This is a genomic window from Ruegeria sp. BB9, assembly GCF_056539345.1.
Map to the genome: position 1 here is coordinate 1 of NZ_JBQFUU010000007.1, position 56,125 is coordinate 56,125.

The 56,125-nt window shown below is 60.0% G+C and carries 57 protein-coding genes and 2 tRNA genes (1 of these 59 cut by a window edge); 43 read left to right on the forward strand and 16 right to left on the reverse strand.

From position 1 onward, the window contains the following. The coding region (locus ACR0FC_RS18500) for a hypothetical protein (RefSeq protein WP_480656828.1) at window positions 1–207 on the forward strand (207 nt) is incomplete at its 5' end. Between the two features lie 55 nt (window positions 208–262). Here the strand turns inward: ACR0FC_RS18500 and msrQ are convergent. Together msrQ and msrP are read right to left on the reverse strand one after the other, a co-directional pair. Next, the gene (msrQ, locus tag ACR0FC_RS18505; protein WP_170342860.1) at window positions 263–877 is read right to left on the reverse strand and encodes a protein-methionine-sulfoxide reductase heme-binding subunit MsrQ; all 615 of its coding nucleotides are present in this window, start codon (window positions 875–877) and stop codon (window positions 263–265) included. 4 nt (window positions 878–881) lie between these two features. Then, a complete protein-coding gene (gene msrP / locus ACR0FC_RS18510) occupies window positions 882–1,784 on the reverse strand; it encodes a protein-methionine-sulfoxide reductase catalytic subunit MsrP (RefSeq protein ID WP_170342862.1) in 903 nt (300 codons plus the stop codon). 224 nt (window positions 1,785–2,008) lie between these two features. Between msrP and ACR0FC_RS18515 the strand changes: the two genes are divergently transcribed. Continuing rightward, window positions 2,009–2,992: a hypothetical protein gene (locus ACR0FC_RS18515; protein ID WP_170342864.1), complete on the forward strand. Its 984-nt coding sequence runs from the start codon at window positions 2,009–2,011 to the stop codon at window positions 2,990–2,992. A 63-nt stretch (window positions 2,993–3,055) separates the two neighbouring features. On the opposite strand, the gene clpB is transcribed toward ACR0FC_RS18515, so the two are convergent. From clpB to ACR0FC_RS18530, 3 genes are all read right to left on the reverse strand, one after another. Next, the gene (gene clpB / locus ACR0FC_RS18520) at window positions 3,056–5,674 is read right to left on the reverse strand and encodes an ATP-dependent chaperone ClpB (protein WP_170342866.1); all 2,619 of its coding nucleotides are present in this window, start codon (window positions 5,672–5,674) and stop codon (window positions 3,056–3,058) included. Window positions 5,675–5,800: 126 nt separating this feature from the next. Next, entirely contained in the window at window positions 5,801–6,115 is a 315-nt protein-coding gene (locus ACR0FC_RS18525) for a hypothetical protein (RefSeq protein ID WP_170342868.1), read from the reverse strand. 100 nt (window positions 6,116–6,215) lie between these two features. Next, window positions 6,216–7,472: a tetratricopeptide repeat protein gene (locus tag ACR0FC_RS18530; protein WP_170342869.1), complete on the reverse strand. Its 1,257-nt coding sequence runs from the start codon at window positions 7,470–7,472 to the stop codon at window positions 6,216–6,218. Window positions 7,473–7,559: 87 nt separating this feature from the next. Between ACR0FC_RS18530 and pyrF the strand changes: the two genes are divergently transcribed. Beyond that, entirely contained in the window at window positions 7,560–8,276 is a 717-nt protein-coding gene (gene pyrF, locus ACR0FC_RS18535) for an orotidine-5'-phosphate decarboxylase (protein WP_170342871.1), read from the forward strand. Between the two features lie 373 nt (window positions 8,277–8,649). Next, on the forward strand, window positions 8,650–9,903 hold the full coding sequence (locus ACR0FC_RS18540; protein WP_170342873.1) for a DNA polymerase IV: 1,254 nt from the start codon (window positions 8,650–8,652) through the stop codon (window positions 9,901–9,903). A gap of 6 nt (window positions 9,904–9,909) precedes the next feature. Here ACR0FC_RS18540 and ACR0FC_RS18545 read toward each other — a convergent pair whose 3' ends face one another. Then, window positions 9,910–10,770 carry an N-formylglutamate amidohydrolase gene (locus ACR0FC_RS18545; protein ID WP_170342874.1) on the reverse strand — a complete coding sequence of 287 codons (861 nt, stop codon included), beginning with the start codon at window positions 10,768–10,770 and terminating at the stop codon, window positions 9,910–9,912. Window positions 10,771–10,918: 148 nt separating this feature from the next. Here ACR0FC_RS18545 and ACR0FC_RS18550 point away from each other — a divergent pair. The 6 genes from ACR0FC_RS18550 (at window position 10,919) to ACR0FC_RS18575 (ending at window position 14,834) form a co-directional block, all read left to right on the forward strand. Beyond that, window positions 10,919–10,993 (forward strand) — tRNA-Val (locus tag ACR0FC_RS18550). Window positions 10,994–11,086: 93 nt separating this feature from the next. Next, a complete protein-coding gene (ykgO, locus tag ACR0FC_RS18555) occupies window positions 11,087–11,212 on the forward strand; it encodes a type B 50S ribosomal protein L36 (protein ID WP_005648635.1) in 126 nt (41 codons plus the stop codon). 115 nt (window positions 11,213–11,327) lie between these two features. Then, window positions 11,328–12,491, forward strand: coding sequence for a WD40/YVTN/BNR-like repeat-containing protein (locus ACR0FC_RS18560; protein ID WP_170342876.1), 1,164 nt, complete (start codon window positions 11,328–11,330; stop codon window positions 12,489–12,491). A 151-nt stretch (window positions 12,492–12,642) separates the two neighbouring features. Beyond that, window positions 12,643–13,656: a Fe(3+) ABC transporter substrate-binding protein gene (locus tag ACR0FC_RS18565; RefSeq protein ID WP_170342878.1), complete on the forward strand. Its 1,014-nt coding sequence runs from the start codon at window positions 12,643–12,645 to the stop codon at window positions 13,654–13,656. 108 nt (window positions 13,657–13,764) lie between these two features. Further along, window positions 13,765–14,319: a helix-turn-helix domain-containing protein gene (locus ACR0FC_RS18570; RefSeq protein WP_170342880.1), complete on the forward strand. Its 555-nt coding sequence runs from the start codon at window positions 13,765–13,767 to the stop codon at window positions 14,317–14,319. Further along, on the forward strand, window positions 14,316–14,834 hold the full coding sequence (locus ACR0FC_RS18575) for a GNAT family N-acetyltransferase (protein ID WP_170342882.1): 519 nt from the start codon (window positions 14,316–14,318) through the stop codon (window positions 14,832–14,834). Before ACR0FC_RS18570 ends, ACR0FC_RS18575 begins: the two co-directional genes overlap by 4 nt. Here ACR0FC_RS18575 and ACR0FC_RS18580 read toward each other — a convergent pair. The 4 genes from ACR0FC_RS18580 to ACR0FC_RS18595 form a co-directional block, all read right to left on the reverse strand. Further along, entirely contained in the window at window positions 14,831–15,469 is a 639-nt protein-coding gene (locus ACR0FC_RS18580; RefSeq protein WP_170342884.1) for an AAA family ATPase, read from the reverse strand. The two genes, ACR0FC_RS18575 and ACR0FC_RS18580, sit on opposite strands and share 4 nt — an antisense overlap. Continuing rightward, window positions 15,466–16,242, reverse strand: coding sequence for an ATP-binding cassette domain-containing protein (locus ACR0FC_RS18585; protein ID WP_170342885.1), 777 nt, complete (start codon window positions 16,240–16,242; stop codon window positions 15,466–15,468). The genes ACR0FC_RS18580 and ACR0FC_RS18585 overlap by 4 nt, the downstream gene beginning before the upstream one ends. After that, window positions 16,242–17,315 carry an ABC transporter permease gene (locus ACR0FC_RS18590; protein WP_093965462.1) on the reverse strand — a complete coding sequence of 358 codons (1,074 nt, stop codon included), beginning with the start codon at window positions 17,313–17,315 and terminating at the stop codon, window positions 16,242–16,244. The genes ACR0FC_RS18585 and ACR0FC_RS18590 overlap by 1 nt, the downstream gene beginning before the upstream one ends. A gap of 114 nt (window positions 17,316–17,429) precedes the next feature. Beyond that, window positions 17,430–18,398: a sugar ABC transporter substrate-binding protein gene (locus ACR0FC_RS18595; protein WP_093965461.1), complete on the reverse strand. Its 969-nt coding sequence runs from the start codon at window positions 18,396–18,398 to the stop codon at window positions 17,430–17,432. A gap of 306 nt (window positions 18,399–18,704) precedes the next feature. Between ACR0FC_RS18595 and ACR0FC_RS18600 the strand changes: the two genes are divergently transcribed. The 6 genes from ACR0FC_RS18600 to ACR0FC_RS18625 all read left to right on the forward strand — a co-directional run bounded on the left by ACR0FC_RS18600 (window position 18,705) and on the right by ACR0FC_RS18625 (window position 22,911). After that, window positions 18,705–19,829 carry an ROK family transcriptional regulator gene (locus ACR0FC_RS18600; RefSeq protein ID WP_170342977.1) on the forward strand — a complete coding sequence of 375 codons (1,125 nt, stop codon included), beginning with the start codon at window positions 18,705–18,707 and terminating at the stop codon, window positions 19,827–19,829. A 166-nt stretch (window positions 19,830–19,995) separates the two neighbouring features. Continuing rightward, window positions 19,996–20,430: a hypothetical protein gene (locus tag ACR0FC_RS18605; protein ID WP_170342887.1), complete on the forward strand. Its 435-nt coding sequence runs from the start codon at window positions 19,996–19,998 to the stop codon at window positions 20,428–20,430. Continuing rightward, window positions 20,427–21,092, forward strand: a complete 666-nt coding sequence (locus tag ACR0FC_RS18610) for a MotA/TolQ/ExbB proton channel family protein (protein WP_170342889.1) — start codon at window positions 20,427–20,429, stop codon at window positions 21,090–21,092. Before ACR0FC_RS18605 ends, ACR0FC_RS18610 begins: the two co-directional genes overlap by 4 nt. 31 nt (window positions 21,093–21,123) lie before the next feature. Then, window positions 21,124–21,450, forward strand: a complete 327-nt coding sequence (locus ACR0FC_RS18615; protein ID WP_093965501.1) for an ExbD/TolR family protein — start codon at window positions 21,124–21,126, stop codon at window positions 21,448–21,450. 4 nt (window positions 21,451–21,454) lie between these two features. Beyond that, entirely contained in the window at window positions 21,455–21,832 is a 378-nt protein-coding gene (locus tag ACR0FC_RS18620) for an ExbD/TolR family protein (RefSeq protein ID WP_170342891.1), read from the forward strand. A gap of 101 nt (window positions 21,833–21,933) precedes the next feature. Next, a complete protein-coding gene (locus ACR0FC_RS18625; RefSeq protein WP_254437856.1) occupies window positions 21,934–22,911 on the forward strand; it encodes an energy transducer TonB family protein in 978 nt (325 codons plus the stop codon). A 44-nt stretch (window positions 22,912–22,955) separates the two neighbouring features. Here ACR0FC_RS18625 and ACR0FC_RS18630 read toward each other — a convergent pair whose 3' ends face one another. Beyond that, window positions 22,956–23,870 carry a LysR family transcriptional regulator gene (locus ACR0FC_RS18630; RefSeq protein ID WP_170342895.1) on the reverse strand — a complete coding sequence of 305 codons (915 nt, stop codon included), beginning with the start codon at window positions 23,868–23,870 and terminating at the stop codon, window positions 22,956–22,958. Between the two features lie 110 nt (window positions 23,871–23,980). Here ACR0FC_RS18630 and ACR0FC_RS18635 point away from each other — a divergent pair, with 110 nt between their 5' ends. From ACR0FC_RS18635 to ACR0FC_RS18665, 7 genes are all read left to right on the forward strand, one after another. After that, window positions 23,981–24,676, forward strand: coding sequence for an NAD(P)H-dependent oxidoreductase (locus ACR0FC_RS18635; RefSeq protein WP_170342896.1), 696 nt, complete (start codon window positions 23,981–23,983; stop codon window positions 24,674–24,676). Window positions 24,677–24,730: 54 nt separating this feature from the next. Continuing rightward, window positions 24,731–25,507 (forward strand): CmcJ/NvfI family oxidoreductase, encoded by a 777-nt coding sequence (locus tag ACR0FC_RS18640; RefSeq protein WP_170342898.1) that lies wholly within the window; start codon window positions 24,731–24,733, stop codon window positions 25,505–25,507. Between the two features lie 13 nt (window positions 25,508–25,520). Continuing rightward, on the forward strand, window positions 25,521–26,486 hold the full coding sequence (locus tag ACR0FC_RS18645) for an LLM class oxidoreductase (RefSeq protein ID WP_170342900.1): 966 nt from the start codon (window positions 25,521–25,523) through the stop codon (window positions 26,484–26,486). 12 nt (window positions 26,487–26,498) lie between these two features. Next, on the forward strand, window positions 26,499–27,287 hold the full coding sequence (locus ACR0FC_RS18650) for an SDR family NAD(P)-dependent oxidoreductase (protein WP_170342902.1): 789 nt from the start codon (window positions 26,499–26,501) through the stop codon (window positions 27,285–27,287). 78 nt (window positions 27,288–27,365) lie between these two features. Continuing rightward, window positions 27,366–28,214: an enoyl-CoA hydratase/isomerase family protein gene (locus tag ACR0FC_RS18655; protein WP_170342903.1), complete on the forward strand. Its 849-nt coding sequence runs from the start codon at window positions 27,366–27,368 to the stop codon at window positions 28,212–28,214. Window positions 28,215–28,785: 571 nt separating this feature from the next. Next, on the forward strand, window positions 28,786–30,333 hold the full coding sequence (locus ACR0FC_RS18660; RefSeq protein WP_170342904.1) for an arylsulfatase: 1,548 nt from the start codon (window positions 28,786–28,788) through the stop codon (window positions 30,331–30,333). A gap of 345 nt (window positions 30,334–30,678) precedes the next feature. Beyond that, window positions 30,679–31,566, forward strand: a complete 888-nt coding sequence (locus ACR0FC_RS18665; protein WP_170342906.1) for a sulfotransferase domain-containing protein — start codon at window positions 30,679–30,681, stop codon at window positions 31,564–31,566. 107 nt (window positions 31,567–31,673) lie between these two features. Here the strand turns inward: ACR0FC_RS18665 and ACR0FC_RS18670 are convergent, their stop codons facing one another. After that, a complete protein-coding gene (locus ACR0FC_RS18670; RefSeq protein WP_170342908.1) occupies window positions 31,674–32,453 on the reverse strand; it encodes an MOSC domain-containing protein in 780 nt (259 codons plus the stop codon). A 398-nt stretch (window positions 32,454–32,851) separates the two neighbouring features. On the opposite strand from ACR0FC_RS18670, the gene ACR0FC_RS18675 reads away from it, so the two are divergent. The 11 genes from ACR0FC_RS18675 to ACR0FC_RS18725 all read left to right on the forward strand — a co-directional run bounded on the left by ACR0FC_RS18675 (window position 32,852) and on the right by ACR0FC_RS18725 (window position 44,212). Next, window positions 32,852–34,171, forward strand: a complete 1,320-nt coding sequence (locus tag ACR0FC_RS18675; RefSeq protein WP_093965439.1) for an ABC transporter substrate-binding protein — start codon at window positions 32,852–32,854, stop codon at window positions 34,169–34,171. A 79-nt stretch (window positions 34,172–34,250) separates the two neighbouring features. Beyond that, window positions 34,251–35,198: a carbohydrate ABC transporter permease gene (locus ACR0FC_RS18680; protein ID WP_170342909.1), complete on the forward strand. Its 948-nt coding sequence runs from the start codon at window positions 34,251–34,253 to the stop codon at window positions 35,196–35,198. Further along, window positions 35,195–36,133 (forward strand): carbohydrate ABC transporter permease, encoded by a 939-nt coding sequence (locus tag ACR0FC_RS18685; protein WP_010442361.1) that lies wholly within the window; start codon window positions 35,195–35,197, stop codon window positions 36,131–36,133. Before ACR0FC_RS18680 ends, ACR0FC_RS18685 begins: the two co-directional genes overlap by 4 nt. After that, a complete protein-coding gene (locus tag ACR0FC_RS18690; RefSeq protein WP_093965435.1) occupies window positions 36,130–36,318 on the forward strand; it encodes a hypothetical protein in 189 nt (62 codons plus the stop codon). Before ACR0FC_RS18685 ends, ACR0FC_RS18690 begins: the two co-directional genes overlap by 4 nt. A 2-nt stretch (window positions 36,319–36,320) precedes the next feature. Further along, entirely contained in the window at window positions 36,321–37,418 is a 1,098-nt protein-coding gene (locus ACR0FC_RS18695) for an ABC transporter ATP-binding protein (RefSeq protein ID WP_170342979.1), read from the forward strand. Further along, complete coding sequence (locus ACR0FC_RS18700; RefSeq protein WP_170342910.1) at window positions 37,411–38,403, forward strand: ABC transporter ATP-binding protein; 993 nt, start codon at window positions 37,411–37,413, stop codon at window positions 38,401–38,403. The genes ACR0FC_RS18695 and ACR0FC_RS18700 overlap by 8 nt, the downstream gene beginning before the upstream one ends. A gap of 10 nt (window positions 38,404–38,413) precedes the next feature. Beyond that, window positions 38,414–40,036 carry a dihydroxyacetone kinase subunit DhaK gene (locus tag ACR0FC_RS18705; protein ID WP_170342912.1) on the forward strand — a complete coding sequence of 541 codons (1,623 nt, stop codon included), beginning with the start codon at window positions 38,414–38,416 and terminating at the stop codon, window positions 40,034–40,036. Between the two features lie 7 nt (window positions 40,037–40,043). Further along, window positions 40,044–41,102 (forward strand): LacI family DNA-binding transcriptional regulator, encoded by a 1,059-nt coding sequence (locus tag ACR0FC_RS18710; protein WP_170342914.1) that lies wholly within the window; start codon window positions 40,044–40,046, stop codon window positions 41,100–41,102. 26 nt (window positions 41,103–41,128) lie between these two features. Further along, the gene (locus ACR0FC_RS18715) at window positions 41,129–42,184 is read left to right on the forward strand and encodes a sugar phosphate isomerase/epimerase family protein (protein ID WP_093965426.1); all 1,056 of its coding nucleotides are present in this window, start codon (window positions 41,129–41,131) and stop codon (window positions 42,182–42,184) included. After that, window positions 42,184–43,338 (forward strand): Gfo/Idh/MocA family protein, encoded by a 1,155-nt coding sequence (locus tag ACR0FC_RS18720; RefSeq protein WP_170342915.1) that lies wholly within the window; start codon window positions 42,184–42,186, stop codon window positions 43,336–43,338. Before ACR0FC_RS18715 ends, ACR0FC_RS18720 begins: the two co-directional genes overlap by 1 nt. 496 nt (window positions 43,339–43,834) lie before the next feature. After that, window positions 43,835–44,212: a hypothetical protein gene (locus ACR0FC_RS18725; RefSeq protein WP_170342917.1), complete on the forward strand. Its 378-nt coding sequence runs from the start codon at window positions 43,835–43,837 to the stop codon at window positions 44,210–44,212. Window positions 44,213–44,323: 111 nt separating this feature from the next. Here the strand turns inward: ACR0FC_RS18725 and ACR0FC_RS18730 are convergent. From ACR0FC_RS18730 to ACR0FC_RS18745, 4 genes are all read right to left on the reverse strand, one after another. Continuing rightward, window positions 44,324–44,400: transfer RNA gene (locus ACR0FC_RS18730), tRNA-Arg, on the reverse strand. 64 nt (window positions 44,401–44,464) lie between these two features. After that, entirely contained in the window at window positions 44,465–45,847 is a 1,383-nt protein-coding gene (locus ACR0FC_RS18735) for a sensor histidine kinase (RefSeq protein ID WP_254437857.1), read from the reverse strand. Window positions 45,848–45,865: 18 nt separating this feature from the next. Beyond that, window positions 45,866–47,284 carry a dihydrolipoyl dehydrogenase family protein gene (locus tag ACR0FC_RS18740; protein WP_170342919.1) on the reverse strand — a complete coding sequence of 473 codons (1,419 nt, stop codon included), beginning with the start codon at window positions 47,282–47,284 and terminating at the stop codon, window positions 45,866–45,868. 3 nt (window positions 47,285–47,287) lie between these two features. Next, window positions 47,288–48,019, reverse strand: coding sequence for a TVP38/TMEM64 family protein (locus tag ACR0FC_RS18745; protein WP_170342921.1), 732 nt, complete (start codon window positions 48,017–48,019; stop codon window positions 47,288–47,290). Between the two features lie 295 nt (window positions 48,020–48,314). On the opposite strand from ACR0FC_RS18745, the gene rpmH reads away from it, so the two are divergent. The 9 genes from rpmH to yihA all read left to right on the forward strand — a co-directional run. Then, on the forward strand, window positions 48,315–48,449 hold the full coding sequence (gene rpmH, locus ACR0FC_RS18750; protein ID WP_005980833.1) for a 50S ribosomal protein L34: 135 nt from the start codon (window positions 48,315–48,317) through the stop codon (window positions 48,447–48,449). Between the two features lie 26 nt (window positions 48,450–48,475). After that, window positions 48,476–48,898 carry a ribonuclease P protein component gene (gene rnpA / locus ACR0FC_RS18755; RefSeq protein WP_170342922.1) on the forward strand — a complete coding sequence of 141 codons (423 nt, stop codon included), beginning with the start codon at window positions 48,476–48,478 and terminating at the stop codon, window positions 48,896–48,898. Next, a complete protein-coding gene (yidD, locus tag ACR0FC_RS18760) occupies window positions 48,895–49,134 on the forward strand; it encodes a membrane protein insertion efficiency factor YidD (protein ID WP_170342924.1) in 240 nt (79 codons plus the stop codon). The genes rnpA and yidD overlap by 4 nt, the downstream gene beginning before the upstream one ends. Before the next feature lie 78 nt (window positions 49,135–49,212). Continuing rightward, complete coding sequence (locus ACR0FC_RS18765; RefSeq protein WP_170342926.1) at window positions 49,213–50,835, forward strand: acyl-CoA dehydrogenase family protein; 1,623 nt, start codon at window positions 49,213–49,215, stop codon at window positions 50,833–50,835. Window positions 50,836–50,877: 42 nt separating this feature from the next. Continuing rightward, entirely contained in the window at window positions 50,878–51,771 is an 894-nt protein-coding gene (gene ttcA, locus ACR0FC_RS18770) for a tRNA 2-thiocytidine(32) synthetase TtcA (RefSeq protein WP_170342927.1), read from the forward strand. Between the two features lie 68 nt (window positions 51,772–51,839). Next, window positions 51,840–53,390 (forward strand): putative bifunctional diguanylate cyclase/phosphodiesterase, encoded by a 1,551-nt coding sequence (locus ACR0FC_RS18775; protein ID WP_254433004.1) that lies wholly within the window; start codon window positions 51,840–51,842, stop codon window positions 53,388–53,390. Window positions 53,391–53,506: 116 nt separating this feature from the next. After that, window positions 53,507–55,333 carry a membrane protein insertase YidC gene (gene yidC, locus ACR0FC_RS18780; protein WP_170342930.1) on the forward strand — a complete coding sequence of 609 codons (1,827 nt, stop codon included), beginning with the start codon at window positions 53,507–53,509 and terminating at the stop codon, window positions 55,331–55,333. Next, window positions 55,330–56,067, forward strand: coding sequence for an MOSC domain-containing protein (locus ACR0FC_RS18785; protein ID WP_170342932.1), 738 nt, complete (start codon window positions 55,330–55,332; stop codon window positions 56,065–56,067). Before yidC ends, ACR0FC_RS18785 begins: the two co-directional genes overlap by 4 nt. Next, on the forward strand, window positions 56,064–56,125 hold the 5' portion of the coding sequence (gene yihA / locus ACR0FC_RS18790; protein ID WP_170342933.1) for a ribosome biogenesis GTP-binding protein YihA/YsxC. Its footprint extends 592 nt past the window's final position; only the first 62 of its 654 coding nucleotides appear in the window; the start codon lies at window positions 56,064–56,066; the stop codon falls past the right edge of the window. Before ACR0FC_RS18785 ends, yihA begins: the two co-directional genes overlap by 4 nt.

The following is a 56,125-nucleotide window of genomic DNA, read 5'->3' on the forward strand; positions in this document are numbered from 1 at the left end:
CCAGTCCGTCAGGCCGTCCATCCGACCAACCAACACCGCCTCAGCAGCGCCGGTGAAGGGCGTTCTAAGGATAACTACAAATCACCGCAAGCAGAAAATGACAGGAATTGGGAAAAAATCGCGAAAACAAAAATATTTGTTTATTTTCAGCATATTGAAGCCGCCGCATCTCCCCAGAACTCAGTTTTCTCTGGGGCCTCGCAGTGAGAAACCACTCACTGCCTGACTTGCCCACATGGTTACCCACAGCCCAGCACCCGAGTCACGCGGAATCGGCGCGCCGGGACGCCGAGTTGAATGCCGGTTTGGGCAGGCGCAGCAGCAACAGGGCAAGAATCACAAACAGGTAGATCAGGGGTTCGATCTGAAAGCCCTTCGCCAGCATGACGTAGTGCAGCCCTGCAAGAATGGCTGCCGGGTAGACCAGCTTGTGCAGGCGCCGCCAAGCCGCCCCCAGCCACCGGACCGAGGCATTGTTCGACGTGATCCCAAGCGGCAGCATCAGAACGAATGCCGCCATGCCAACTGTGATGTAGGGTCGCTTTATGATGTCTGCCCAGATTTGACTTGGGTCTTGCACGTCCAGAACCAGCCAAACCAAAAGGTGGCACGCCACATAGGACAGGGTTAAAATGCCGAAGGCCCGCCTGAACTTCATAAGGTTCAAGCCGGTAAGCCGCCTCAGCGGCGTGACCGCCAAGCCCAGGATCAACAACTGAAGCGCCAGTTCTCCATATTCATGTTCCAAAGCCTCGATCGGTTCGACCCCGAGGCCTCCGATCATGCCTTGGTAGAACAACCAGGGCACCGGAACCAATCCGGCGATGTAGACCGCCCAGACAGGAACGCGGCGCAGTATTTGGTTCAGCTTGTGCATGGCATCAGTAGTATTCCCTGAGATCCATACCGTTATAAAGCCCTGCGACCTCTTCTTCGTAACCGTTGAACATCAGTGTTGGTTGTCGCTTGGCAAACAACCCGCCGCCGATGCGGCGTTCCGAGGCCTGAGACCACCGCGGATGATCCACGGTCGGGTTCACGTTGCTGTAGAACCCGTATTCACGCGGGTTGGCCATGTTCCAGCTGGTTGGCGGCTCTTCTTCGGTCAGGGTGATGCGTACAATCGATTTGATCGACTTGAAGCCATATTTCCACGGCACCACCAGCCGCAGCGGCGCGCCGTTCTGATTGGGGATCGGGCGGCCATAGATACCCGTCGCCATGATCGTCAGCGGGTGCAGGGCCTCGTCCAGCCGCAGGCCCTCGCGATAGGGCCAGTCCAGAACCGGGTAGGCAACGCCCGGCATCTCGTCGGGGCGCAGCGCGGTTTCGAAGGCCACGTATTTCGCCCCCGCCTGCACACCCGCCATGTTCAGCAGATCGGCCAGTTCGAACCCGTTCCAAGGCACGACCATCGACCAGGCCTCGACACAGCGGAATCGGTAAATGCGTTCTTCGATCGTCATTTCGGACAGGATGTCCTGGAAATCGTACTCTCCGGGGCGGTCAACCAACCCGTCGATCGTGACGCTCCATGGTTCGGTCTTGAGGGTATGGGCGTATTTCGCAGGGTCGTCCTTGCGGGTCCCGAACTCATAGTAGTTGTTGTAGGACGTGATCTCTTCCCACGTGTTCTGCTCCAGCGCATCTTCCGCACCTGCACGGCCCGCGATCATCGCCAGTCCCGATCCGGCGAGTCCTGCCATGATCTGTCGGCGGTTCAGGAACGCCGCCCGCGGGGTCGTATCGGCATGTGTCAGGGTGTTGATCCAGCGGTGCGCCATTCCGTTCTCCGTTCATTTACAAAATTCAGCCTTGAATTAGCCCCGTTTTAGCACCGGACCAACGCAACTTGCGTCACGATTGAGAGACGGGACTGTAACGAAGCCTGCGTTGCATTCCCGTCGCGCACAAACGAACACCTGTTTGGAACGGCATCAACGGGATGGAAGCTGCACACCCGATAAGGTATCGCCGAAACAACCAGAGACTGTGTGAAGGCCGCCCCGTGTTACTGACCAAAACCATTCCTTTGTCCCTTTCGATCCTGTGGCGCTTTGCGGTGACGTTCCCGATCCTGCTCATCGGCCTTTTTCTGTACGGTGCGTTGGGTGGCGTGATCGGGTTCGTCATCGGGTTGATCCTGCCCGGAACACTGTTCATCGCAACCTTCCTGATCAGCGCCTCATCCGGCGTGATCCCGATCATGGTCGGCGCCCGGTTCGGGTTCCAGTCGAAACTGATCCGACCCGGTGTGGGCTATCGCAAGCTGATCGTTCCCGCCATTACCTATGGCGTGGCGGAGTCTCTTGCGATCGGCCTGATCCTTGCGCCAGTGGTCGGGTTGGCCTTCGTTCAGGTCGCGCCGAATCTGGTTGATCTGACCAAGACCCCCGAAACACCGGCCCTGGACTGGCTGACCTCTGCCGGCGCGTCGGTTTCGGTGGCGGGCCTCGTCGTCACGGTTGCGGTATTCACGGTAGCCTCGGCTGCGCGGGCCAGTCTGCTGGTTCCCCTGGCTGCGGCAGCCTTGGGCAGCGACCCTGACGACCGACCCTATACGCCATTCCGCAATCTGGGTGCCTCCTTTTGGCCGCTGTTTGCTTTGGTGGCCATCAGCTATGTATCAATGATGGTGCTTTACGTCCTCGCCTTTCTGGCCGTGGCATTCCTGGCGGGGCTACCGACGTTGGCAACGTCCGTCACCGAAATCGAAGGCCTGTTCCGCGGTGGGGCCATCGAAAACCCGATCTGGCCTGCTGTGGCCTTGTTTCTCAGCTTTATCCTGGTCGGGCTTTGGGGGCTGAGCCTGCAATCCGCGGGCGCGGTATTGGCCTATCTGAAACTGCAGGACGGGCGCCCCAGCCGCCATATGGTGGATCCGGCCCAGCGCATGGCTCCGCCGGCACCGCCGCCATCGCCCGAGTCCGGTCCGCGCCTGAGTGCAGACGACTTGCGCGCATTGCGCAAAAGCCGTCAGAACCACGACTGATGGTGCACATGAAAAAGGCCCGCCATCTCTGGCGGGCCTTTCCTGTTTCAGCCAAGCCGCAGCTTAGTGGACCACGGCTTCGTCCGGGCGTGGGCGGTCGCTGGTACCCAACCGGTCGCCGATGATCAGACCATCGGGTCCGGCAGTTACCGGCACGGTGTCGCCATCTCGGATGTCGCCGGCCAGCAAAGCCTCGGCCAGCGGGTTCTGCAGGGCACGCTGGATCACGCGCTTGAGCGGACGGGCCCCGAAGACCGGATCGTAGCCTTCGTTGGCCAGCCACTCCTTGGCAGCATCGTCCAGCACAAGATCGATCTTGCGCCCGACAAGCCTCTTCCGCAGGCGGGACAGCTGGATGTCGACGATTGCATCCATGTCCGACCGCTGAAGCCGGTCGAAGATGATGGTCTCATCCAGGCGGTTCAGGAACTCGGGCCGGAAATGTGCCCGGACCGCGTCCATCACGTCGCGCTTGGCCTGCGCCGTGTCGGCCCCTTCGGGCAACTGGCTCAGCGCCTGCGACCCAAGGTTCGAGGTGAGCACGATCAGCGTCTGCTTGAAGTCGACCGTGCGGCCCTGGCCATCGGTCAGGACACCGTCATCCAGCACCTGCAACAGCACGTTGAACACGTCCGGATGCGCCTTTTCGACCTCGTCGAACAGAACCACCTGGTACGGCCGGCGACGGACGGCTTCGGTCAGAACGCCGCCTTCCTCATAGCCGACATAGCCCGGCGGAGCACCGATCAGGCGGGCGACGGCGTGTTTCTCCATGAACTCGGACATGTCGATCCGCACCATCGCGTGTTCGTCGTCGAACAGGTATTCGGCGACGGCCTTGGTCAGCTCGGTCTTACCCACACCAGTTGGGCCGAGGAACAGGAACGAGCCCAGTGGGCGGTTCTCGTCGTTCAGACCGGCCCGGGCCCGGCGAACGGCGTTGGCCACGGCGCGCACGGCCTCGTCCTGGCCGACCACGCGGGCATGCAGCGCTTCTTCCATGCGCAGCAGCTTTTCGCGCTCGCCTTCCAGCATCTTCGAGGTCGGGATACCCGTCCAGCGCTCGACCACGGCCGCGATCTGTTCGGGACGCACCGTTTCCTTGGCCATGACCGCGTTGCTTTCCTGGCTTTCGGCCTCGGCCAGCTTGCGCTCCAGCTCGGGGATCACGCCATAGGACAGCTCACCGGCCTTGGCCAGGTTGCCCTCGCGCTTGGCGATCTCCAGCTCGGCGCGCGCCTTGTCCAGCTGTTCCTTCAGCTCGCGGGCGCTGGCCAGCTTGTCACGCTCGGCCTGCCACTGGGCGGTCATCTCAGCGGATTTCTCCTTGAGCTCGGCCAGTTCCTTCTGCAAGGCCTCAAGCCGGTCTTTCGAAGCCGCGTCATCTTCAAGCTTCAGCGCTTCTTCCTCGATCTGGAGCTGCAGGATCTGGCGATCCAGTTGGTCCAGCTCTTCGGGCTTGCTGTCCACTTCCATGCGCAGACGCGAGGCGGCCTCGTCCACGAGGTCGATCGCCTTGTCGGGCAGGAAACGGTCGGTGATGTAGCGGTGCGACAGGGTCGCGGCCGACACCAGCGCCGAATCCGAGATGCGCACACCGTGGTGCAGCTCGTATTTTTCCTTGATGCCGCGCAGGATGCTGATCGTGTCCTCGACCGTGGGTTCCTGCACGAAGACGGGCTGGAACCGGCGGGCAAGGGCCGCGTCCTTCTCGACGTATTTGCGGTACTCGTCCAGCGTGGTGGCGCCGATGCAGTGCAGCTCGCCCCGCGCCAGCGCGGGCTTGATCAGGTTGGCCGCATCCATCGCACCGTCGGATTTGCCGGCCCCGACCAGCGTGTGCATCTCGTCGATGAACAGAACGATCTCGCCGGCGGCCGCGGTGACTTCGTTCAGAACGGCTTTCAGGCGTTCCTCGAACTCACCGCGGTATTTCGCACCGGCGATCAGGGCACCCATGTCCAGCGCCAGCAGCTTCTTGTCCTTCAGCGATTCCGGCACGTCGCCGTTTACGATGCGCAGAGCCAGACCTTCGGCGATGGCGGTCTTACCCACACCGGGCTCACCGATCAGAACCGGGTTGTTCTTGGTCCGGCGCGACAGCACCTGCATGGCGCGGCGGATTTCCTCGTCGCGGCCGATGATCGGGTCGATCTTGCCCTCGCGGGCGGCCTCGGTCAGGTCGCGGGCATATTTCTTCAGCGCGTCATAGCCCTCTTCGGCATTGGCGCTGTCGGCCGTACGGCCCTTGCGGATGTCATTGATCGCCTCGTTCAGCTTTTGGGCGGACACGGCACCGGCTTCCAGGGCCTCCTTGGCCTTGGATTTGACGATGCACAGCGCCATCAGCACGCGCTCGACCGGTACGAAGCTGTCGCCAGCCTTTTTGGCGATCTTCTCGGCCTCGTCCAGAACCTTGGCGGTCTGACCGTCCAGATAGACCTGGCCCGCGTCGCCGCTGACCTTCGGGATCTTGGCCAGGGCAACATCCAGCGCCTCGACCACGCGCTCGGGCGCGCCGCCCGCACGTTTGATCAGGTTGCTGGCCAGCCCCTGGTCATCATCCATCAGTGCTTTCAGAATATGTTCGGGAGCCAATCTCTGGTGTCCCTCGCGCAGCGCAATGGTTTGCGCCGCCTGCACGAAACCTCGTGCACGCTCGGTGAACTTGTTCAAGTCCATGGCATTCTCCTTTTCCAAGCGCCCGTTAGATTTGCGCCTGCTTGGCAGCACGCAGTGGTCCGGGCCTCATGGATCAATTTGGGAAATGTCCTCGCAGCTTCAAGAGGGTAGCGGGTGAAAAAACGCTCAGCCGCGGGGAATCGTATAGACGGTATAGCCGCCGGTTTCGGCCACCTGCTGAGCATTCTGCATCTCGACCAGCGACTGCGCGGCGGCGCTACCGGTTGGACACGAGACAAGGTCGGCAGTGTGGTCAAGGAAATTGACGGTAAAGGCGGTTTCGCCGGTCAACTGGCACCAGTCATCTTCGGAACGATAGCCGCCGACTAGGTACAAATCGTCGTTGGTGGGCGGCGGGGCAGCGCCCGTCTCGGGTTGTGGAGGGGCCTCCTCACAAGCGGCGAGCGCGGCCACGGCGGCCAGCGGAAATAGGTGCTTCATGGTCTGTCCCTTTGGTGCAATTTTTGGTCCTGAATGGCGGCACCATAGCACAGTTGGGCCAAAGCGGGGAAACCAGGGCCTCCCCTGCCAGCCGTGGGGGTCAATCGCCCTCGATTTCCCGGATCAGCTTTTTTGCAACGTCGTCGCCCTGCTCGGCCGCAAGACGGTAATATTTCAACGCGCCTTCGATCTCGCCCGCCTCGTGCAGCAAACGGCCAAACTTGCGCTGCGAGGCCATATGGCCAAGCTCGGCCGCCCTGCCCCAGAGCACAAAAGCCGCCTGCGTGTCCTGGGGCACGCCGTCCCGCCCGTGATAGGTCAGCGACCCCAGATTATGCAGCGCCACGACGTCATCCTCTTCGGCGGCCTGGAAATAATACTCCAGCGCCTTTTCGATATCCTTGGGATATCCGTTCTGGCCGGTTTCGTAGATCAAGCCCAGATGCACCGCGGCATCGACGTTTCCGTGATCGGCGGCCCGCTCCAGATAGTCGACCGCGCGGTCCATATCCTGTGTGACATGCGTACCGTCGCGATGGAAAATGCCCAGGCGGACCATAGAAGGATCATACCCAAAGAACGCAGCCCGTTCATAATACTCGAGCGCCTTGTCGATATCGGGCGCGACACCATCGCCGTGTTCATAGCCGTATGCCACGTTGTGCATCCCCATGGACAGGCCGGCATCGGCGGCCGCCATGTACCACCCGAACGCCGTTTCATCGTTTTCGGGAACGATCTCACCCTCGTTATAGAGCGAAGCGAGCGTGTTCATCGCCAGCCCGCTGCCTTCCATTGCCGCCAACTCCGAAAACTCGAGCGCCATTTCCAGCTTGCCGCCTTTCATCAGCGCCCGGCCGAACGCGGCGACGACCTCGGCATCGACATTCTGGTCTTTCAGCAGCAGATCGGCACAGATCGCCATCGCATTCTCGGCGTCCATGTCCGCCCATTCCACCCCGTCGAAATAAGGCGACTGGCCCGGAGCGGCAGCGGCCATCAGGCACTGATATTCTCCATCCGAATAGTCGGGCTCGTATGGCGGATCGTCGGGGTCTGGTTCCGGCCGCGGTCGCAGGTCGGTCACAAGCAGGCGTCGTGTCTCTTCTTTGGGGGTGCTGACCTCCTCCGGTTCAGGTGAGCCTCCATTGAATTCGGCCAGTTGCTCGCGTGCAAGCTGCGAGTAAATCGGGCACTCCGCATAGACCTCGGCAAAGCTTTGGATGGCTGCCGCCGACCCGCTGTCCTTGACGTCCGCCCAGACCAGTCGGGCCTCGCCGCAATCGGTTTCGCCGGCCCAGACAGCGCCCGCCCCGGCCAAAACAGCTGCCGAAGCCATCACACCCAACCGTATCATCCTGTACTTCCCTGCGTCTTTTCTTGTCTGATTGCGCCGCACGCTCTACAGAAGCGCCGATCCCGTCAAGCCTGAAAGGTCGAAACAATGCCCAAAGCCCTGCCCCAAACCGCAGATGACCGCCTGATCGTCGCCCTCGACGTGCCCAACGCGCTGGAAGGGCTGAAAATGGCCGAGACGCTGGGCGACGCGGTATCGTTCTACAAGATCGGTCTGGGCATGCTGACCGGTGGCGGGTTGGCCTTGGCAAACGAGCTGAAGCAGGAGCACGGCAAGCGCATCTTTCTGGACATGAAGCTGTTCGACATCGGCAACACGGTCGAGAATGCCGTGCGGGGGCTGGCGCAGTTCGATCTGGATTTCCTCACCGTGCACGGAGACCCACATGTGGTGCGTGCTGCCAAGGAAGGCGCAGCAGGCAAGGATCTGAAGATCCTCGCGGTGACCATCCTGACCTCGCTGAACCGTGACGATCTGGATGCAGGTTTGATGAAGTCCGGCGACATGCAGGACATGGTTCTGGAACGCGCGACCCGCGCATTCGAGGCCGGCGCCGACGGCGTGATCGCCAGCCCGCAAGAGGCGACCCTGATCCGCGCCCTGCCCCAGGCCAACGGCCGGCTTATCGTCACCCCCGGCGTGCGGCCGTCCGGGTCGGACCTTGGCGATCAGAAACGCGTGGCGACACCCGCCGCCGCAATCAATGACGGGGCCGATCACATCGTGGTCGGGCGGCCGATTTATCAGGCCGCCGACCCCAAAGCTGCAGCCGATGCCGTTCTGGCCGAGTTGCGTTCAGTGTAACCTTTCGAGGACAAGTCGCGGCAAATCCCCGTTCCGGAAGCACGATTTGGCGCGCAAGCGGTTGACCTTGCGTCACTTTTAGCCGTGGCCGCGCCAAATTGCCTCTGTGCCCCAAAACACACATGAAAAACACGAGTTTTGGGACCTGCTTCGTAAGCCTATCGAAATCGACATTTTTGGGCGATTCTGATCAAGAGACACTCCCCAACGGGCTGCGTCTTCCTGAGGCCCGTTACCTCCCCCCGCGAAACTGCGGGGGGTCTTCTTGTCGGCCCCACCTTTTCGTTCAATCGCTTTGCGCTGCAGCGTGCGGTGTTGTACTTTTGGCACCTCGGCCAGACCGCTCATTCGCGGTGCCCGTGGAAAGGAAATGATGCCCGCTCTCTGTCGCGATTGCCTTGCCAGTCTTCACGACGAACGGCGCTGCCCCTCCTGCGGCAGCCCGCGGGTACTGCGACATCCAGAGCTGTTCGACCTGACCATCGCCCATATGGATTGCGACGCGTTCTATGCCTCGGTCGAAAAGCGCGACAACCCCGAACTTGCGGACAAGCCCGTGATCATTGGCGGGGGACGGCGTGGCGTGGTGTCAACGGCCTGCTATGTGGCGCGTATTCGCGGCGTGCGCTCGGCGATGCCAATGTTTCAGGCGCTGAAACTATGCCCCGATGCAGTGGTGATCAAACCGCGCATGTCCGTCTATGTCGAAGTCTCACGACAGATCCGCGCGATGATGGACGAACTGACACCGGATATCGAACCCCTGTCACTGGACGAGGCATTCATGGACCTGTCAGGCACCCGGCGGCTGCATGGCGCGCCGCCCGCGGTGATGCTGGCACGGCTGGTCAAACGCATGAAAGACGAACTGGGCCTGACCGGCTCGATAGGGCTGTCGCACAACAAGTTTCTGGCCAAGGTGGCGTCCGACCTGGACAAGCCGCGCGGGTTTTCCGTGATCGGCAAGGCGGAAACCGCCGAGTTTCTGAACGACAAGCCGGTGCGGTTGATCTGGGGCATCGGACCGGCTGCGCAGGAGTCACTGGAGCGGGCCGGCATACGCACATTCTCGGACTTGCTGCGATGGGATCAAGAGGCCCTCACGGCGCGCTTCGGCTCGATGGGCTATCGGCTGTGGCACCTGGCCAGAGGGCAGGACAAGCGGCGGGTTTCGGCCCACGAGCCGATGAAGTCGATCAGCAATGAAACAACGTTTTTCGAAGACACCGCCAACCCCGACATTCTGGACGGTCACCTTTGGCGCATGGCCGAAAAGGTGGCCGACCGTGCGAAGGCCAAGGGGCTGGCCGGGCGGGTCGTGACGCTGAAGCTCAAAAAGGCCAACCACAAACTGCTGACCCGCCGGGTCTCGTTGCGGGATGCGACACAGATGGCCGACCGCATCTACCGCACCGCTCGCGGGCTGTTCGATCAGGTCGGCGATCAGGGCCCCTATCGTCTGCTGGGCTGCGGATTGTCAGACCTGTGCGCCGAAGATCAGGCAGACATATCCGGCGACCTGCTGGACCCTGGGGCCACGCAACGCTCGAAAGCAGAACGTGCGACAGACGAGATCCGCCGAAAATATGGAACTGATGCAATCGTGAAGGGCCGAGCGCTGCGGTGACTCTTCCTATTCGGCGGCCAACCGTGCCGGCTGAGAACCAATTCGGGCGATATCCGCAATGACTTCTTCCAGAATATCCCTGAACGCCAGGAAATTGGCGTTGGGCTCGATCGTGTTCTCATTCATGTAGAGCGCCCGGTCGATCTCGATCTGAATCGCATGCTGATGGCGGGCAGGACGCCCGTAGGTCTGGGTCACGTACGCCCCTGCAAAGGGTGTGTTACGGGCCACGGTCAGACCTGCGGACGAAAAGGCCGCTTCGATCTGATCAACAATGACGCCCGATGCCGAGGCACCAAACCGATCCCCCAGTACGATCTCGGGACGGCGACCCTTGGGGTTCCCGGCCATGGCAACGGCCTCGTGCGGCATCGAGTGGCAGTCGATCAGGATGGCCTGTCCAAACATGTTGATCGATTCGGCCAAAAGAGACTTCAGGCGGGCGTGATAGGGACGCCAATAGGTGTCGATGCGCAGACGCGCTTCGTCCATCGTAAGTTTGCCACTGTAGATTGCGCGACCGTTGGATACGACACGGGGGATCACGCCCAACCCCGATACCACGCGCGGGTTGTGCCCCTGACGGCGCGCGCCCAGAATCAACGCAGGATCCAGTTCTTCGGCGCTGCGGTTGAGGTCAAGGAACGCGCGCGGCATCTGCGCCGCAATCAACGGTGCGCCGTGGATCGAGGCGGAAGCGAACAGTTGATCGACAAAGGCATCTTCGGAAGAGCGAATCACATTGCGGTTCAGAACCGAACGATCCAGAAAGCCTGGCAAATAGTTCCGGCCGCTATGTGGCGAAGAAAAAACAACGCACGACGTGCGTTCTGCGGGCATTTCCAAAGCGTATGCGGCGCTGTGCATGGCCTCTCCTTCTTTGCCGATAACATAGACCGGAAAATTGTTGGACCAAACCCCTTGAACCCCTTCGCGACTCCTTTTATAGACCCCTCCACCGGCGCGGAGATCCGCGCCCCGTTTCGTTATGGGGCAGGATACGCAAAGGGAAAGTGGGCGGTTAGCTCAGCGGTAGAGCACTTCGTTGACATCGAAGGGGTCACAAGTTCGATCCTTGTACCGCCCACCATCGTTTCACTGTTTCGGGTCTGACCCGGGGCACCCGCTAACCCAGGCGCTGGCCACGTCCTTGATGAAGGCGCCGCAGAATTGGAGAGAGACCATGAAGGTCAAGAACTCGCTCCGCTCGCTCAAGAACCGGCACCGCGACTGCCGGGTTGTGCGTCGCAAAGGCCGCGTCTATGTGATCAACAAGACGCAGCGCAAGTTCAAAGCTCGTCAGGGCTGAGAACGGCAAATCGCTGTTTCAAAGAACCGCGCCTCCGGGCGCGGTTTTTTTGTGCCGCGCGCTGAGACGGACCGTTCGTGTTAGGCTGTCCAAAACAGCCGGGAGCGCGAAACGAATGAAACACTCTTGCATCGACATACTGGTGGGCACCACCAAGGGTGCCTTCGTGATCATCGGAGACTCGGATCGCGCATCTTGGCGCGTTACGGGTCCGCATTGCGGCGGCTGGCCCATCAACCACGTCGTCGGAGATGACGAAACCGGGACACTCTGGGCCGGCGGCGGCGGCGACTGGCACGGAGCCGGAGTCTGGCGCTCCGAGGATGGGGGCCAGAGCTGGGAGGTCACCAAGCTCACACAGGGGCAGCAGGACGAGTGGGCCGCAAACGATCCCGACTTTGCCGAGTTGATCGGTTGGACCGGTGAAGCAGCACCGTTCGGCGACGAGTTCTCGCAGATCTGGTCGCTGCATTGTTCAGGCGGCGCATTGTACGCGGGAACAAAACCGGCGCGGCTGTTGGTCAGTTCGGATGCTGGGCAGACCTGGGAAACGGTCAATGGCCTGACCGATCACCCCTCGGCCGAAGAATGGTCACCGGGGGCCGCAGGCTTGGTGCTGCACACGATCGTTTCCGATCCAGACGATGCGGAAAAGCTTTGGGTGGGCATATCGGCGGCCGGAGTATTCGCCTCGGAAGACGGCGGCACTACGTGGGAGCGGCGCAACCGGCTGTCGAACGCCGAGAGTTGCGGCCAACACGACCATCCGGCCGCGCCGCGGGACGGTCAAATCGGTCATTGCGTGCACAACATGGTCCGGGCGCCCGGCAGCAAAGGGCTGCTGTATCAACAGAACCATCATGGTGTCTGGCGTTCGTCCGATGGCGGGCGCAGCTGGGACGATATTTCGGGCGGGTTGCCGTCGACCTTTGGATTCCCAATCCACGTCCATCCCCACGATCCCAATACGATCTGGACCTTCCCCCTGAATGGAGACAGCATCGGACGATACCCGCCAAATGCGGCGGCGGCGGTCTGGAAGTCGACCGATGGTGGTCAAAGCTGGACCGCTTGTCGCGAAGGGCTGCCGCAGACCAGCTGCTTTTTCACTGTTCTGCGCCAGGCGATGGCAGGAGATTGTTGCGACCCTGCGGGTGTCTATTTTGGAACCAACAGCGGCTCGGTGTTTGCAAGCGCCGACGAAGGCGAAACCTGGACCGAGATCGCCAGGCATTTGCCGACCATTTTGTCGGTCGAGACAATTCAACGCGTGCGCTAGCCATGCCTGTCCGGCGCACTTAAACACGCTGCGGCAAATTAGACCAAGTAATTTTGTCGGATTTTCTTGCATCCCACCCGGAATCGTTTAATTGAGCAAATCAGTCGGGAAATACCCCGCTCATGAGATTCGACAACCGGGACATCCACAGATGAAAACCACGAGCTTTATCGCCGCCGCACTGTCGGCCCTGATCGCCGGATCGGCCGCCGCTGAAGGCGAGCTGAACCTGTACTCCTCGCGCCATTACGACACCGACGAGCGTCTCTACACCGATTTCGAAGAAGCCACTGGCATCAAGATCAACCGCATCGAAGGCAAGGCCGACGAGCTGATCGCGCGGATGGAAGCCGAAGGCGCGAACTCGCCCGCCGACATCCTGCTGACCGTGGACACCTCGCGCCTGGCGCGGGCCAAGAACGCCGGCCTGCTGCAGGCGGTCGACAGCGACGTTCTGGAAGAGCGCATCCCCGCCAACCTGCAGGACGAAGACAACCAGTGGTTCGGCTTCTCGCAGCGCGCGCGCATCATCTTCTACGACAAGAATGACGTGACCAACCCGCCGGCCACCTACCTGGATCTGGCCGACCCTGAATACAAAGGGCTGGTTTGCATCCGGTCGTCCAGCAACACCTACAACCAGACCCTGCTGGCCTCGATCATCACCCATCATGGTGCCAAAAAGGCCAACGAATGGGCCGAGGGCGTCGTGGCCAACATGGCGCGTGAACCTCAGGGCGGCGACACCGATCAGCTGCGTGGAATCGTGTCCGGTGAATGCGAAATCGCCGTGTCGAACTCGTACTACTTTGCACGTGCCCTGCGCAAAGACGTCAAGGGCCTGTCGGACAGCGTCGACATGATCGGAATTCAATTCCCCGCGCAGGATGCCGAAGGCGCACACATGAACCTGTCGGGTGCGGGCGTCGCGGCCCATGCCCCGAACAAGGACAATGCGGTCAAGTTCCTGGAATACCTCGCCAGCGATCAGGCACAGGTCTACTTCTCGAACGGCAACGATGAATTCCCGGCCGTCCACGGTGTCGATCTGGCCGAGAACGTGGCCGCTCTGGGTGAATTCAAGGCCGATGAAGTGAACCTGTCTGAAGTCGCCAAGAACATCCCCGAGGCCCAGAAGATCTTCAACGAGGTTGGCTGGAAGTAAGCCGCCATCATATCGAGCAGTTGAAGGGGCGCAGCACAGGCGCCCCTTTTTATTTTATTTATTTCTGCTATATATCTCATTAATGAAACTGTTTCTCGGATATGAGACATGCTAGACAACCTGTCCAGCCGCCTCGCCCGCCACCTGAGCGACCTGCGCCGCAGCCGGGGCTGGTCGCTTGAACAACTCGCTCAGGCCAGCGGGGTCAGCCGGGCCACCCTGTCGCGCATGGAGAAGGCCGAGGTCAGCCCGACGGCCGAGAATCTTGGCCGATTGTGCGCAGCCTACGGACTGCCGATGTCGCGCCTGTTGATGATGGTCGAGGACAGCTTCGACCCCAAGGTTCCTTACGAACGGCAGATCGAATGGCGCGACCCCGAAACCGGGTTCACGCGCCGGTCGGTGTCGCCCCCCTCGGCGGGGCTGACGGGCGAGGTTCTGGAATGTCACCTCCCACCCGGCACAACGATCACCTATGACGCACCGCCTCGTCCCGGGCAGGAACATCACTTGATCGTGCTGGATGGCGCATTGACCCTGACCGTTGATGGAACCTCCCATGCGCTGAACGGGGGTGATTGCCTGCGTTATCATCTGTCAGGCGCGACCCGCTTTGAAACCGAGGCGTCCCGCGGCGCCCGCTACATTCTGGTGCTGATATGATTACACGCCTGACCGAAACGACTTTTGACCAGGCGGTGGAGGATCTGGCGGATATCCTACATGGCTGCGTGCATACCGGCGCCAGCATAGGGTTCATTCTGCCGTTTTCCCGCGACGCCGCGCGCGCCTATTGGCAGGAGCGCGTGCGCCCGGGGCTGTCAGCCGGAGAACTGGATCTTTTCGTGGCCTATGGCGACGGACGCATCCAAGGGACGGTTCAGCTGATTCCGGCCGCGATGCCCAACCAGCCACACCGCGCCGATGTGGCCAAGCTGCTGGTGCATCCCGACGCACGGCGGCGCGGGCTGGGCCGTGCCTTGATGGGCGCCCTGCAGGAGCGCGCCGTCGAACTTGGCCGAACCCTGTTGGTGCTGGACACGCGCAGCACAGACCCGTCGCGCATCCTGTACCAAAGCTTGGGATTCGAAACCGCCGGAGAGATTCCCGGCTATTGCCGCAACCCGTTCGAACCCGTGTTCGAACCCACCACCTACATGTACAAGGCGCTGGGCTAACGCAGCACCAGGTCGGCCGCGCCCGAGTTCTGCACCACGCGCCGGGCGTTGGGAATGTCATTGGCGAAGGCTCGGCGCTCGGCTTCGTCGCGCGGCAAGCCCAGCCCTATCCAACGGTCCAGCAACCGCGCCTCGAGCGTGGGCAACGGCACGTCCAAAAACACGGTCAGCGCCCACAGATCGCGCAGATCGCGCCACCCCGGTTCGTCCAGCAGGAGATAATTTCCCTCGACGATCACCACCTTCTGGTCGCGGGTCACGAACGAACAGGCGGCGATTGACTTGTCGAGCACGCGGTCGAACTCGGGCACGGCGACCTCGTCTTCGGCCTGAAGGCGGCGCAACAAGGCGTGAAAGCCCGGCAGGTCGAATGTCTCGGGCGCGCCCTTGCGCGGCAGCAGATCGCGTGCCGTAAGGATCTGGTTGTCATAGTGGAAACCATCCATCGACAGCAGCCCGGTCGGAATGCCGCGCCCCTGCAGCGCCTGTTGGGCAAGCGCGGCCACCGTGGATTTCCCCGCGCCCGGCGGCCCGGCCACGGCGACAAGCTGGCGCGCTTCGCCGCTCGCCAGCCCGGCCACGGCTTCGGCGATCCGCTCGGCCAGCGCCTGCGGCGATGACCCTTCGGTCGTCATGCCGCGCGATCCTGTTCCGGCGGTTCTTTGGCGCCCGTCATGAAGGCCACGGCATCGGACATGGTGTAGTCTTTGGGGTCGATCACGCAAAGCCGCTTGCCAAGTCGATGCACATGGATGCGGTCGGCCACTTCGAACACATGGGGCATGTTGTGGCTGATCAGAATGATCGGAATGCCACGCGATTTCACGTCCTGGATCAGTTCCAGAACCCGGCGGCTTTCCTTGACACCTAGCGCCGCTGTTGGTTCGTCCAGGATGATGACCTTGGACCCAAACGCCGCCGCCCGGGCTACGGCCACACCCTGACGTTGTCCACCCGACAAGGTCTCGACCGCCTGGTTGATGTTCTGGATCGTCATCAGCCCCAGTTCGTTCAGCTTGTCGCGGGCGAACTTCTCCATCGCCGGACGGTCGAGCATCCGGAATACCGAGCCCAACGGCCCCTTGCGCCGGATCTCGCGCCCCATGAACATGTTGTCGGTGATCGACAGGGCGGGCGACATGGCCAACGTCTGATAGACCGTTTCGATCCCGGCTTCGCGCGCGTCGATGGGCGAGTGGAAATCGACCTTGCGCCCTTCCAGCCAGATCTCGCCCTCATCCGGGGCGACGGCACCGGAAACCGCCTTGATCAAGGTCGATTTGCCCGCGCCGTTGTCACCGATCACGGCCAGGATTTCGCCCGGCATCAGGTCGAAATCGCAATGATCCAGCGCCGTGACCTTGCCATACCGTTTGACCAGATTGCGCCCTTTGAGAATGGGTTCCATCACGCTGCTACCTTTCTGATCCACTGGTCCACGGCCACGGCGGCGATGATCAGCATACCGATAAGAAGGAAAGTCCACTGCGCATCCGCGCCCAACAACCGCAGTCCGAGGGTAAACACGCCAACGATCAGCGCCCCGAACAACGAACCCAGGATCGATCCGCGCCCCCCGAACAGAGAAATGCCTCCGATCACGACGGCGGTGATGCTTTCGATGTTGGCCAACTGCCCCGAGGTGGGCGAGACCGAGCCTATGCGCCCGATCAGCGCCCAGCCGGCAAAGGCGCAGATCAACCCCGACAGCATGTAGACCGACATCAACGTGCGATGCACGTTCACGCCCGACAGCTCGGCGGCCTCGGGGTCGTCGCCCACGGCATAGACATGGCGCCCCCACGCGGTATGCCGCAGCGCATAGGCCAGCACCAGGATCAGCACCAGCATGAAGATCACCCCGACCGTGAATACCGCCCCGCCGACATTGAACTTGGCGCCGAACAGCTGAAGGATCGGGGCGTTGGCCTCGATTTCCTGCGACCGGATGGTTTCGTTCTGTGAATACAGGAAGTTGGCGGCCAGAACGATCTGCCACATGCCCAGCGTCACGATGAAGGGCGGCAGCTTGACCCGGCTGACCAGGAACCCATTCACCGCGCCGATGGCGGTCCCGATGGCCAGACCGCACAGGATCGCCACCGTGGGCGGCAGCCCATAGCGGAAGGTGAACTGGCCCATCACCACCGAGGACATGACCATGATCGCGCCCACGCTCAGATCGATCCCGGCGGTCAGGATCACAAGACTCTGGGCGGCGGCGACGATGCCGACGATCTGTACCTGCTGCAGGATCAGGGTCAGTGCGAATGGCGAAAAGAACTTGGCGCCCAGCAAGGCGCCGAAAATCAGGATCGCCGCGACCAGAACGATCAGCGGCACCAGCGACGGGTTCACATGCAGAAAGTGTTGGACCGTCCCCATGAAACCGCGGTGGTGATCTTCGAATTCGGCAACTTGTTCCGGGCTGCCTTTGGCTGCGGCTTCGAAGTCGTCGGACTGTCTCGATGTGTCGGACATCAGTGAGGTTCCCCCATGCGTCAAGCTCCCGTCTTGGGGCGACTCTAGCAAAATCTCGGGTGAGGTCGTGGTTCAATTCAGGGGCCGCGCGCTGCGGCCCCTGAAGGGATCAGATCAGCCCCAGCAGAGGTCCATGCCCTCTTTGACCGAGATCGACTCGACGCCATCGGCCGGCTTGTCCGTCACCAGCGCAACACCGGTGTCATAGAAGTCCTTGCCGGGCGTGTTCTCGGGCTTCACGCCCTCGTCGGCCCATTTCTTGACCGCCTCGACGCCAAGCGACGCCATCAGCAGCGGGTATTGCTGCGAGGTTGCGCCGATCACACCGTCGGCCACGTTCTGCACACCGGGGCAGCCGCCGTCGACCGAAACGATCAGCACATCGTTTTCGCGGCCGATGGCCTTGAGCGCCTCATACGCACCGGCGGCAGCCGGTTCGTTGATCGTATAGACCACGTTGACCATCGGATCCTTGGCCAGAAGGTTCTCCATGGCCTTGCGGCCACCCTCTTCGTTCCCGGCGGTGACGTCATGGCCTACGATGCGCGGGTCGGTCTCGTCGCCCCATTTGTTCGGGTCGCCCAAGTCAATGCCGAAGCCCTGCAGGAATCCCTGGTCGCGCAGCACCCCGACCGAAGGCTGGCTGACTGCCAGATCCAGCATGGCGATCTTCGCGTTCTGGGCTTCGTCTCCCAGCGTGGCAGCGGCCCATTTGCCGATCAGCTCGCCCGCCAGAAAGTTGTCGGTTGCAAAAGTCGCATCCGCCGAGTCGATCGGTTCGAGCGGTGTATCCAGCGCGATGACCAGCACACCGGCGTCGCGCGCCTGCTGGACGGCCGGAACGATCGACGATGTATCGGATGCGGTCAACAGGATACCCTTGGCACCGTCCAGAATGCAGGTCTCGATCGCCTGCACCTGAGTTTCGTGGTCACCGTCGATCTTGCCGGCGAACGCCTTGAGCGTCATGCCCAGCTCTTCGGCCTTGGCTGTGGCACCCTCTTTCATCTTCACGAAGAAGGGGTTGGTGTCGGTTTTGGTGATCAGGCAGACCGTGTCCTGCGCGGCGGCAGCGCCTGCCATGGCTGTAAAGGCCAGCGCGGTCGCGCCGGCAAATGCTGAAATCTTCAAGGCTTTTCCTCCCAATATCTCCGATACCCGATGGGCATCTAAGGAGTCCGGACGGATTTCTTCCGGCTCCCATATGTAAAACCATCCGGTGATTCTCGGGTTCTGTCAATAAATAAATCACTCTTATTTATTATTGACACTGAGTAGGCGCATCCACATTCTTGATCGTAGGAGGAGCGGCCCGTGCCCGAGGAACAATCAGCGCAGAGCAATCCGCCCGAGCGCGTTTCGACCGTGCGCGGGACGAACCAAAGTGGCATGCGCGCCCACAACGAACGACTGGTGCTGTCACTGGTCCGCCGGCACCAAGCGCTCGCCAAATCGGAGCTGGCCCGCATGACCGGATTGTCGGCGCAGACTGTCTCGGTGATCATGCGCCAACTGGAAAGCGATGGGTTGCTGCTGCGGGGCGAGCCACAACGTGGCAAGGTTGGGCAACCCTCGGTGCCAATGCGCCTGAATCCGGATGGGGCCTATTTCCTAGGGCTGAAGGTCGGCCGCCGCAGCACCGAGCTGGTATTGACCGATTTCCTAGGCAAAGTACGGGATCGCGCGCGAGAGACCTATGACTATCCCACCCCCGGCGCGACATTGGATTTCGCCACCGGCACATTGGACCGGATGATACACCAGATGCCGACAGCGTCGCGTGACCGGGTGGCCGGGTTGGGCATTGCGATGCCCTTCTATCTTTGGGACTGGGCGCAGACCCTGAATGTCCCACAAGAAAAGATGGATCCATGGCGCTCGGCTGATCTGCAAGCCAGTCTTTCCCTAGCGCGAAACATCCCGGTCTATTTGCAGAATGACGCCACCGCGGCTTGCGGGGCAGAGTTGGTCTTCGGGCCGTCCGAAAGACCGCGGAACTTTCTGTATTTCTACATGGGCTACTTCATCGGCGGGGGTGTCGTCCTCAACGGCGTCATTTTTTCCGGGCGCGGGAATGCAGGCGCCTTGGGTCCGTTGCCGGTTCCCGTCGGCTCGGGCGCGGTCAAACCCCTGATCGATGTCGCCAGCCTTTGCGTGCTTGAGCAGAAGCTTGTCGCCGCAGGCCTGGATCCCTTCCATATGTGGGAGACCCCGGACCATTGGGACATGCCGGATACACTTCTCGAGGCATGGATGGACGAGGCCGCGAAAGGTCTGGCCTATGCGATCCTGTCTTCCTGCAGCCTGATCGACTTTGAAACGGTGAAAATCGATGGCTGGATGCCCGAGAGCGTTACCGAGCGCTTGATCGAACGCGTCGAGACGCATCTCTCCCGGCTGAACTTTACAGGGCTCGAGCAGCCCTCGATTCTGGCCGGGTCGGTGGGTCCGGATGCCCGCGCCCTGGGGGCAGCCAGCTTGCCTCTGTCGAACAGATATCTTGTCGAAACCTGAGCGACAGCCGCGGACGTACAAAAGTATTGGCGAGGTTTCGCCTGACGAACGATCACAAAGCCCCCGCCAACCCTTCCCCGTACAGCCGGTCTAAGATATTACAGGCACGGCACCAGCACTGCTTGGCGGGCTGCAGGTACCACGTGTTCAGAATGAGGTTCTATCATTGAAACTGCGTCACCTTTTACCCGCCCTTATCGCATGGTCAGCCCTCCCCTTTGCGGCCAATGCGCAATCGTCTGACGCCGATGGCGCCGGGTTGTCGCTGGAACTCAACGCGGCGCAGGATGTGGGGCAGGCCTGTCGGCTGTCATTCCTGATCACCAACGAAACCGGACGGGCGATCGACAAAGCCGTTTTCGAAACCGTGATCTTCGACACGCAGGGTTCGGTGATCAAACTGTCATTGTTCGATTTTAGGGATTTGCCGCAGGACCGCCCGCGTGTACGCCAGTTCGACCTGCCTGACAGACCATGCGCAACGGTCGGGCGCGTTCTGATAAACGGAGCCAGTTCCTGCATGACCGGCGGTTCCGAGAGTGATCTTTGCAATTCGACCCTTTCGGTGACCAGCCGCTTGGAAATGGAGCTTTTGGGATGAACATCTTCAACGCGCTTGGCCAGATCCTTGCACTGGGCGGGCCAGTAGTGGCGATCCTTCTTGTGATGTCGATCCTGACCGTAGCGGTTTCGATCTACAAGCTCTGGCAGTTTGCGGCCTGTGGCGTCGGCCGCCATAGGGTGTTGTCCCAGGCATTGGCGGCCTGGGATGCCGGAGACCACGACACTGCGCGCGAGCGTCTGGCCGCCAGCAGCAGCTACCTTGCCCCGATCGTGGGTGCGGCAATGAGCGCCCCGGATACTGCTGGGCTGGACGAACGGCTGGACGCCGAAGCCGGCCTGGCGTTGGCCAGGCTCGAGCGTGGGTTCCGGCTTTTGGATACAGTCGCGCAGTTGGCCCCCTTGCTGGGGTTGTTCGGCACGGTTCTGGGCATGATCGAAGCCTTCCAAAGCCTGCAGACGGCCGGAGCCGGTGTGGATCCGTCGCTGCTGGCAGGTGGGATCTGGGTTGCGCTGGTGACGACGGCGGTGGGTCTGGCGGTTGCGATGCCCACATCCATGGTCCTGTCCTGGTTCGAAAGCCGCACCGCGCGCGAGCGGGTATTCGCAGACAAGGCCTTGCGCACGATCCTCGTACCGACCCAGGCGCTGCCTACAGCAGCGACAAGCACCGCGTTTGTCGCCGCGCCGGGACATGCGTAACGCGGCCCCATTTGTTCGGCGCGCCATGTCGATGACACCGCTCATCGACGTGATTTTTCTGCTTTTGCTGTTCTTCATGCTGACGTCGACCTTTTCGACATTCGGAGAAATTCAACTCAGCAGCGCAGCCGCGGGCCCATCAGAGCCCAGCGCCCCGTCGGATCGCGCTTTTGTGCAATTGGGGGCGAACCGCGTGGTGCTGAACGGAGCACCGCTCTCGCTGGATGAATTGGCACAGGCATTGCAGCCCGGGCAGGTGCTGGTCAGTCTTGACGGCGACGTCACCGCCCAACGGCTTGTTGACTTTCTGGTGAAACTGCGCGGCCTCGACGGTCTGTCGGTAACGGTTCTGGAGTGACGCCATGATCCGCCACGACCGCCCAAGCCGCAAGCGCGACTCGACCATTCCGTTGATCAACGTGGTCTTTCTGATGCTGATCTTCTTTTTGATCGCCGGAACCGTTGCTCAACCGTTGGACCCGGACTTGGAGCTGGTCAACACATCCGATCTGGATGGCCGCGAACCACCCGATGCACTGGTTCTTCATGCTGACGGGACGCTCAGCTTTCGCGGAACACCGACGGATCCGCAGACCTACATGACCATTCGTGGCGAGGAACCCGTGCGGATCGTGCCTGACCGGAACGTTTCCGGGGCACGCCTGATCGAAGTCACCGGCGCTTTGCGCCGCCTCGGCGCCACCGCAGTCTTTGCGGTGACCGAACGGGCGCTCGAATGATCCGGGAATCTCTGTTTGTCGCGGCGCTTGCCGTTGTGCTTTCGGTGCTTTTTCACCTTTTCCTGCTACTGCCAGCCGCGCGGGACTCTGCGGAACCTGCGATGGCCGGTTCGCAACCGGACACGGTTGCCTTGGGCAACGCGTTCGAGGATCTGGCGGAAACCGCGACCCCGCCCGAGCCGCCGCCCCCCGCAGAAGAGCCCGAGCCCGAAGTCGAACAGCCGACAGAGCCGGACCGGGCCGAAATACCCGTCAGCGAAACACTGGTCGCCTCGTCGGACCCGCAAAAGGTCAACTCGCCTGATATCGGACAAACCAACCCGGTGCAGCCTGATCAGCCCGTTCCGGAAATCGTTGAGCCGGCGGACTCGGCCGAAGGTGATCGGCAGGCCGCCGATGAGGTCGACGAAACACCGCCCGTCCAAGCCGAATCGCAGTCCGCAGCGGCGCCCGAAGCACCGGTTGAACCCATAGAGGCCCCGATTTCAGAGCCGGAGCAACTCGCTGCCCTGCCTGCCCCCTCACCGATACCGGACCCCTCAGTGCCGGCGGAGGAGCAGCAACCGGTCGAAAGCGACACCGACGACGGCACCTCGGATCTGGCGGTTGCGACATCGATCCGGCCGCGTCTTCCGGACCGCACCCCTGCACCTGCCCCTGCGCCCGACCAACGGGCCAGCAGGCTGGACAGTTTTGACAACCTGCGATTTCCCAACAAGCAGATCGACTCGCCGCTGACGACCTATCGCCGACAGGGGGTCGACGCATTTACCCGCGGGGGCAACTCCAATCAGTCCGGCGGTCGAGGCCCCGGCAACTCGAACGTCACCAATTATGCCGGGCAGGTTCTTGTCCACCTCAACAGAACTCCGCCGGTCTATGTCTCGGTTCGCGGCTTTGCCAAAGTCTTCTTTGAAATCAACCCGGACGGAACACTGGCCTGGGTCGATATCATCGACAGTTCCGGCTCGACCGAGGTCGACAGGGCCGCCAAGGAACAGGTCCGTCGCGCATCGCCCTTCCCGAGACCTCCGGGCGGGGTCAGCCGGAAGCTGTCGTTCTACTTTCAGAACGGTTAATCGGGCCTTTCCTGCGCTAGCCCGAAGCAACTGGGCGCAATCGGTCAGTCCGACGGTCTTTCCCATGGAGGCTTCACGCCGATCTCGGCGATCAGAAAATCCATGAAGACCCGCACCTTTGGCGACAATACGTTCGACTTTGGAAAGATCAGCCACAGCACGTTGTCTTCCGCCGCCTCGTATTCGGGAAGGACATGACGCAACCTGCCTGAGGCAAGTTCCTCCTGAACGCTCCACAGCGAGTTCATCGAGATCCCCGCACCTGCCACGGTGGCCAGCTTCTGGCTGAGACCGTCATCCATGATCAATGGACATTTCGTGGCTCCGGGATCGAAGCTTGCGACGGCCCCCCGGGTAGTTTTCAGCGCCCGGGCCCGGGTGTGGCGAAAGGCAATCAGCCGATGATGCGCCAGATCATCCGGCGTCTCGGGCTCTCCGTGGGCCGACAGGTAATCCGGTGCCGCGCAAAGGATGCGTTTGTCATCCGCCAGCTTGCGCCCCTTGAGGCTGGTATCGATCAGCGGTGCGTTCCGCAAAGCAAGATCATAGCTGCCTTCGATCAGATCAAACTGAGCATCCGACAATCGCAGGTCCAGGGTCACACCCGGATGCTCTTCCTGAAACCTTGCAAGGATCGGAGCGATGTAAAGCTGGGCAAATGTGCTAGGCGCAGTAAACCGCAAAGTGCCGGTGGCTTGGGCCGACCCCTGCCCCAAAGCGGCCAAGGCCGCATTCTCCTGCGCCAGAATCTCGCGCGCAAAAGGTAGAAACTCGGCGCCCTCCAGCGACAGCGATACTTTCCGGGTCGAGCGGTGCAGCAACTCGACACCCAACTGATGCTCCAGCTTGGCAAGTCGGGCGCTTGAGACTGCGGGCACCAACCCCAGTTCGCGCCCGGCGGCCGATATGTTCAGCTTGTCCGCTGCAAGCACGAAAAGCCGAAGCGCCTGTGTGTCCATAAGCCTATTATACGCAAAATCCGAAAACTGAAACCTGATATCTGCTGTTTCATCGGATTTCTCAAGTGATATTTTTGGCTCCACGGAAGACAAACCAAATGGAGCCACAAATGTCCGTTCGCCCGAACGTTCAGTCACAGATCCTCGAAGCCTTGAATTTCCGGCACGCAACAAAGGTCTTTGATCCCGACCGAAAGATCAGCGACGCCGATTTCGAAACCATCCTTGAGGCTGGCCGCCTGTCGCCCACCTCTTTCGGGCACGAGCCGTTCAAGATTCTTGTCATCCAATCGCCCCACAAACGCGAGCTTTTGCGCGATTTTTCATGGGGCGCCAATGGCATGATGAACGGCAGTTCCGGCCAATTGGGGACAGCCAGCCATTTTGGCATCATTCTGGCCAGCACTGCGGCAACCATGACCGCTGGGTCTAATTATCTGCAGGACCACTATCGCAAGGTCAAACAACTTCCCGAGGACGTCATCGAATTGTTCAACGGCGCGTATGGCAAATTCCAGTCAACCGACCATCGCATCACCACTGAACGCGAGATCACCGACTGGTCCGGCAAACAGGCCTATATCGTTCTGGCCAACATGATGACGACCGCTGCTTTGATGGGTATCGATTCCTGCCCCATCGAAGGGTTTGACATGCAACTCACCACCCAGACTCTGGCCGAGCATTTCGGGGTGGATACCTCGACGTGGAAACCCGCGGTGATGTTTGCCTTCGGGTATCGCGCCAGCGATCCGCAATTCCCCAAGACCCGCCGCCCGATGGCCGAAACCGTGAACTGGTTCTGAGCCAACGTCAAAAAAGCCAGGGGCTGCATCATCCGCAATTCAGTGAGGCTACAGATGCAACGAACCGGTATCGTAAACTATCACGTTCACAAACCTGAACGGCAGGCGTTCCAACTGGACGCCGGCGGGATTGTCGGCAACCTGATTTCGCCCGAACTGTTGCCGACACAAGTGAGCCTGACTGATATGCGGACATCCGGGCGGCCCCTGCGCTTTGACCCCGACGGCGTCGAGTTTCTGAAAGCGCTTAGTGCGATCTGCAATTTCTCCGGGGATCAGTGGAAAGGGACCTACGAACACGAGCTGGCTCAACTGCTGACCGCAAAGATCGGCGTTCGCGAGGTGGTGATCTTCGACCATACCTTGCGCGTGGACGACCCAAAGGCGACGCGCAAGCCGGCGCGCAACGTCCACAGCGATTACAGCGCGGACGGCGCTCGGCAACGGCTGGAGGATTTGCTGGGCGCCGAGCGGGCGGCCGAGTGGAGCAAAGGGCACTATGCCTTTGTCAATCTCTGGCGGCCTGTCGATCACCCGATCAACAGCGCGCCGCTGGGATTCGTCCGTCCTTCGTCCGTCGACCCAAAAGACTGGATCCTGCTTGACCTGATCTATCCTGACCGCAAAGGGCAGATCATGGGGCTTGTCGGGAATGCAAGGCATGACTGGGTCTATCTGTCTCGAATGGGCCCGGATGAAATCGCTATTTTCAACATCTACGACAATCGGGGATTGCCTTCCGTCGCGCACAGCGCGCTCGATATGGTCGAGGACCCGACCGTTAACACCATCCGGAAAAGCATCGAGACCCGCACTTTGGTGCGGTACTGAGCAAGGAACCATCATGTTGGACAAAAACCAAAACCTGTCCTTTGCCCCGATCAACAAGGCCTACGGTCAGGTATTTCGGCCAGATCAGCTGACGCTCGGGCTGGTATTGCCGCTTGAGGCCTACCCTGTGGGATCCGAGCCGACGATGAAGGGCCACATGAAGGCCGCGCAATTGGCCGAGTCTCTGGGCTTTGCCGCGCTTTGGCTGCGCGACGTGCCGTTCAATGTTCCAAGTTTCGGGAACCCCGGCCAGATCTTTGACCCGTTTGTCTATCTGGGTGCACTGGCGACCGCGACGGATCGCATTGCCCTGGGGACCGCCAGCATCGTTTTGCCGCTGCGCCATCCGGCCCATGTGGCAAAGGCAGCCGCGTCGGCGGATGTTTTGTCTGATGGCCGGCTGCTGTTGGGTGTGGCGTCTGGCGATCGACCGGAAGAGTATCCGGCAATGCGTCAATCCTTCCCCGATCGAGGTGAACGGTTCCGCGACAGCGTCGACTATATCCGTGCAACGGCAACACCCTACCCAAAGCATGAAAGCCCGCAGGGAAATCTGCCCGGCGACATTGACCTTCTGCCAAAACCCTCGGGATCGCGCCTGCCGCTGTTGATCACGGGCGGCAGTCGACAATCCCCGGATTGGGTGGCTGAAAACGGCGATGGGTGGATGACCTATCCGCGCGATGCGGCATCACAGGGGCGCGCGGTGGCCGATTACCGGAACCGTCTGAAAGAACTGGGGCAACCGGACAAACCGGTGATGCAGTCGCTCTATGTCGACTTGCTGGAAGACCCAAATGCCCCCGCACGCCCAATACATCTGGGGTTCCAGTCGGGTTCGAATTTCCTGCGCCGCTACTTGGCTGAAATCCGTGAGTTGGGGATGAACCACGTCGCCCTGAATTTGCGTTTCAACCAGGCCGCCATCGAACCGACACTCAAACGCCTGGCGGATACGATCTTGCCGGAATTTTCATAAGGAACGGATCGCATGACCAAAACCATTCTGATCACTGGCGCAACCGATGGTATCGGACTCCTCACCGCCAAGAAACTGGCGGCTGACGGTCACCGAATTCTGTTGCACGGACGGAACACTGCAAAGCTGGAAGCAGCCGCCCAGAAGGTTGGAGGGCAGCCGGAAACCTACAGCGCCGATCTGTCCGACCTATCAGCAGTGAGGTCTTTGGCGGAGGCCATCCGCTCCAATCACGACCGGCTGGATGTGCTGATCAACAACGCCGGCGTCCTGAAGGCTCCGCAGACCACTCTCGAAAACGGTCTCGATATCCGCTTCGTCGTGAACACGTTCGCGCCCTATCTGCTGACCGAACTTCTGCTTCCGATCATTCCCAAGACTGGCCGCGTCGTGAACCTGTCCTCGGCCGCCCAGGCCCCTGTGGATGTGGATGCTTTGACCGGCAAAACGCGATTGGCCGATATGGGCGCATATGCGCAAAGCAAGTTGGCAATCACGATATGGACGCGCGAACAGGCCCGCGCCCTGCCCGATGGACCGGCGTTGATTGCGGTCAATCCGGGTTCATTGCTGGCGTCCAAAATGGTCAAGGACGGTTTCGGAGTCGCCGGCAACGACCTCAGCATCGGCGCCGACATCCTAATCGATGCCGCGCTGAGCGATCGGTTCGCGCAGGCCTCGGGCGCCTATTTCGACAATGACGGCGGTACCTTTGCGGACCCGCACCCCGCGGCGCTGAAGTCCGAACACGCAGCCGACGTCATGAAGGCCATTCAAGACACTATCCGCCACTACGGCTGAGCCGGGCGCACTCCCGCGTCCAGCCAATCCACGCAAACCCTCGCATCTTTGATGACGAGGACAGGAGAGGACTGTCCAATGAAATACGAAAACTTCCAGACCTTTGACGTCGCGGTCGAGAATGCAATCGCCACCGTGACGTTCAACTTCGGAGCGGTCAATGTTCAGGGCCAAGAGATGCTGGCCGACCTCAACAGCCTTGCGATGCGGCTGGAGCGGGACCGGGAAACCAAAGTGGTGATCTTCCAGTCGGCGAACCCCGAAATCTGGGTCTGTCACTACGATACCGAGTTGCTCAAGGATCTTTCGACCGAAGCCGTCTCGCGTGAAGACGCCCAGCTGCTGGACCTGCAGTCCGTTTGCGAACGGCTGAGCAAGGTCCCGCAGGCAACAATCGCGAAGCTCGAAGGCTTCGCCCGTGGCGGCGGACACGAACTCGCACTCGCGCTGGACATGCGTTTTGCGGCACGCGGGAAGTTCAAGTTCATGCAGATGGAAGTTGGCATGGGCATCCTGCCCTGCGGCGGCGGCGCTTCTCGCATGGCGCGCCAAACCGGGCTTGGCCGGGCATTGGAAATCATCCTGAGTGCGCAGGATTACGATGCCGACGATGCCGAGCGCATGGGCACCATCAACAAGGCGCTGGATCCCGACGAGATCGGTCCCTATGTCGATGCTCTGGCCAGGCGCATTGCCCAATTCCCCGCCGAATCCATCAACGCGTGCAAGCAGATGGTCTACGAATCCATCGACAAACCTATTTCCGAAGCGTTGAGGGCCGAGGCCTATTGGCTGTACCAGGCGACAAGCAAGACGCCGGCGGTCAAGCGCTTTCGAATTGCCGATGAACAAGGGCTCGAGCATGATATAGAGAACCAGCGAAACTGGAACGAACTGGTCATGAAGGTGCAAGAGATCGCCAACTGACGACTGCGCTTGATCCGCTGAAATCGGTTTCAGCGGATCATATCCCGCAGCAGGCATGGGCGTTCCGACGGCAAGGGGGCCGAGGCACGCAGGTCGCCATACTGCGTCTGTCAAGGAACCCAAACGCCCATGTTCCGAAGCCGGCGGTAAGCCAAAGGATAGACGGCAGCAGCACCGACGTCCGAGGCGGCCGGGCTGATCAACGGTGCGCGGCGCTTTTCGGTCGCCAACGCACGGGATCGAATGTGCCGGAACGACCGGCAGACTTACTAAACACACACCCAAACAACGTTTAGCAGGTGCCTTCTTTGCGCCCAAAGCAGAAGACGTGCTCCAGAAACCGTATTGGCGTGAATCCGAGTTTCGACGCAACTCGTCTTTATCAACCACGCCTTGAAGCGCGGGGAAAAGTTTCGGCCGGCTCATAAAGCAAAGCCAACAAAGTCGATTGGGTGTCTTGGATCACTTGCGCGTTTCCGCCCGAAATATTGAAAACCGCAAGTACCCCGACAAAACCGCCGATTTTGTGGTAGGTTACTCGGTATTAACAAAAAATTTTGGGAGGACGAAAATGAAAAACAAAACAAGATCAACCATAATGGCGGCCTTGTTTGCTGCAGCTGCCACAACCGTTTCCGCACAAGATGATCCCCCCATAAACTTCCTGATTATTTGGGGAGATGACATTGGATTTTGGAATATCAGTGCCTACAACCATGGCATGATGGGGTATCAGACACCCAACATCGACCGCATAGCCAAAGAAGGCGCGCTATTTACTGATTGGTACGGAGAGCAGTCCTGCACCGCGGGACGAGCGGCCTTTATCACAGGACAATCTCCCATCCGCACGGGCCTGACCAAGGTCGGCCTACCCGGCGCGCCAGAGGGCATGCCCGTCGAAGACCCAACCATCGCAGGGCTGCTCAAAAACCATGGTTACATGACTGGCCAGTTCGGCAAAAACCATTTGGGTGACCGTGACGAGCACCTACCCACAAACCATGGTTTCGACGAGTTTTTCGGAAACCTTTACCATCTCAACGCAGAAGAAGAGCCGGAAAACCCTGACTACCCCAAGGATGAAGCCTTCAGGGAAAACTTCGGCCCGCGCGGGGTGATCAAGTCGACCGCTGATGGCTCGATCGAGGATACCGGGCCGCTCACGAAAAAGCGCATGGAAACCGTTGACGAAGAAGTCACAGCCAGCGCGTTGGATTTCATGGATAGAGCCGTTGAACAGGACAAACCTTTCTTCCTTTGGTGGAACTCCACCCGCATGCACATTTTTACGCATCTGAAGGAAGAATCCGAGGGAGTGACGGGACTTGGAGTTTATCCTGACGGCATGGTCGAGCATGATGGGCATGTCGGTGTACTGCTTGATAAACTTGATGAGCTCGGAATCGCCGAAAACACCGTCGTAATGTATTCAACCGACAACGGAGCGGAGACGTTCACGTGGCCGGATGGCGGCACGACACCCTTCCGCGGTGAGAAGAACACACAATGGGAAGGTGGCTATCGCGTCCCAACGGTCATCAAGTGGCCGGGTGTTATCGAGCCGGGATCGAAGGTCAATGGCGTAGTATCGCATACGGATATGTTGCCTACCATTCTGGCTGCGGTCGGTGAGCCAGACATCAAAGAACGGTTGCTCGATGGTGGCGTTGAAGCCATCGGCCGCCAATACAAGGCCCATCTGGACGGCTACAATCTTCTGCCGTCGCTCTCGGGTCAAACTGATGAGTGGCCGCGCAGTGAGTTCATCTATTGGACGGATGATGGCAGCGTCGCCGCCTTGCGATACGAACAGTACAAGGTGACATTCCTGAAGCAGAATGCTCATGGGCTTGATGTATGGCTCTCACCGTTTGAAGTCTTGCGCGCACCGATGCTGGCAAACCTCCGCAGCGATCCGTTTGAGCGAGCCGAAGAAGAGAACGCCATGGGATACCAGCGCTGGTTCCTCGAGCATATGTTCGCGATAGCGCCGGCCGCCGCCTACGTAGGGCAATGGCTGCAAAGCTTCGAGGAATTTCCGCCAAGGCAAAAACCTGGCAGTTTCAACCTCGACAACGTTATGGAGGAACTCACGAGCCGTGCCGGGAACCAATAGCATTAACTGGACGCCGTGAGCTGTGTTCGCCAGTCTGAATTCACAGTCAACTGTTTGTCGAATTCAGACTGGTAAATCATCCCTTTGGACTGAAGACCAGCGCAGTCCAAGGGAAATAGTGAACGGCGGCTCGGTTCCGTTTTGCGGGCATTGAGCGCTGCTTTCTGGACAGAACCCTAGGCGGTCTTTGGAATAACGTATTGGCGCTGCTCCGCTCTCACTCTGTTGCCGGCCTAACTCAACAAGGCAGCAACAGGCTTTTTGGGCTTTCTGCCATGAGAATCAGTCGCCTTTCACTTTCATTCCACTTTTCCTGAACCAATTCGCACGGAGGAGTTTTTAGACGTGAAAAACCGAAAGCTCTACCTTGGCCCCCTGACCGACAATAGACGCTGGGATGTGGTTCGCATCCGCCCCGACGATGTGTTCGTGGTGACACCTCCGAAATGCGGCACGACCTGGATGCAAACCATCGTATCGCTGTTGTTTTCTGGTGATCCCGAAGTTGAAACGGAGTTGTCCGTGAAGATGCCTTGGGTAGACATCCGAATCCGAGAAATGCCTGAAGTCGCAGAGCGGCTCGAACCCATGCAGCATCGGCGCAGCATGAAAAGCCACACACCTATGGATGGGTTACCTCTGGATGATCAAGCACAGTACATCTGTGTTTTTCGTCATCCCCTCGACGCGCATTTCTCGTATCGCAAACACGTCAGAAACATTCCAATGACCTGGTTTGACACCTGGTATCCCGAGAACGATGAAGAAGGTATCACATTCCGTCGCTTTTTGGACGGCGGGGCGGAAGGGTTCGATACCGATGCGATGCCACTGGCACATATCATTCGGCATTACAAAGCAGCTGCGGCACTTTCCGACCGGCCGAACGTATCGCTTTTTCACTACGCCGACATGACCCGGGACTTGAGAGGGACGTTCTTCCGACTGGCTGACATCTTGGGCACGACCCATTCAGAGGTGGTCATGGATCAATTGGTTCAAGCTGCGACCTTCGACAACATGAAGGACAAAGCAGAACGCTATGCCCCCTCAGGTGGCAAGGGGTTCTTCAGGTCGGATGCCGAGTTTTTCCACAGCGGAACGAGTGGCAAATGGCACGGGAAACTGACGGCGGAAGAACTGGCAGGCTACGACGCAATGATGGACGCACACCTGGATCCCAAAGACCGAGAATGGTTGGAATATGGCTCTCGGGGAAACGACGCTGCCTAGATATTGCTATACCGATCGAACCAGCGAATACCGAAAATAGTAAACCCGGTTCGCAATGGAATATAGAACAGAGGTTTCCCGGGGTTGCTAATCTGAAGGGGCGGCATTCAGGCAAGCATTTCCCCAGCTTGGCCAACACTTAGGGTTCCGCCTTTGGCTACCTCGACATAAACCCCTATATCCATGTGCCCCATCAACTGCCTGATAAGATAGGGTATTTTCAAGTCACGCTCGGCCGTATCCGGGTTCACTTCAGTGGCCGCACACCTTTTCGTTCGCGATAGTATCTTCAACTCAACATCGCCAAATCTCAGAACCGATCCAACTGCGTCCAACTCGGAAAACGAAGGCAAGCCGTCTATCTCGATATTCGCGCGGAAGCGCGCTGGCTGGATCTCTGAGTTCAGTTTTTCACCCAACTCTCGCACCGACGCGCGATTAAGAACGGATATCGCGTTCATCATTTTTGGTGAGACGACGGACACATCCGTAAACCGATGAGGAGCAGACGAGACGAATTCCGGCAATTCGGGATCTTTCAAGTCGATCTCCGAAGACAAGAAACTCGCCGCATTCATCCGGTCTTCTGGTGTTCGCATATTGAAGCTTTGTGTTTTGCCGTTCGCTTTGATCTCAAGATCTTGAGTCTCAATATCAAAACTCGTCTCTACGCCTGCCAACGCAGCCTCATTCAACAGAACAACAAAGCGATCTTTCGGCAGTGGCTGAGGGTTCTGCGCGTCGAACCCGGAGTTGTAGCGCGCAAATCCGAACAGGCGATCACCCGGGATCCCCTCCCCTGCCCGCAGCGTCACGGTTTGCATCGGCTCGGCACTCAAGCCTTTGATTGGGTACCGGTTCAATCTGACGATAGAGAGCGTGTTCATACGTCTGCACCTGTCCAACCGAGTTATGCACGATCCAGAGTGACCCGTGCCGTTTGACGCTATCTCCAATCCTCAAAGGTATCGACCGAATAATCCGCTAGAGCTTCACAAGCGGGTGCCAAAAACCGGTTGGCCGCACGAGGGCCGTGATTGTGAGCTGCGCCGATCTTGGCGGGTACGGCCATTAAATGCCTCACTGCTGAAAATACTTGCGCAACGACGAAAAGTAATAAAATTAATTAAAATCAATTACTAAAAGGATTATTCCCCGTCAATTGCCGCCGCCTTGAGGTACGAACCTCAAAAATATCTAGACTTGATGTGCGTACCTCAAATAGCCTTGGAGGTATGCCGCGATTCGCACATCCTCGATTGACGGCGCAAAAAGGGAGGAATGGATGACTTACACAAAACTGGCCTCGGCCAGCGCAATAGTCCTTGCCGCTACTACTCTTTCCACCAAGGCGAATGCTGAAGATCTGACGCTTTGTTGGGCTGCATGGGACCCGGCCAACGCGCTTGTTGAGCTTTCAAAGGAATTCGAAGCCGAATCCGGTCACACGATGAACTTCGAGTTTGTTCCCTGGCCGAATTTCGCGGATCGGATGTTGAACGAGCTGAACTCCGGGGGCAAGCTCTGCGACTTGTTGATCGGCGACAGCCAGTGGATCGGCGGGGGCGCCGAGAATGGCCACTATGTCAAACTGAACGACTTCTTCGATGCTGAAGGCATCAGCATGGACGATTTCGCGCCGGCCACCGTCTATGCCTACTCGACCTGGCCCAAGGGCACGCCAAACTACTATGCGTTGCCAGCGATGGGCGATGCGAATGGCTGGTTCTACCGCAAGGACTGGTTCGAAAACCCCGACATCCAAGCCGCTTACAAAGAGGCGACGGGTCAGGATCTTCGCGAGCCTCAATCGCAAAAAGAACTCCTGCAGATCGCGCAGTTCTTCCAAGGTCGTGAGATCGACGGCAAGACTGTCTATGGCGCAGCCATCTTTACCGAGCGCGGCTCGGAAGGGATCACCATGGGCGTGACAGGAGCGCTGTATCCTTGGGGTTTCAAATACGAAAACACGCCGGGTTCCTATGACATGGAAGGCGCCGTGAACTCGCCCGAAGCGGTCGAAGCTCTGGAATTCTACAAGGAATTCTACGAAACGGCGACGCCTCCGGGATACACCAACTCTTACATGGGTGAGAGTCTGGACGCATTTAAGTCCGGTCAGGTCGCCATGGCGATGAACTGGTTTGCGTTCTTCCCGGGTCTTTACGCCGATCCCAATACCGGCGGTGACAAGATCGACTTCTTCGTGAACCCACCACAAAATCAGGCAGGTTCGACACTGGGCGGACAAGGTATCTCGGTTGTCAGCTACTCTGACAAACAGGACGCCGCACTTGAGTACATCAAGTGGTTCGCACAGCCGGACGTCCAGGCCAAATGGTGGGAGCTTGGCGGCTACTCGGCCCATAACTCCGTACTGGAAGATCCGGGTTTCGTTGACAGCCAGCCGTTTGCCGGTGACTTCCTGGAAGCAATGGCCGGGGTGCAGGATTTCTGGCAGGAGCCTGCTTATGCGGAACTGCTGCTGGCGATGCAGAAACGCATCCACGACTACGTGGTTGCGGACCAGGGCACCGCTCAAGAAGCGCTTGATCTTCTGATCCAAGACTGGACCGAAGTCTTCGAAGACGAAGGCAAGCTGTAGTCCGGACACAGGCAGGAGCGGGTGAAATCCCGCTCCACCTTCACCCGTGAGTCCTAAACCAACAAGAGCTGGCAAAGAGATGTCTGACAGGACCGTAGATCGCGTTGCGGAGGCAACGCCCGAGCGAGTTGCGCGAAAAATCCGAGGATTATCCGACCGCGCGATCGCCTGGATATTCATCTCCCCAACGATTTTTCTATTGCTGGCGATCAACATCTTTCCGTTGATCTGGACCATCCAACTGAGCTTTACCAACTACAAGGCCAACCGGATCGGGCGTGAAGTCAAAGATGTCGGTCTCAGGAATTACGAGCGTATCCTGACAGACTCGGATACCTGGCTGAACATGCAGGCGACGGCGCATTTCCTGTTCTGGACGATCTTTTTCCAAGTCCTGATCGGGTTCACGCTGGCTTGGCTGATCAACAAGAAATTCAAGGGTAACGATCTATGGACCACGATCATCGTCTTGCCGATGATGCTGTCCCCGGCCGTTGTCGGGAACTTCTGGAAATTCCTGTATCAGCCTCAAATCGGCCTGTTCAACTACATCGTGTCATGGTTCACGGGCAAGGAACCCTCAAGCTTTGAAATGCTGGGTTCGGTTACTTTGGCCCCTTGGGCGATCGTGATTGTTGACACCTGGATGTGGACCCCCTTCGTGATGCTGATCTGTCTGGCCGGGCTGCGCAGCATCCCCGACTACATCTACGAGGCGGCTGAGATCGACAGGGCCAGCAAGCTGCGGCAGTTCTTTACAATCACCATTCCGATGGTGCTGCCGTTCCTGATGCTCGCGGTGCTGTTTCGAGGGATCGAGAACTTCAAAATGTTCGACCTGGTTGTTCAGCTGACCGGAGGTGGACCGGGATCCGTAACGGAACTCACCTCAATCAATCTCAAGCGAGAGGCGTTTGAGAAGTGGCGGACGGGCTACGCCTCGGCCTATGCGATCATCTTGTTCGTCACCGTGTTCGGCCTTGCGTCGATCTACGTCAAAGCCCTGAACAAGGTGAAACAGAGATGAGCAGTTTTTCCGTCACTGAACCTTCGAACCGGTCCAAATGGATCGCAGGCTTCCTGGTCATCACTTATGCGCTGATCACGATGATCCCGCTGGTTTGGATATTGCTGACCGGGTTCAAATCCCCCGCCGACGCGATCAGCTACCCGCCTAAAGTGGTCTTTGACCCAACGCTCGAAGGTTACGTCAATCTTTTCACCACGCGCACCAGGCAAACGCAGGAGTTTCTGGAAGCCAACCCGCCGCAGAACTGGGCCGATGAGATCGTCCGCCAATACGACATGGTGATCGTTGGGCCCTCCAAGTTCGGCGAGCGTTTCATGAATTCGGTCATCATCGGATTTGGCTCGACGTTCTTGAGTATCTTCCTCGGCACGCTGGCCGCCTATGCGTTCAGCCGATTTAAGGTCCCGCTCAAGGACGACCTTCTGTTCTTCATCCTGAGTACAAGGATGATGCCCCCGGTCGCTGTCGCCATCCCGATCTTCCTGATGTTCAGAAACCTTGGGCTGAGCGACACGCATCTGGGAATGATCCTGCTCTATACAGGGGTAAATATCTCTCTGGCGGTTTGGTTGCTGAAAGGGTTCATCGACGAAATCCCAAGAGAGTACGAGGAAGCCGCCCTTATCGATGGCTACACGAGGTTTCAGGCTTTCTACAAAGTGGTGCTGCCGCAAGCCGCCACGGGCATCGCGTCAACTGCGATCTTCTGCCTGATCTTCGCCTGGAATGAGTACGCGTTTGCCGTGCTGCTGACATCTGCGAATGCACAGACCGCACCGCCGTTCATCCCGACCATCATCGGTATTGGCGGCCTGGACTGGCCCGCGGTGGCGGCCGGCGCGACGATCTTCCTGATCCCGGTCATGATTTTCACCATCCTGATGCGCAAACACTTGCTGCGCGGGATTACATTCGGAGCCGTACGCAAATGAGCGAGTTTCTTTCCGGATTGATGCGGCTCCGCCGCGGCCCATGGGAGATGGTGGCAACCATCCTGATTGCACTGGGTGTCTTCATGCTGATGCAGCCGTTTGTCCTTTGGGCCTTCACTTATTCCTTCATCGTCACGCTGATCGGAACCGTCATGTTCATCATCGTCAGCCATTTCCCGGAGTAGAAATGGCCCAGATCGTAGTCAAAAACGTAAAGAAGATGTTCGGCGATTTCACGGCTGTCCGCGAAAGTTCGTTCACGATTGAAGACGGCGAGTTTTTCATGCTGCTGGGGCCATCCGGTTGCGGGAAAACGACGACGCTGCGGATGATCGCGGGATTGGAGCTTCCAACGTCGGGCGAAATTCATCTGGACGGCGAAGAGATCAGCCAGCGGCCGCCATCAGAGCGGGACATTGCCTTCGTGTTCCAGATGTTCGCGCTGTATCCGCACATGAACGTGCGCAAGAACATCAGCTACCCCCTGATATCGCAGGGCATGCCGCGCGCTGCTGTCAAAGCCAAAGTAGAGGAAGTCGCGGGAATACTAGGGATCAAGGACATCCTCGATAGCCCGGTAGGCGGTCTTTCAGGTGGCGACAGGCAACGCGTGGCGCTGGGGCGCGCAATTGTTCGCGAACCCAAGGCGTTCATGATGGACGAACCTCTTGGCGCTTTGGATGCCGAGTTTCGTGAGCACATGGCCGAAGAATTGCGTGCGCTTCATGATCGCATGGGCGCAACCACTGTTTACGTCACACACGATCAGTTGGAAGCCATGCAAATGGGCGACAAGATCGTGGTGATGAACAACGCCGTGATCGAACAATTCGGCACGCCGCAGGAAATCTACGACAAACCTGCCACGATGTTCGTTGCAGATTTTATCGGTTCACCTTCGATGAACTTCCTGCCGTTTCAAGGAAAGGTCGAGCCTGGCTCGGAAATGGTACGACTGAATGGTCATGACGAAGCCGTGCCCAAGCTGATGGAAGGGGCGGAAGGTGATCTGGTGTTTGGTGTCCGCCCCGAACATGTTTTTCTGTCGGATGCGAGTGCCTACCGAGCCAAAGTCCTGGCCGCAGAATATCTTGGCACCACCCAGATCGTGACGCTGCAAAGCCCGAACGGAGAGCTGAAAGCCCGGATTGATGCTCGCGAAACCGTCAATCCCGGCGAGACGGTCGGATTGGAATTCCGATCATCCGCAGTGACCCTTTTCGAAAAATCTACCGGACGCGCGTTGAGGTCCGCACTGAACGACGAGGTACTGAGCAATGGCTGAAGTCGTTTTGGAAAACATTTCGAAGTCATTCGACGACATCAAAGCGGTGGATGATATCTCAATGACGATCCCCAACGGTGCCTTCGTGGTGTTGTTGGGTCCGACGGGTGCGGGAAAAACAACAACGCTGAGATTGATATCCGGGCTTGAGAAGCTGGATTCAGGCACAGTTCGCATTGCCGGGCGCGACGTCGGGATGGATACACCCGCCCAGCGCGACGTGGCGATGGTCTTCCAGCAATACTCGCTGTACCCGCATATGACAGTGCGTGAAAACCTGTCTTTCCCTCTGCGGTCGCCGATCCTGAAGACACCAGAGGATGAGATCGCCAGGAAGGTCAACGAAGTCTCGGAGATCCTGCAGATCCCGCACAAGCTGGACAACAAAGCCACCGAATTGTCCGGCGGCGAAATGCAGCGAGTGTCGATCGGACGGGCGCTGGTGCGCGACCCCCAGATATTCCTGATGGACGAACCGCTCAGCTCTTTGGATGCCAAGCTTCGGGCGGATTTGCGGGTCGAACTGAAAAGAATTCAGGCCGACCTGGGATCAACCTTGCTTTATGTGACCCATGATCAGGTGGAAGCCATGACAATGGCCACGCATATCGGCGTGTTGGAAAACGGCAGGCTGGTTCAATACGGTACCCCCCGCGATATCTACGAAAATCCCGGCAGCGTTTACGTGGCCAGCAGGTTGGGTCTGCCACGGATAAACATCCTGCCGTCCGAGTTGTTCGGAGGCGACCACAAAGGCCCGCAGATTGGTCTTCGCCCGGAAAACATCGTTGAAGGTGAAGGCCGTGAGGCGCGCGTGATACGCGCCGAGCACCTGGGCGATCAAACACGGCTGCACCTGGACCTAAACGGTCACCCGGTCGTGACGTTGATAGATGTCCACCAGGACTATCCAACTGGAAAAATAATAAAAATCCGCCCCCACAACCCATTGTATTTTGACGCGTCCGGCGCGCGGGTGAATTAAGGAGCAAAGCATGGCCCAGTTCCTCAACACAAAAGAAACTCTGGTAACAGATGCCATAGACGGTCTTCTGGCCTCCTCTGGAGGGAGGCTTACCCGGCTGGACGGCTACCCGCATATCAAAGTTGTCTACAGGTCGGATTGGGACAAGTCGAAGGTGGCGTTGGTGTCCGGTGGAGGGTCAGGTCACGAACCCGCCCATGCAGGCTTTGTTGGCGCCGGAATGCTGACGGCCGCAGTCTGCGGCGAAGTGTTTGCGTCCCCGTCGGTCGAGGCGGTTCTGGCGGGCATTCTTGCAGTCACGGGTGAGGCAGGGTGCTTGCTGATCGTCAAGAATTATACCGGTGACCGGTTGAACTTTGGGCTGGCCGCTGAACGCGCCCGTGCATTGGGCCGCAAGGTTGAAATGGTGGTCGTCGATGACGACATCGCCCTGCCCGACCTGCCGCAGCCACGTGGCGTGGCAGGCACGTTGTTCGTGCACAAAATCGCCGGAGCACTTGCTGAAAGTGGTGCTGACCTGGACACCGTTGCCAAAGCAGCCAGTAGCACCATCGAGAAGGTTGTCAGCATCGGTATGAGCTTGGACACCTGTACTGTTCCGGGATCTCCGAAAGAAGACAGGATCGCACCTGGCAAAGCGGAACTTGGTTTGGGCATCCATGGCGAGCCGGGTGTGCAGCAAGTCGAGTTCTCAAGTGCCGTATCGGCCATGTCCACAATGGTGGAGAAACTGAGGCAACGACTTGGGGCCGGGGAATGTGTAGCTTTGGTGAACAACCTCGGTTCCACAACTCCGCTGGAAATGGCTGTCCTCACGCACGCCTTGTCCGAAACCGGTATTGCCCACCATATCATCGGCCCGGCCCCCATGATGACATCGCTGGATATGCACGGGTTTTCTGTTTCCATTCTGCCCGTGGATCAGGACGATTTGTCAGCTCTTGAAGCACCCGTTGATCTGGCCGCGTGGCCCGGAGTCAATTCCATCGACCCGGTCAAAGTGGCACCATTGCCTGACGGCCTGACCCCGATCGACCCAATTCCTTCGAACAATCCCACCACAAGAGAAACGATCTCGCGCTTGTCTGAACTCCTCATCAACGCTGAGAAGAACCTGAACGAACTGGACGCGAAATCCGGTGATGGCGATACAGGAAGCACATTGGCGACGGCCGCAAGAGCGCTGCAAGGCAGCCTTGACCGCATGCCGCTGGCTGATTTGACTCAGCTGTTTCCGGCGTTGGGCAATGAATTGAGCCAGACAATGGGTGGCTCCTCCGGCGTGATACTTGCAATTTTCTTCAACGCAGCTGGTGATGCATGTGCCAATGGGGCAACCGTTGCCAAATCCTTGGAAGAAGGCCTGAAACGCGTCAGCCAAGTTGGAGGCGCCAAGGTCGGCGACAGAACTATGATTGACGCCTTGGCACCCGCGCTTGCCGCTCTCCCGTCGGGGTTGGCCCATGCAGCAAGTGCCGCCCGCGAAGGTGCGAACAATACGGCCAAAATTCGCCGTGCGAAGGCGGGCCGAGCAGCCTATGTTCCCGAAGAAAACCTAGTTGGACATAACGATCCCGGCGCTGAGGCCGTTGCCTTGTTATTCGAGGGCTTGGCGCGGGAGCTTGAGGGCTGAAGAACACGTGGCAGACCAAAAACAAAAACTAGAATTGGTGAAGAAGCCAACCGTCAATGACATCGCGCGGGTTGCGGGTGTCAGCCTGGCGACTGTGGACCGGGTCTTGAACAGGCGCCCCGGCGTGCGGGCAGTGACCGTTCAGAAAGTACAAAAGGCAATTGATGAGCTGGGGTATGTGCGCGACACCGCCGCGGCCAACCTCGCACGAAACCGGGTTTACAACTTCCTCTTTGTTCTGCCGGACACCGACAACGAATTTGTGGAAGCGATCAGCAATCAGATCGCAGAGCAATCCCGTGACCAGTTTATCGAGCGAACTCGCATCACGATCAAAAGGGTCGCTCCGTTTGAACCGCAGGATATCGTTAACATTCTAGATGCTGTCGACAGTTTGGATATTGATGGAGTTGCCGTTTTCGGACCCGAAACGCCTTCTGTTCGCGATGCGGTGAGACGGCTCAAGGACAAAGGGGTCCCGGTGGTTGCCTTGGTGTCTGACTTGCCGAGTTCCGAGCGAGACCACTTTGTAGGAATTGACAACGTTTCCGCAGGACGAACCGCCGGTCAATTGATGGGGCGGTTCGTTCATCGGGAAGGCAAGGTCCTGGTTCTGACTGGCTCTCGTTTGGCACGTGACCACCTGGAGCGTCGCCAGGGCTTTGATCTTGTTGTGGCCGAGGAGTTTCCGCATCTCGAGGTCGTGGCGTCTGTTGAGGGCCGGGATGACCCGGATCTGATTTACAAGATGATGCCCGAAATCTTCGAAACTTATCCGGATCTGGTCGGAATATACTCGTCAGCAGCGGGCAATGCCGGCCTTATTCAATTCCTTTCGGAAAACAAGCTCAGCAAGGATCTGGTGATCATAGCGCATGAACTGACTCCGCTTAGTCGAGAGGCTCTGAGGGTTGGCACGTTTGACGCCCTGATCTCGCAAGACACCGGGCACATTGTTCGTTCAGCCGTCCGTCTTCTGCGTGCGACTTCAGACAAGGTCCCATTCAACAAAGCGCAGGAACGTATCCGTATCGACATCTATCTGAGGGAAAATTTACCGCCATAGCGGCTTAGGTTTTGGGGAGGAAACTTATGAAAACGATCAAAGGTCCAGCACTATTTCTTGCACAATTCGCAGGGGACGAAGCGCCGTTCAATTCGTGGGACGCGATTACCAAATGGGCGGCTGACTGTGGATACAAGGGCGTCCAGGTTCCCAGTTGGGATGGCCGGTTGTTCGACCTTGAACAGGCCGCGTCCAGCACCGGTTACTGCGATGACTTCAAAGGCAAAGCCAGGGAAAATGGCGTCGAAGTCACTGAACTGTCAACGCACCTTCAGGGTCAGCTTGTGGCCGTTCACCCGGCCTATGACAGCGCCTTTGATGGCTTTGCCGCCGAGAGCGTCAGAGGAAACCCGAAAGCCCGGCAAGAATGGGCCGTAGACCAGGTCAAAAAAGCATTGTCCGCTTCGAAGAACTTGGGCATTTCGGCCCATGCGACATTCTCGGGCGCGTTGGCATGGCCCTACGTCTATCCCTGGCCGCAGCGCCCTGCCGGCTTGATTGAAACGGCATTTGATGAACTCGCCCGCCGCTGGGTGCCGATCCTTGACCACGCCGAGGAATGCGGCGTCGATGTCTGCTACGAAATTCACCCCGGAGAGGACCTCCACGACGGCGTGACCTACGAGATGTTCCTCGAACGGACAGGCAATCACCCACGGGCCTGCATGTTGTACGACCCATCGCACTACGTGCTGCAATGCCTCGACTATCTGGACAATATCGACATCTACAAGGATCGGATCCGGATGTTCCATGTCAAAGATGCCGAGTTCAACCCGACCGGGCGGCAAGGGGTTTATTCAGGATACCAAAGCTGGGTCGATCGTGCCGGTCGGTTCCGGTCGCTTGGTGATGGCCAGGTGGATTTCGGGGCGGTCTTCTCAAAAATGGCGGCGAACGACTTTGATGGCTGGGCTGTGGTCGAATGGGAATGCTGCCTCAAACACCCCGAGGATGGAGCGCGTGAGGGCGCTCAGTTTGTGTCGGATCACATCATCCGTGTGACCGAGAAAGCCTTTGATGATTTCGCGGACGGTGGTGCTGACGAAGCCGCCAATCGCAAAATGCTGGGGATCGAATAATGGTTACAGGACGCAGTGAAGAAGCCTCGAGACGCATTCGGCTTGGCATGGTCGGCGGCGGAAATGACGCCTTCATAGGCGGCGTTCATCGCATAGCGGCGCGATTGGACGAAAGGTTCGAGCTGGTTGCCGGCGCTTTGTCTTCGACGCCCGAAAAATCCATTGAAAGCGGCCGGGCATTGGGTCTCGAACGGGTCTATGAAGACTTCAAACAAATGGCGATCCGGGAAGCCCGGCTCAAATCCGGGATTGAAGCGGTCTCAATCGTCACGCCAAATCACGTCCACTATGCCGCCGCGCGTGAATTCCTGAAACGCGGGATTCACGTCATTTGTGACAAGCCACTCACCTCGACCCTTGCCGATGCAAAAAAACTGGTCAAAGCGGCGGAAAGCGCGAATGCCTTGTTCATTTTGACCCACAACTACACGGGTTATCCGATGGTTCGGCAGGCGCGTGAAATGGTTGCCAACGGCGATATTGGCAAGATCCGCGTCGTCCAGGTTGAGTACCCGCAGGATTGGCTGACCGAGCAGCAGGATTTCAAACAGGCGGAGTGGCGAACCGATCCCGAACGCTCGGGCGCGGGCGGATCAACCGGCGACATCGGAACCCATGCCTACAACCTCGCTTGTTTTGTGACCGGGCTGAGGGCGGAAAGCCTTGCGGCGGATCTGCAGGCCTTCGTGCCTGGGCGCCAAGTCGATGACAACGCACATGTCTTGCTTCGCTTCGAAGGCGGAGCGCGGGGTATGCTGTGGTCCTCTCAGGTGGCTCCTGGCAATGAAAACGCACTTCGGTTGCGGGTCTACGGTGAAAAAGGTGGGCTGGAGTGGGCTCAGGAAGACCCGAACTATCTCTGGTTTACGCCCTACAACGAGCCAAAGCGTCTGATCACCCGCAATGGCGCTGGAGCTGGTGACGCTGCCAATCGCTTGAGCAGAGTTCCTCCGGGCCATCCCGAAGGATATCTTGAAGGGTTCGCCAATATTTACGGAGAGGCTGCTGAGGCGATCCAGGCTTTCCGAAATGGGATTTCACCTGAGGCGTCCGTTGTTTACCCAACCGTGCACGACGGGCTAGACGGCGTCAAATTTGTAGCCGCTTGTGTGCAAAGCTCGTCCAGAAACGCGGCTTGGGTCAAGTTGGAGTAAGTCTGGCTGTGGGCATAGGGTAGGCACCGGATACTGAGCCAGCCAACCCTTCCCTGCCCCTCGGCTCGTCCAACCACCAGTTCGCCGCAGTATTGAAACTCTGTGGCCGCCAAAATCATAGCCCGCCGGGCAAAGCAACTCTTCGCCGCATCGTCCACCAATGGCCGCTCTGCGGACGAAGCCACCAACGCGGCCGGCAAGTACAAATGGCCCGAACCGGCCCACAAAGGAACCATCGGTATGAGCGTCTGTTCAGCACAGCAGCTCAATGATGTCAGCCACCGCTTTCAGAAAGATCGCCGCAACAGGAGGCGATCACGGCAAAACTGGATGGGTACGAATAGCCTCCAACCCCCACGTATCCAATGCCGGATTTTGAGGTCTCGGTTTGCGCCTCCAGGCCAAGCAACCCAGCGCGGAAGCCCCCTCGATTTGACGACCCCGTATTTTTTCTGATAGACAGCGCGCCCTTTCCCAAAAATAGGAGGACCTGCAGATGTGGGTAGCATTCTCGACGCCCGAGGGTTCGGGCTTTTTCTCAGCCGTTGCCAAGGATGAGGACGGCAACACCAGCGGGCCGCACATGGGATCCCGCGTCTGCCTGCGGTTTCGCCGCGCACAGGACGCCGAATTGCTGCGCGACTATGGCATGGACGGTCAGGTGATCGAGACACCGGGCGGCGACTACCGTTACCGGGCATTCATACCGCGCAACCACCTCGTGACCGTGCTGATGAACTTGGGCAACCACATGTCTTACCCCAATTTCAAGGCCAGCATCCCAAAAGATGATGTGGCGTTTGAACGCGCCTGTCACGAGGTTTGGGCGGCATTCGGCGAACTACAGGAAGGCGGACCATATGGAATGGGGTGAAACACCCCATTAAACCCAGCGCGGTTGCCTCGAAGTTGTCTTGAGACAAAACACCTCGGTTTCACCACATGGGCCAAACTGCCAAAAACACTGTTTTTCGGGAGTTACCAGTGGCGGACCGAGGAGGATTCGAACCCCCGACCCCTTGATTCGTAGTCAAGTACTCTATCCAGCTGAGCTATCGGTCCGCGTTGGTGAGGCGGTATTTAGACCCGGCGTTCGGGACGTGCAACCCGATTCTTCAAAAATATTTCAAAAACCCATCTCTCCCCGTGGGAGCCTTATTTCAAAGACCGTGCCCTCGGGGCCGGTGCTGGTCAGCACCAATTCTCCCCCGTGGCCGCGCACCAGTTCCTGCGAAATCGCCAGACCCAAGCCCGAGCCACCTTTGCGCACACCACCCTGAAACGGCGTGAACAGATTCTCCTGCGCTCGTGGCGGCAAACCGGGGCCGGTATCTCGAACCTCGATGACCCATGCGTCCTGATCTTCGCAGGCCGAAATCGTGATTTTTCCTTGTTGGCCGGATGTCATCAGTGCTTGGCGTGCGTTGCGCACAAGGTTCATGATGACCCGGAACATCTGTTCCGGATCGGCCCGAACGACCAAGTCTTCGGGAACGTCGTTGGCGATTTCGATACAGCCGCCGTCTACGGCCAGAGCCTCGCTGGACGCTACGTCGGCAGCGATATCGCGCAACCGCACCTTGGTCAGGGTGGGCGCGGGCTCTTCGGCCCGCCCGAAGGCCAGCGTACTTTCGCACAGGGACACCGCCCGGGTGATCGAGTTGACCAGCTTGGGCGCCATCCGTCGGACCAGCGGGTCGTCGCTGGCTTCGATCCGGTCAGTGAACAGCTGGGCCGAGGTCAGGATGTTGCGCAGATCGTGGCTGACCTTGGCCACCGCGCCACCCAATTGTGCCAGCCTCTCGCGCTGTTTCAGGGCCTGGGTCAGGTCGGTCTGCAGCATCTGCAGGGCTTCTTCAGCCTCGCGCAGTTCGGTCACCTTGGATTGGGGCGAGATGATGCCGCGCGCATCCTCGGGTGCACGGGCGTAACGCTGCATGTAGCCCACCACGCTTTTGATCGGGCGCACCAGAACCACCCGCACCGCAAGGAACAGGAAAAACGCGGTGATGATCGAGATGACAAAGGACAGGCCGAGGATGCGCAGGCCATAGTCGATCATCGCCATACGCAGGGGCGCGCTGTCCATGGTAACTTCGATAAGCAGGCCCGCATCCCGGACAGGCTGCCCGATGACGCGAATGACCTGGTTCTCGGGCGTGAAGAAACGGATCATCGCGTCCCGAATGAGAACCCAGGGCCCGGCGCCTCGCAGATCATAGGTCTTGGCGACCTGGTCTGGGATAGGGGAAGACAGCATCAGCTGGCGCACCTCGTCCCGGCGCAGCACCACGTTGTAGACCCCGGCATTGGCCAAAAGCTCGGCCTCCAGCTCGTCGGCCAGCATGTCGTCTGCCAGCAGCGCGAGCGAGGCGATCTGGGCGCGTTCCAGCCGGTTCAGAAGAAAATCCTCTCGGAAGCGCGCGATCGACGGCACGAAGATCAGCACCTCGGCCAACATCACGAAGACCGTCGTCAAGATCAGGAAACGACCCGACAGCGAGTTCAAGTGGCGCTCCTTTCCCGATCAGGGGATCCAGCGCTGGACCAGCCTGACCACTCGTTCAACCATCTGATTCTCAAACAGTCTTGGCGAGAAATAGGCGCCCGCCACCCGTTTGTTAAGCTCTCCGATCGTGGGATAGGGCGACACCATCGCCGCGATCTGGCTCATCTTCAGGTTATTGGCCAGCGCCAGAGACCACAAGTTGATCAGTTCGCCGGCCTGATGCCCCACGATTGCGGCCCCCACCGGGCGACCCTTGACGACCATGACCTTGATGAACCCGGTCGTTTTGCGTTCGGCCACGGCGCGATCGTTATGGGCATAGTCGAACCGGGCGATCTCGACCTTGTCGCCGTGGCGGTCGCGCGCCTGCGCCTCGGTCAGGCCGACCTGGGCCAGTTCGGGGTCGGTATAGGTCGCCCAGGGGATGTGCGCCGTCTTGGCCTTGGACGGCAGCCCGAACAGGGCCGAACGGATGATGACCCCGGCATGATACCCCGCCACATGAGTGAACTGCAGCCCGCCCGCGACGTCGCCGATCGCGTAGACCCTGCGGTTGGTGGAGCGCAGGCTGTCATCCACCTTGATGCCCGTGCGCGTTTGGTCGATCCCCGCAGCCTGCAGGTTCAGGCGGTCAATGTTGGCCTTGCGTCCCACCGCAAGCAGCAGGTGCGAGCCCGCATGGACCGCGCCGTCCTCGGTGACGACCTCGACCGCCCCGGCCTTCCCGCGCACCCGGGCCACCATTGCATGTTCCAGAATTTCGACCCCTTCGGCGCGCAGAGCCTCCAATACCACTGCGGCCGCCTCGGGGTCATCCTTGCCCAGCGCCCGCGCGCCTTCGATCACCGTCACCTTGCAGCCCAGCCGGACATGGGCCTGCGCCATTTCCATGCCGATGGGTCCCCCGCCGATGATCAGCAGGTGGTCGGGCTTGTCGCGCAGGTCGAAGATGGTCTCGTTGGTCTCAAACGGCACGCCATCCAGCCCCGGGATCGGCGGAACCAGCGGGGACGAGCCCGTGGCCAGCACCACGCGGCGGGGGGTGATGACGAAATCGCCGGCCTGAACCTGCGTGGGCGACAGAAACGTCCCCCAGTCGCGAATGACGCGCACGCCGAAACCTTCGAACCGTTCCTGGCTGTCCATGGGCTCAATCTGCGCGATCACGTCCCGCACATGATCCTTGGCGGCGGCATAGTCCACCTGCGGCGCGTGGTCGGCAACGCCGAATGGCGCGGCATGGCTCTGTGCATGGGCCAGCTTGGCGCTGGCCAGCAGGGCCTTGGACGGGACGCAGCCATAGTTCAGGCAGTCGCCACCCATCTTGTGCCCTTCCAGCAGGATCACGTCCGCGCCCATCTGGCTGGCCCCGGCGGCCACCGACAGGCCGCCCGACCCGGCCCCGATCACCAGGATGTCGGTCTTGAGTTCTTGCATGGATCAAAGGCCCCTTCGGCCGCGGATGAGTTTGAGGAGAATCGGCAAAGCCGCCAGCGCGCACAGCCCCAGGATCGGGCCGATCACAAAGGGCTCGGTCAGCAGCGACAGGTCCGGCGTCTCGCCCCGGTCGAACACGCCGCCCAGACCGACGCCGATCCAAGTATAGACGATGCCGCCCGGAATGATGCCCAGCGCCGTGGTCAGCAGAAAGTTCCGGAACTTCACCCCGACGAGCGCCGGCACCAGATTGGCGACAAAGAACGGCACCACCGGCACCAGCCGCATCAGGAACAGCACCGGGATCTCGTTCTCGCGCAACCCGTCCTTGATTCGCTTGACGGTGCCTTCCGAGGCCTCCAGCCGCGCCGTCAACGCCTCGCCCAACCCCCAGCGGGCCGCCAGAAAGATCGCCGAGGCCCCCACGGTTGCGGCAAAGACGTTGAACACGGTGCCCGCGAACAGCCCGAACAGGAACCCGCCCGTCATCGACGCCACGGCCGCACCGGGCAGAGAGAAGGCGACGATCAGGACATAGACCAGGACGAAAACGCCCGCCAACGACCAGTAATTGGCATCGCGCCAGGCCAACAGCGCCTCGCGATTGTCGCGCAGGGTTTCAAAAGTCAGGTAGTCGCCCAGCGCAAAGAACCCGACGACTGCAACCGTCAGGATCACGATCAGGGGAATATGTCGCGCCAGCCCACTGCGCGGCACCTGGGTGGTTTCGGTCATCTTGTCTTCCGGGTTCGAATGCTTCATCTGCTCCACAAGATGCGCGCTTGGCCTTCTGTGCAACAGGGTCCTCACGCCGGGTTGAACACGCACCGGTTCAATGTGAGAAATCCGCCATCCTCGGGCTGATTCTGAAACTTTTGACCGGTCGCCCGACAGAATTGTTGCAAAAGGCACGAAAACCGTTGCGATGGGGTTTGACTTGCCCGCCGGTTCCCAGTAGAGGACGGGCTTCGAACACCACGGGCAGGCGAATCCGCGCCGCACCCGACCGCCAAAGATTGGAGACGGAGCGATGAAACGCACCTATCAGCCTTCGAACCTGGTTCGCAAACGCCGCCACGGTTTCCGCGCGCGCATGGCCACCAAGGCCGGCCGCAAGATCCTGAACGCTCGCCGTGCCCGCGGCCGCAAGTCGCTGAGCGCATAAACCGCGCGACCTTTCAGGTTTTGAACATGACGCCGCCGGAGGCCCCTGTGGATGGCACTGACCACCCCGGGGATATGCCCCCGGCGGCGTCCGTTTGCGCGCCTGCTCTGTCGGTGCTGCGCAAGCGCAGCGATTTCCTCAGGGCCGCACGGGCCCGACGACAGGGCACGCCTTCCATGATGGTGCAGGCCCGCAAGCGCGCGCCGGATGAGGCCGAGGGCATTCGCGTCGGTTTCACCTGCTCGAAAAAGGTCGGCAATGCCGTAGCCCGCAACCGGGCCAAGCGCCGCCTGCGCGAGGCGGCCCGCGCCGTTCTGCCGGACCATGGCCGGGACGGGTGGGATTACGTCCTGATCGGACGGGCCGAGGTGACCGCCGCCCGCCCCTTTGACGCCTTGCTGGACGATCTGCGCCAGGCCCTGCGCAAGATCCACAGCCCGCGCAAATGACCCTGCTTGCCCATATCCTCGCGCTGCCAATCCGGGCCTACCGGCTGATCTTCAGCCCCTGGGTGGGGTTCAACTGCCGTTATCAGCCGACCTGCTCGGCCTATGCGCTGGAAGCGCTGGAAAAGCACGGCCCGATCAAGGGCGCATGGCTGGCCGCGCGCCGCATCGGGCGCTGCCACCCCTGGGGCGACGACGGCTATGACCCGGTGCCCGACGACAAACCCGACGCGCCCTGATCTGACACCCCGTCACGCTTGACCCAAGGGGGGTGCGCCGCTGAACATCGGTTTCAGCAACAACCGTCCGAGGCGCCCATGTCCAGATCCAACGCCCGCCAGTGTCTGCCCACGCATGAGGTGACGAACCAACCGCCCGAGCGCGGCGACGTTGACCTGTGGACCTCGGACCCGGTTCTGAGGGACTGCGCCACGCGCGCCGGGGCACGGGCGGCCCCGCTGGCCGCCTACGGGGCCGCTTTGGGCCGGGCCGAAACGCGCGAGGCCGGGCGCGACGCCAACCTGCACCCGCCCGAACTCTGCCTCTTCGACCGGGGTGGCCGCCGCCTGGACGAGGTGCGGTTCCACCCGACCTATCATCACATGATGGATCTGAGCCAATCGGCAGGCTATGCCGCGCTCGCCTGGGACGGAGCGCCGGGCGGTCACGCCACCCATGCCGCGATGGTCTATCTGGCCAGCCAGGTCGAGCCGGGCCATTGCTGTCCGTTGACCATGACCTATGCCGCCGTGCCGGCGCTGGCCGCCAACCCCGAACTGGCCGAAATCTGGCGCCCGAAACTGACCGCCGACACTTATGACCCAGCCACCCGCCCGATCAGAGAAAAACGCTCGGCGACCTTGGGCATGGCGATGACCGAGAAACAGGGCGGCTCGGACGTGCGTGCCAATACCACCACCGCCAACCGTGACGGCGATGCCTGGCGGCTGCGCGGCCACAAATGGTTCTGCTCGGCCCCGATGTCCGACGGGTTCCTGACGCTGGCGCAGGCTCCGGGCGGGCTGACCTGCTTTCTACTGCCCCGCTGGCTGGAAGGCGAGCGCAACGCCATCCACCTGATGCGCCTCAAGGACAAGCTGGGCAACCGCGCCAATGCCTCGTCCGAAGTCGAGTTCCATGACGCGCTGGCCTATCAGCTGGGCGACGAGGGGGCCGGCGTGCGCACGATCATCGAGATGGTTCATCACACCCGGCTCGACACCGCGATGGCCCCCGCCGGCCTGATGCGCGCAGCCCTGTCCGAAGCGCATCACTGGGTCAGCCACCGCAGCGCCTTTCAGCGCCGCCTGATTGACCAGCCGTTGATGCGCGCCGTTCTGGCCGATCTGGTGCTGGACTGGGAAGGCGCGCTGACCTTGGGCCTGCGCGTGGCCCGCGCCTTTGACGGGGACACCGCCGAAGACCGCGCCTTTGCCCGGATCGGGGTGGCGCTGGCCAAGTTCGTGTCGAACAAACGCTGCCCGGTCGTGGCGGTCGAGGCGATGGAGGTGCTGGGAGGCATGGGCTATGTCGAAGACACGCCGATGCCGATGATCTATCGCGAAGCGCCCCTGAACGGCATTTGGGAGGGGTCGGGCAACGTGATCTGCCTGGACATTCTGCGCAGCCTTGCGCGCGACCCGCTGGCCGCCCAGACCTTGCAGGCCGAACTGGACGCGGCAACCGGAGCCGACCGCCGTTATGACGCCGCCCTGAAGGCGCATCGCGACCGCTGGTCCACCCTGCCCCCCGAGGCCGAGGCCCGCTGGTTCGCCGACGCCACCGCGCATCTGCTGACCGCCGCGCTGCTGCTGCGCCATGCGCCCGGTGCGGTGGCCGATGGATATATTGCCACGCGGGTTCTGGGCGAAAGCGGGCGCATACCCGGATCAGTCTCGGGGCTGGACACTGACGCCCTGCTGGGCCGGCTGTCCGGCTAGGCGGGCCTTGCCCGGTCGGCGTATCTGCGGTAGGGGCTGCGCATGTTCGACGAAGCCGACGATATCCATCCGCTGTTTGCCGGTGCGCCCTCGACCACCGAGTTCAAGAAGCTGCGCAAACGCATCGTGCGCCAGACGCGCGAGGCGATCGAGCAATACGGCATGGTTGACCCTTCGGCCCATGACAAGGATGGCAAGCCGCCGCGGTGGCTGGTCTGCCTGTCGGGCGGCAAGGACAGCTATACCCTGCTGGCCGTTCTGTACGAGCTGAAGTGGCGCGGCCTGCTGCCCGTGGACCTGCTGGCCTGCAATCTGGATCAGGGGCAGCCGGGCTTTCCTGGCACCGTGCTGCCCAAGTTTCTGGAACGGATGGGCGTGCCGCACCGGATCGAGTATCAGGACACCTATTCCATCGTGGTCGACAAGGTGCCGCAGGGCCGCACCTATTGCGCGTTGTGCTCCCGCCTGCGCCGCGGCAACTTGTACCGGATTGCGCGCGAGGAAGGGTGCTCTGCCGTGGTTCTGGGGCATCACCGCGATGACATCCTGGAAACCTTCTTCATGAACCTGTTCCACGGCGGCCGTCTGGCGACCATGCCCCCGAAACTGGTGAACGAAGAAGGCGACCTGTTCGTCTATCGCCCGCTGGCCCATGTCGCCGAGGCTGATTGCGAGAAATTCGCAAAAGCGATGAACTATCCGATCATCCCCTGTGATCTGTGCGGCAGTCAGGACGGCCTGCAACGCCAGCAGGTCAAACAGATTCTGGACCAATGGGAAAAGAACAGCCCTGGCCGGCGGCAGGTGATGTTCCGCGCACTGACCAATGCCCGGCCCTCGCACCTTCTGGATTCGAAGCTGTTCGATTTTGCCGGACTGACGCTGAACCCCGACAAAAACGGCGAAAATCCGGAAGAAATTCCGCTTCAGCGTTAACGTCTGACTCAGATTGATTTCCTAGCCTCCGATCGGACTCAGTTCGCCCAATTGGAAGGCCGGAATCGATGCTGAAAAGGTTCTCACTCCAGAGTTTTCGGAATGCTCTGCTGACCGTTCTGGCAATGCCGCAGGTTTTGGCGTTCGTACCTGCATTGTGCCTGGCTGCTTTCTGGCTGGGCGGCGACACGGCGTTGGTCGTTGTCGCCCTGGGGTTGCCCTTGTTGTTTTCGGCCGCCCAACGGCTGCAACCGGGCGCCGGTCCTGCTTTGGCGACGCACATGCGGCCCAAGGGACTGTTACCACGTGATGTTTTCTGCGCCGAGATGGAGTATCTGCACAGCACATCGCGGGCAACCGGAGAGGATTCAGCCTGCATCGTTGTGTCTCTAGATGATTTCGACGATGTCGAAGAGCTGCACGGCACCGCGGCAGCCGACTATGTGGCAGGGCGCTTCTGCGACCGCATCTTGGCGGTGATCCGGAGCGAGGATATTGCAACACGCCTGTCGAGAAACACGTTTCTGATCGGGTTGCGCCCCTCACGGCATCTGGACTTGGAAAGCTGCATCCAAACCTCGGGACGCATACAAAGCACGGTGGAGGAACCGATCCCGCTGGACAATGCCAGCCTCTATCTGTCCTGCTCTGCCGGATTCTGCCTGCACTCTGCCGTTGCCGATGAAGAGCCGGACGGCTGGATCGAGGCCGCTCGGGCCGCGCTTGCCGAAGCACAGCGGAACGGGCCTTCCACGATCCGCGCCTACTCCGAGGCCACGCGGCGCAGATCAGTCGTCCATATCAATTTCCGCAAGGAGTTGGAGACTGCTCTGGAAACCGGTCAGATCCGCCCTTGGTTTCAGCCACAGGTTTCAACGGACACCGGCGACATCACCGGGTTTGAGGCCCTTGCTCGATGGGAACACCCTTCCAAGGGAGTTGTCGGGCCGCAGGTGTTTCTGCCTTTTGCCGAACAGGCCAAGCTGATGGACAAGCTGGGCCAGACGATCCGCCACCACGCCTTTCGCGCTATGCGCGACTGGGACTGCGCCGGCGCCGTCATTCCTCGGATCGGCATCAACTTTTCATCGGACGAATTGCGGGACCCCTCACTTGTTGACCGGGTGCGATGGGAGTTGGACCAGTTCGACCTTTCGCCGGACCGGCTGGCCGTGGAAATCCTCGAAACCGTTTTTTCGCGCCGACCCGATGATGTCATCACCCGCAACGTGACCCAGTTGTCCAAGCTCGGCTGTTGCATCGATCTGGACGATTTCGGCACTGGTCACGCATCATTTTCGTCGATCAAGCGCTTTGATGTCTCCCGCATCAAAATCGACCGGTCTTTCGTGTCCAATGCGGATCGGGATCCGTCCCAGCAGCAAATGGTCAGCGCCATTCTGATGATGGCCGAGAGATTGAACCTTGAAACCCTGGCCGAGGGGGTGGAAACCCCCGGCGAGCACGCGCTGATGGCGCAATTGGGGTGTCACCATGTCCAAGGGTTTGGGATCGGCAAGCCGATGCCGGTCGAGCATACGCTAGACTGGATCAAGGACCGCCGCGCGAAACTGGGAGGCGCACCGCGGATTGGCCGCGAAATGGGCCGGAAATCCTGATTTCGGGGACTGGATTGCCCTACACTCACGATTTCCGGGGCGATTCCGCTTGACCTTTTGGGCTGCACTCTGTTGAACCCTGCGGTGTCTTTCACTGCTCAAGGTGGCTGTCCCAGATGGACGATCAGAACAAGAATCTCATCCTTGCAACCGCGCTTAGTTTCCTTGTGATCCTGGTCTGGTTTGTGCTGTTCCCTCCGCCGGAACCGACCACAACGCCTGAGCAGGCCGAGATCAGCGCGTCGGAGGGGAACGAGGTTCAGACGCCAAGCGCCGGAAGCACGTCTGTCGGCGAGGCAACCGCCACCGCTGAGGAAACCCTGCCGGAAGCCACCGCGCCGCGGATCCAAATCGACACGCCGCGTCTGTCGGGCAGCCTGTCGCTTTCGGGTGGACGGATCGACGAACTGTATCTGAAAGACTACAAGGTCTCGATCGACGAGGGCGCGCCGATCGTCGAACTGCTGTCGCCCGTTGGGTCCAATTCGGCCTATTACGCCCTCTACGGGTGGGCACCCGGTGCCGGTTTGGCTGGCTCGGACGTGCCGGGCCCAAATACCATCTGGACGCTGGAACAGGGCGAGACCCTGTCGGTAGACAGCCCAGTAACCCTGAAATGGGAGAATGGCGCGGGCCTGACATTCCGCCGCACGATCGGTGTGGATGCGGATTACATGTTCACCGTGACCCAATCCGTCGAAAACGGCACCGGAGCCGAGGTCGGAATGGCCCCATACGGCATTCTGGCCCGCCACGGCATCGGCGAGGATGGCGATCTGCCGGGTTTGAAGAACTTCTTCATCCTGCATGAAGGTGTGATCGGCATGTCCGACGGGACCCTGTCCGAGGTGGACTATGGCGATGTCCGCGATTTCGACATCGACCCCAACGAACGGGCGCAGGCCGAGGTCTATCAGGTCAAGGAAAACGGCTGGATCGGCTTTACCGACCACTATTGGATGACCACGCTGATCCCCGATCCGGGGTCGGCTTTCAAGGCTGCCGCAAAATATGACGCGCGTCGGAAGATCTACCAGGCCGAAACGGTATTGCCGACGATGACGGTTGCCCCCGGCGAATCCGCCGAGGTTACCACCCGACTGTTTGCCGGCGCCAAGGAATGGGAGACCATCCGCGAATATCAGGCCCAGGGCGTTCAGAAGTTTATCGACAGCATTGACTGGGGTTGGTTCTTCTTCCTGACCAAGCCGATTTTCTGGCTGCTGCACAACATCAACGCCCTGATCGGCAACATGGGTTGGTCGATCATCGGGCTGACCCTGATCATCAAGGCAATCCTGTTCCCGCTGGCGTTCAAATCCTACGTCTCGATGGCGAAGATGAAGGAACTGCAGCCACAGATGGAAGCCCTGAAAGAAGCTGCTGGCGACGACCGTCAGAAGATGCAGCAGGGCATGATGGAGTTGTACAAAAAGGAAAAGGTCAACCCGGCCGCCGGCTGTCTGCCGATCCTGATGCAGATCCCGATCTTCTTTTCTCTCTACAAGGTGATCTTCGTCACCATCGAACTTCGGCAAGCCCCCTGGTTCGGTCCTTTCCGGGACCTGAGTGCGCCGGATCCGACCTCGATCATAAACTTCTTCGGCTGGCTGCCATGGGCCGGACCTGAGCCCGGCACGCTGATGGCAACGATTTTCATCGGCATCCTGCCGCTCCTGCTGGGGATCTCGATGTGGCTGCAGCAAAAGCTGAACCCGGCGCCCACCGACGCGACCCAGGCCATGATCTTTGCCTGGATGCCATGGGTATTCATGTTCATGCTAGGCAGCTTTGCCAGCGGGCTGGTCGTTTACTGGATCGCGAACAACACCATCACGTTCACCCAGCAATACCTGATCATGCGCAGCCAGGGCTATACGCCGGATGTGTTTGGCAACATCAAGTCGGGGTTCAAGAAAACCCCCAAGACGGACAAGAAATGACCGGACAAGTCACGCAGATCTGGCGCCATCCGATCAAAAGCCATGGCAGGGAACCCCTGCAGGAAGTCACCGTTATCCCCGGGCAGACCATGCCCGGGGATCGCGTCTGGGCGGTGGCGCATGAAATGTCCAAGGCCGACGGGTCCGAGTGGGCGCCTTGCGCCAATTTCAGCCGCGGCTCGAAGGCGCCCCAACTGATGGCGATATCGGCCGTTCTGGACGGGGATCGCGTGACCCTCAGCCACCCGAATCGTCCCGATCTGACCTTCCACCCGGACACAGAACAAGACCTGTTTCTGGAGTGGGTCAGCCCGCTGATGCCTGCCGACCGCGCCGCATCGGCACGGATCGTCCGGGTTCCTGGCCGTGGTATGACCGACAGTGACTATCCCTCGGTCAGCCTGTGCAACATGGCCTCGCATCGGGCGGTCGAGCAGCGTCTGGGCCGCGAGCTGTCGATCTGCCGCTGGCGTGGCAACATCTGGTTCGATGGCCTTCCTCTGTGGGAAGAATTTGATTGGCTGGATAGGGACGTGCAGATCGGCGAGGCCGTGTTTCACGTGCGAGAACGGATTACGCGCTGCATGGCAACGACTGCGAACCCCGACACCGGAGTGCGGGACGCAGATACGCTAGGTGCTCTGCGCAGCTGGGACCATCAGGATTTCGGAGTATACGCCGAAGTCATTCGCCAAGGCATGATCCGCCTCGGAGACAAGGTGCAGGTTCAATGAAAGCCCTGCCATTTTCCCTGGCGGCCGATCCCGATGACCACGCAATAGAGGCCGGCCG

Coding starts and splice junctions, on each gene's coding strand:
- pyrF (WP_170342871.1), top strand. CDS start 7,560: ATGCCCAAAGCCCTGCCCCAAACCGCAGATGACCGCCTGATCGTCGCC.
- ACR0FC_RS18720 (WP_170342915.1), top strand. CDS start 42,184: ATGGTTACAGGACGCAGTGAAGAAGCCTCGAGACGCATTCGGCTTGGC.
- ACR0FC_RS18725 (WP_170342917.1), top strand. CDS start 43,835: ATGTGGGTAGCATTCTCGACGCCCGAGGGTTCGGGCTTTTTCTCAGCC.
- ACR0FC_RS18615 (WP_093965501.1), top strand. CDS start 21,124: ATGACACCGCTCATCGACGTGATTTTTCTGCTTTTGCTGTTCTTCATG.
- ACR0FC_RS18785 (WP_170342932.1), top strand. CDS start 55,330: ATGACCGGACAAGTCACGCAGATCTGGCGCCATCCGATCAAAAGCCAT.
- ACR0FC_RS18540 (WP_170342873.1), top strand. CDS start 8,650: ATGCCCGCTCTCTGTCGCGATTGCCTTGCCAGTCTTCACGACGAACGG.
- ACR0FC_RS18705 (WP_170342912.1), top strand. CDS start 38,414: ATGGCCCAGTTCCTCAACACAAAAGAAACTCTGGTAACAGATGCCATA.
- msrQ (WP_170342860.1), bottom strand. CDS start 877: ATGCACAAGCTGAACCAAATACTGCGCCGCGTTCCTGTCTGGGCGGTC.
- yidD (WP_170342924.1), top strand. CDS start 48,895: ATGACCCTGCTTGCCCATATCCTCGCGCTGCCAATCCGGGCCTACCGG.
- ykgO (WP_005648635.1), top strand. CDS start 11,087: ATGAAGGTCAAGAACTCGCTCCGCTCGCTCAAGAACCGGCACCGCGAC.
- ACR0FC_RS18745 (WP_170342921.1), bottom strand. CDS start 48,019: ATGACCGAAACCACCCAGGTGCCGCGCAGTGGGCTGGCGCGACATATT.
- ACR0FC_RS18600 (WP_170342977.1), top strand. CDS start 18,705: ATGCGCGCCCACAACGAACGACTGGTGCTGTCACTGGTCCGCCGGCAC.
- ACR0FC_RS18740 (WP_170342919.1), bottom strand. CDS start 47,284: ATGCAAGAACTCAAGACCGACATCCTGGTGATCGGGGCCGGGTCGGGC.
- ACR0FC_RS18620 (WP_170342891.1), top strand. CDS start 21,455: ATGATCCGCCACGACCGCCCAAGCCGCAAGCGCGACTCGACCATTCCG.
- ACR0FC_RS18570 (WP_170342880.1), top strand. CDS start 13,765: ATGCTAGACAACCTGTCCAGCCGCCTCGCCCGCCACCTGAGCGACCTG.
- ACR0FC_RS18525 (WP_170342868.1), bottom strand. CDS start 6,115: ATGAAGCACCTATTTCCGCTGGCCGCCGTGGCCGCGCTCGCCGCTTGT.
- ACR0FC_RS18610 (WP_170342889.1), top strand. CDS start 20,427: ATGAACATCTTCAACGCGCTTGGCCAGATCCTTGCACTGGGCGGGCCA.
- clpB (WP_170342866.1), bottom strand. CDS start 5,674: ATGGACTTGAACAAGTTCACCGAGCGTGCACGAGGTTTCGTGCAGGCG.
- ACR0FC_RS18635 (WP_170342896.1), top strand. CDS start 23,981: ATGTCCGTTCGCCCGAACGTTCAGTCACAGATCCTCGAAGCCTTGAAT.
- yidC (WP_170342930.1), top strand. CDS start 53,507: ATGGACGATCAGAACAAGAATCTCATCCTTGCAACCGCGCTTAGTTTC.
- ACR0FC_RS18560 (WP_170342876.1), top strand. CDS start 11,328: ATGAAACACTCTTGCATCGACATACTGGTGGGCACCACCAAGGGTGCC.
- ACR0FC_RS18690 (WP_093965435.1), top strand. CDS start 36,130: ATGAGCGAGTTTCTTTCCGGATTGATGCGGCTCCGCCGCGGCCCATGG.
- ACR0FC_RS18695 (WP_170342979.1), top strand. CDS start 36,321: ATGGCCCAGATCGTAGTCAAAAACGTAAAGAAGATGTTCGGCGATTTC.
- ACR0FC_RS18625 (WP_254437856.1), top strand. CDS start 21,934: ATGGCCGGTTCGCAACCGGACACGGTTGCCTTGGGCAACGCGTTCGAG.
- ACR0FC_RS18670 (WP_170342908.1), bottom strand. CDS start 32,453: ATGAACACGCTCTCTATCGTCAGATTGAACCGGTACCCAATCAAAGGC.
- ACR0FC_RS18595 (WP_093965461.1), bottom strand. CDS start 18,398: ATGGCAGGCGCTGCCGCCGCGCAGGACACGGTCTGCCTGATCACCAAA.
- ACR0FC_RS18575 (WP_170342882.1), top strand. CDS start 14,316: ATGATTACACGCCTGACCGAAACGACTTTTGACCAGGCGGTGGAGGAT.
- msrP (WP_170342862.1), bottom strand. CDS start 1,784: ATGGCGCACCGCTGGATCAACACCCTGACACATGCCGATACGACCCCG.
- ACR0FC_RS18630 (WP_170342895.1), bottom strand. CDS start 23,870: ATGGACACACAGGCGCTTCGGCTTTTCGTGCTTGCAGCGGACAAGCTG.
- ACR0FC_RS18565 (WP_170342878.1), top strand. CDS start 12,643: ATGAAAACCACGAGCTTTATCGCCGCCGCACTGTCGGCCCTGATCGCC.
- ACR0FC_RS18765 (WP_170342926.1), top strand. CDS start 49,213: ATGTCCAGATCCAACGCCCGCCAGTGTCTGCCCACGCATGAGGTGACG.
- ACR0FC_RS18645 (WP_170342900.1), top strand. CDS start 25,521: ATGTTGGACAAAAACCAAAACCTGTCCTTTGCCCCGATCAACAAGGCC.
- ACR0FC_RS18675 (WP_093965439.1), top strand. CDS start 32,852: ATGACTTACACAAAACTGGCCTCGGCCAGCGCAATAGTCCTTGCCGCT.
- ACR0FC_RS18680 (WP_170342909.1), top strand. CDS start 34,251: ATGTCTGACAGGACCGTAGATCGCGTTGCGGAGGCAACGCCCGAGCGA.
- ACR0FC_RS18655 (WP_170342903.1), top strand. CDS start 27,366: ATGAAATACGAAAACTTCCAGACCTTTGACGTCGCGGTCGAGAATGCA.
- ACR0FC_RS18660 (WP_170342904.1), top strand. CDS start 28,786: ATGAAAAACAAAACAAGATCAACCATAATGGCGGCCTTGTTTGCTGCA.
- ACR0FC_RS18715 (WP_093965426.1), top strand. CDS start 41,129: ATGAAAACGATCAAAGGTCCAGCACTATTTCTTGCACAATTCGCAGGG.
- ACR0FC_RS18585 (WP_170342885.1), bottom strand. CDS start 16,242: ATGGAACCCATTCTCAAAGGGCGCAATCTGGTCAAACGGTATGGCAAG.
- ACR0FC_RS18640 (WP_170342898.1), top strand. CDS start 24,731: ATGCAACGAACCGGTATCGTAAACTATCACGTTCACAAACCTGAACGG.
- ACR0FC_RS18700 (WP_170342910.1), top strand. CDS start 37,411: ATGGCTGAAGTCGTTTTGGAAAACATTTCGAAGTCATTCGACGACATC.
- ACR0FC_RS18775 (WP_254433004.1), top strand. CDS start 51,840: ATGCTGAAAAGGTTCTCACTCCAGAGTTTTCGGAATGCTCTGCTGACC.
- ACR0FC_RS18545 (WP_170342874.1), bottom strand. CDS start 10,770: ATGCACAGCGCCGCATACGCTTTGGAAATGCCCGCAGAACGCACGTCG.
- rnpA (WP_170342922.1), top strand. CDS start 48,476: ATGACGCCGCCGGAGGCCCCTGTGGATGGCACTGACCACCCCGGGGAT.
- ACR0FC_RS18685 (WP_010442361.1), top strand. CDS start 35,195: ATGAGCAGTTTTTCCGTCACTGAACCTTCGAACCGGTCCAAATGGATC.
- rpmH (WP_005980833.1), top strand. CDS start 48,315: ATGAAACGCACCTATCAGCCTTCGAACCTGGTTCGCAAACGCCGCCAC.
- ACR0FC_RS18580 (WP_170342884.1), bottom strand. CDS start 15,469: ATGACGACCGAAGGGTCATCGCCGCAGGCGCTGGCCGAGCGGATCGCC.
- ACR0FC_RS18530 (WP_170342869.1), bottom strand. CDS start 7,472: ATGATACGGTTGGGTGTGATGGCTTCGGCAGCTGTTTTGGCCGGGGCG.
- ttcA (WP_170342927.1), top strand. CDS start 50,878: ATGTTCGACGAAGCCGACGATATCCATCCGCTGTTTGCCGGTGCGCCC.
- ACR0FC_RS18590 (WP_093965462.1), bottom strand. CDS start 17,315: ATGTCCGACACATCGAGACAGTCCGACGACTTCGAAGCCGCAGCCAAA.
- ACR0FC_RS18650 (WP_170342902.1), top strand. CDS start 26,499: ATGACCAAAACCATTCTGATCACTGGCGCAACCGATGGTATCGGACTC.